Annotated in this window: 39 protein-coding genes (1 of these 39 cut by a window edge); 17 read left to right on the forward strand and 22 right to left on the reverse strand. The window is 40.3% G+C overall.

Going from position 1 to position 56,797, the window contains the following annotated elements; genetic code table 11:
* Together Q4575_RS09805 and Q4575_RS09810 are read left to right on the forward strand one after the other, a co-directional pair.
* A protein-coding gene (locus tag Q4575_RS09805; RefSeq protein WP_303522742.1) for a class I SAM-dependent methyltransferase crosses the window boundary here: on the forward strand, positions 1-479 show its 3' portion. Its footprint begins 208 nt before the window's first position; only the last 479 of its 687 coding nucleotides appear in the window; the start codon falls outside the window, past its left edge; its stop codon occupies positions 477-479.
* Between the two features lie 14 nt (positions 480-493).
* Positions 494-967 carry a peroxiredoxin gene (locus Q4575_RS09810; RefSeq protein ID WP_303522677.1) on the forward strand — a complete coding sequence of 158 codons (474 nt, stop codon included), beginning with the start codon at positions 494-496 and terminating at the stop codon, positions 965-967.
* A 173-nt stretch (positions 968-1,140) separates the two neighbouring features.
* Here the strand turns inward: Q4575_RS09810 and Q4575_RS09815 are convergent, their stop codons facing one another.
* Together Q4575_RS09815 and Q4575_RS09820 are read right to left on the reverse strand one after the other, a co-directional pair.
* Entirely contained in the window at positions 1,141-3,114 is a 1,974-nt protein-coding gene (locus Q4575_RS09815; RefSeq protein WP_303522679.1) for a S9 family peptidase, read from the reverse strand.
* A gap of 114 nt (positions 3,115-3,228) precedes the next feature.
* Complete coding sequence (locus Q4575_RS09820; RefSeq protein ID WP_215962587.1) at positions 3,229-3,684, reverse strand: thioesterase family protein; 456 nt, start codon at positions 3,682-3,684, stop codon at positions 3,229-3,231.
* 89 nt (positions 3,685-3,773) lie between these two features.
* Here Q4575_RS09820 and recQ point away from each other — a divergent pair, with 89 nt between their 5' ends.
* Positions 3,774-5,573, forward strand: coding sequence for a DNA helicase RecQ (gene recQ, locus Q4575_RS09825; protein ID WP_303522681.1), 1,800 nt, complete (start codon positions 3,774-3,776; stop codon positions 5,571-5,573).
* Positions 5,574-5,665: 92 nt separating this feature from the next.
* Here the strand turns inward: recQ and Q4575_RS09830 are convergent, their stop codons facing one another.
* Entirely contained in the window at positions 5,666-5,968 is a 303-nt protein-coding gene (locus Q4575_RS09830) for a cytochrome c (RefSeq protein WP_215962588.1), read from the reverse strand.
* Positions 5,969-6,056: 88 nt separating this feature from the next.
* Here Q4575_RS09830 and Q4575_RS09835 point away from each other — a divergent pair, with 88 nt between their 5' ends.
* Positions 6,057-7,601 (forward strand): YdiU family protein, encoded by a 1,545-nt coding sequence (locus Q4575_RS09835; RefSeq protein WP_303522683.1) that lies wholly within the window; start codon positions 6,057-6,059, stop codon positions 7,599-7,601.
* An 84-nt stretch (positions 7,602-7,685) separates the two neighbouring features.
* Here Q4575_RS09835 and Q4575_RS09840 read toward each other — a convergent pair whose 3' ends face one another.
* Positions 7,686-8,162 carry a DUF523 domain-containing protein gene (locus Q4575_RS09840; protein WP_303522685.1) on the reverse strand — a complete coding sequence of 159 codons (477 nt, stop codon included), beginning with the start codon at positions 8,160-8,162 and terminating at the stop codon, positions 7,686-7,688.
* Positions 8,163-8,243: 81 nt separating this feature from the next.
* Here Q4575_RS09840 and glmU point away from each other — a divergent pair, with 81 nt between their 5' ends.
* The gene (gene glmU / locus Q4575_RS09845) at positions 8,244-9,602 is read left to right on the forward strand and encodes a bifunctional UDP-N-acetylglucosamine diphosphorylase/glucosamine-1-phosphate N-acetyltransferase GlmU (protein ID WP_215962590.1); all 1,359 of its coding nucleotides are present in this window, start codon (positions 8,244-8,246) and stop codon (positions 9,600-9,602) included.
* A gap of 175 nt (positions 9,603-9,777) precedes the next feature.
* The gene (locus Q4575_RS09850) at positions 9,778-11,274 is read left to right on the forward strand and encodes a hypothetical protein (protein ID WP_272181513.1); all 1,497 of its coding nucleotides are present in this window, start codon (positions 9,778-9,780) and stop codon (positions 11,272-11,274) included.
* A gap of 129 nt (positions 11,275-11,403) precedes the next feature.
* Here the strand turns inward: Q4575_RS09850 and Q4575_RS09855 are convergent, their stop codons facing one another.
* On the reverse strand, positions 11,404-13,038 hold the full coding sequence (locus Q4575_RS09855; RefSeq protein WP_303522688.1) for a methyl-accepting chemotaxis protein: 1,635 nt from the start codon (positions 13,036-13,038) through the stop codon (positions 11,404-11,406).
* Between the two features lie 249 nt (positions 13,039-13,287).
* Here Q4575_RS09855 and Q4575_RS09860 point away from each other — a divergent pair, with 249 nt between their 5' ends.
* The 3 genes from Q4575_RS09860 to Q4575_RS09870 all read left to right on the forward strand — a co-directional run bounded on the left by Q4575_RS09860 (position 13,288) and on the right by Q4575_RS09870 (position 17,661).
* Positions 13,288-14,046 (forward strand): DeoR/GlpR family DNA-binding transcription regulator, encoded by a 759-nt coding sequence (locus Q4575_RS09860; protein WP_215962593.1) that lies wholly within the window; start codon positions 13,288-13,290, stop codon positions 14,044-14,046.
* A gap of 13 nt (positions 14,047-14,059) precedes the next feature.
* A complete protein-coding gene (gene glmS / locus Q4575_RS09865) occupies positions 14,060-15,892 on the forward strand; it encodes a glutamine--fructose-6-phosphate transaminase (isomerizing) (RefSeq protein WP_215962594.1) in 1,833 nt (610 codons plus the stop codon).
* 290 nt (positions 15,893-16,182) lie between these two features.
* Positions 16,183-17,661, forward strand: a complete 1,479-nt coding sequence (locus tag Q4575_RS09870) for a tyrosine-type recombinase/integrase (RefSeq protein ID WP_303522690.1) — start codon at positions 16,183-16,185, stop codon at positions 17,659-17,661.
* 270 nt (positions 17,662-17,931) lie between these two features.
* On the opposite strand, the gene Q4575_RS09875 is transcribed toward Q4575_RS09870, so the two are convergent.
* From Q4575_RS09875 to Q4575_RS09890, 4 genes are all read right to left on the reverse strand, one after another.
* Positions 17,932-18,657, reverse strand: coding sequence for a phosphoribosyltransferase family protein (locus Q4575_RS09875; protein ID WP_303522692.1), 726 nt, complete (start codon positions 18,655-18,657; stop codon positions 17,932-17,934).
* Positions 18,658-18,812: 155 nt separating this feature from the next.
* Positions 18,813-19,151, reverse strand: a complete 339-nt coding sequence (locus tag Q4575_RS09880) for a DUF6527 family protein (RefSeq protein WP_303522694.1) — start codon at positions 19,149-19,151, stop codon at positions 18,813-18,815.
* Positions 19,151-20,557 carry a ThiF family adenylyltransferase gene (locus tag Q4575_RS09885; protein ID WP_303522696.1) on the reverse strand — a complete coding sequence of 469 codons (1,407 nt, stop codon included), beginning with the start codon at positions 20,555-20,557 and terminating at the stop codon, positions 19,151-19,153. The genes Q4575_RS09880 and Q4575_RS09885 overlap by 1 nt, the downstream gene beginning before the upstream one ends.
* 10 nt (positions 20,558-20,567) lie before the next feature.
* On the reverse strand, positions 20,568-21,707 hold the full coding sequence (locus Q4575_RS09890) for a multiubiquitin domain-containing protein (protein WP_303522697.1): 1,140 nt from the start codon (positions 21,705-21,707) through the stop codon (positions 20,568-20,570).
* A gap of 520 nt (positions 21,708-22,227) precedes the next feature.
* On the opposite strand from Q4575_RS09890, the gene Q4575_RS09895 reads away from it, so the two are divergent.
* Both Q4575_RS09895 and Q4575_RS09900 read left to right on the forward strand, forming a co-directional pair.
* Positions 22,228-23,376 carry a HigA family addiction module antitoxin gene (locus Q4575_RS09895; RefSeq protein ID WP_303522699.1) on the forward strand — a complete coding sequence of 383 codons (1,149 nt, stop codon included), beginning with the start codon at positions 22,228-22,230 and terminating at the stop codon, positions 23,374-23,376.
* A 333-nt stretch (positions 23,377-23,709) separates the two neighbouring features.
* Positions 23,710-24,579, forward strand: a complete 870-nt coding sequence (locus Q4575_RS09900) for an AAA family ATPase (RefSeq protein WP_303522744.1) — start codon at positions 23,710-23,712, stop codon at positions 24,577-24,579.
* Between the two features lie 467 nt (positions 24,580-25,046).
* Here Q4575_RS09900 and Q4575_RS09905 read toward each other — a convergent pair whose 3' ends face one another.
* The gene (locus Q4575_RS09905) at positions 25,047-27,464 is read right to left on the reverse strand and encodes a hypothetical protein (protein WP_303522701.1); all 2,418 of its coding nucleotides are present in this window, start codon (positions 27,462-27,464) and stop codon (positions 25,047-25,049) included.
* A 479-nt stretch (positions 27,465-27,943) separates the two neighbouring features.
* Here Q4575_RS09905 and Q4575_RS09910 point away from each other — a divergent pair, with 479 nt between their 5' ends.
* Positions 27,944-31,081 (forward strand): HD domain-containing phosphohydrolase, encoded by a 3,138-nt coding sequence (locus tag Q4575_RS09910; RefSeq protein WP_303522703.1) that lies wholly within the window; start codon positions 27,944-27,946, stop codon positions 31,079-31,081.
* Between the two features lie 91 nt (positions 31,082-31,172).
* Here the strand turns inward: Q4575_RS09910 and Q4575_RS09915 are convergent, their stop codons facing one another.
* From Q4575_RS09915 to Q4575_RS09950, 8 genes are read right to left on the reverse strand one after another with little or no spacing between them, the layout of a single operon-like run.
* A complete protein-coding gene (locus Q4575_RS09915; RefSeq protein ID WP_303522705.1) occupies positions 31,173-31,964 on the reverse strand; it encodes a sterol desaturase family protein in 792 nt (263 codons plus the stop codon).
* Complete coding sequence (locus tag Q4575_RS09920) at positions 31,954-32,610, reverse strand: CDP-alcohol phosphatidyltransferase family protein (protein ID WP_303522707.1); 657 nt, start codon at positions 32,608-32,610, stop codon at positions 31,954-31,956. Before Q4575_RS09920 ends, Q4575_RS09915 begins: the two co-directional genes overlap by 11 nt.
* Positions 32,604-33,251 carry an ATP-binding cassette domain-containing protein gene (locus Q4575_RS09925; RefSeq protein ID WP_303522709.1) on the reverse strand — a complete coding sequence of 216 codons (648 nt, stop codon included), beginning with the start codon at positions 33,249-33,251 and terminating at the stop codon, positions 32,604-32,606. The genes Q4575_RS09920 and Q4575_RS09925 overlap by 7 nt, the downstream gene beginning before the upstream one ends.
* A gap of 9 nt (positions 33,252-33,260) precedes the next feature.
* Positions 33,261-35,000 (reverse strand): ABC transporter permease, encoded by a 1,740-nt coding sequence (locus tag Q4575_RS09930; protein WP_303522711.1) that lies wholly within the window; start codon positions 34,998-35,000, stop codon positions 33,261-33,263.
* A complete protein-coding gene (locus Q4575_RS09935; RefSeq protein WP_303522713.1) occupies positions 34,997-36,268 on the reverse strand; it encodes an ABC transporter substrate-binding protein in 1,272 nt (423 codons plus the stop codon). The genes Q4575_RS09930 and Q4575_RS09935 overlap by 4 nt, the downstream gene beginning before the upstream one ends.
* Positions 36,255-37,100, reverse strand: a complete 846-nt coding sequence (locus Q4575_RS09940) for a DUF547 domain-containing protein (RefSeq protein WP_303522715.1) — start codon at positions 37,098-37,100, stop codon at positions 36,255-36,257. The genes Q4575_RS09935 and Q4575_RS09940 overlap by 14 nt, the downstream gene beginning before the upstream one ends.
* 1 nt (position 37,101) lies before the next feature.
* Positions 37,102-39,267, reverse strand: a complete 2,166-nt coding sequence (locus Q4575_RS09945; protein ID WP_303522717.1) for an FAD-dependent oxidoreductase — start codon at positions 39,265-39,267, stop codon at positions 37,102-37,104.
* Between the two features lie 23 nt (positions 39,268-39,290).
* Entirely contained in the window at positions 39,291-41,642 is a 2,352-nt protein-coding gene (locus tag Q4575_RS09950; protein ID WP_303522719.1) for a TonB-dependent siderophore receptor, read from the reverse strand.
* A gap of 188 nt (positions 41,643-41,830) precedes the next feature.
* On the opposite strand from Q4575_RS09950, the gene Q4575_RS09955 reads away from it, so the two are divergent.
* Together Q4575_RS09955 and Q4575_RS09960 are read left to right on the forward strand one after the other, a co-directional pair.
* Positions 41,831-42,244 (forward strand): hypothetical protein, encoded by a 414-nt coding sequence (locus Q4575_RS09955; RefSeq protein WP_303522721.1) that lies wholly within the window; start codon positions 41,831-41,833, stop codon positions 42,242-42,244.
* A 166-nt stretch (positions 42,245-42,410) separates the two neighbouring features.
* Entirely contained in the window at positions 42,411-42,947 is a 537-nt protein-coding gene (locus Q4575_RS09960; protein ID WP_303522723.1) for a redoxin domain-containing protein, read from the forward strand.
* A gap of 127 nt (positions 42,948-43,074) precedes the next feature.
* On the opposite strand, the gene Q4575_RS09965 is transcribed toward Q4575_RS09960, so the two are convergent.
* From Q4575_RS09965 to Q4575_RS09975, 3 genes are all read right to left on the reverse strand, one after another.
* The gene (locus tag Q4575_RS09965; RefSeq protein ID WP_303522725.1) at positions 43,075-43,557 is read right to left on the reverse strand and encodes a hypothetical protein; all 483 of its coding nucleotides are present in this window, start codon (positions 43,555-43,557) and stop codon (positions 43,075-43,077) included.
* 252 nt (positions 43,558-43,809) lie between these two features.
* Positions 43,810-45,270 (reverse strand): sugar porter family MFS transporter, encoded by a 1,461-nt coding sequence (locus Q4575_RS09970; protein WP_303522727.1) that lies wholly within the window; start codon positions 45,268-45,270, stop codon positions 43,810-43,812.
* A gap of 24 nt (positions 45,271-45,294) precedes the next feature.
* Positions 45,295-47,934 (reverse strand): glycoside hydrolase family 3 C-terminal domain-containing protein, encoded by a 2,640-nt coding sequence (locus Q4575_RS09975; protein WP_303522729.1) that lies wholly within the window; start codon positions 47,932-47,934, stop codon positions 45,295-45,297.
* 428 nt (positions 47,935-48,362) lie between these two features.
* Between Q4575_RS09975 and Q4575_RS09980 the strand changes: the two genes are divergently transcribed.
* A complete protein-coding gene (locus tag Q4575_RS09980; RefSeq protein WP_303522731.1) occupies positions 48,363-51,389 on the forward strand; it encodes a TonB-dependent receptor in 3,027 nt (1,008 codons plus the stop codon).
* A 118-nt stretch (positions 51,390-51,507) separates the two neighbouring features.
* A complete protein-coding gene (locus Q4575_RS09985) occupies positions 51,508-53,025 on the forward strand; it encodes a tryptophan halogenase family protein (RefSeq protein ID WP_303522733.1) in 1,518 nt (505 codons plus the stop codon).
* Positions 53,026-53,086: 61 nt separating this feature from the next.
* Here the strand turns inward: Q4575_RS09985 and Q4575_RS09990 are convergent, their stop codons facing one another.
* Complete coding sequence (locus Q4575_RS09990; protein ID WP_303522735.1) at positions 53,087-54,271, reverse strand: AraC family transcriptional regulator; 1,185 nt, start codon at positions 54,269-54,271, stop codon at positions 53,087-53,089.
* A gap of 333 nt (positions 54,272-54,604) precedes the next feature.
* Between Q4575_RS09990 and Q4575_RS09995 the strand changes: the two genes are divergently transcribed.
* On the forward strand, positions 54,605-56,365 hold the full coding sequence (locus Q4575_RS09995; RefSeq protein ID WP_303522737.1) for a glycoside hydrolase family 9 protein: 1,761 nt from the start codon (positions 54,605-54,607) through the stop codon (positions 56,363-56,365).
* Positions 56,366-56,797 lie beyond the last annotated feature (432 nt).

A 56,797-nucleotide genomic window follows, 5' to 3' on the forward strand; every position in this document is an offset into this window, starting at 1 on the left:
CAACTGCTGGAATGGGGAAAGATGCATTTGTGTTGGCCAGTCTTGGCTGCAATGTCACTTTAGTTGAAAGACAGCCGCCTGTTTATATGATGTTAGTGGATGGTTTTCGACGCGCCATCTCAGACGGCTCTATTGATTGGTTCGAACAAAGAATGCAGTTAATCAATAAAACGTCACACGATGCGCTGCAAGACTCAATTTCATCAAACCAACAATACGACGTGGTTTATCTCGACCCAATGTTTCCGCATAGAGAAAAATCTGCCGCCGTTAAAAAAGATATGGCATTGTTCCAATCTTTTGTTGGAGATGATGCCGATGCCGATCAATTATTACCGTTAGCCTATCAATTAGCGCAAAAACGTGTTGTAGTAAAAAGGCCTGACTATGCGCCGTTTTTGAACGAACAGACGCCAAATAGTCAAATAAAAACAAAAAAGAACCGATTCGATTTATATATTAAGGCCGCGATGGTCTAACAATGGAACCTTTTATGATTGAAGTGAATGACAAATTACCAAGTGTACAATTCCAGTTTTTTGACACAAACGAAGTAAAAACCGTTACCACAGAAGATTTGTTTGCTGGCCAAAAAGTCGTTTTGTTTGCAGTTCCTGGTGCATTTACGCCAACCTGCTCTGAAAGTCACTTGCCGGGTTATGTTGTCAATTTTGATAAAATAAAAGCAAAAGGCGTCGACAAAGTTATTTGTTTATCTGTAAACGATGCTTTTGTCATGTCCTCTTGGGGTAAAGCACATAATGCCGAACACTTACTAATGTTAGCGGATGGCGGTGCTGATTTCACAAAAGCAATTGGCTTAGAAGCTGAAACAGGCATTTTTGGTGGTATTCGCTCACGCCGATACGCGATGATCGTTGACGATGGAATTGTGACTCAGCTCAATGTTGAAGAACCAAAAGAATTTGCAGTGAGTGACGCGGAGTCAATTCTAGCCCTATTATAAATAGGAAAATCAATAACAATTAAAAGCTTAAGTAAGCTGTGGCTTTTGATAAAAATAAAAAACCGATGTTGATATGCAACATCGGTTTTTTTGTTTCTACAACAATGCGTTGTGACGTTCAATAAACTAACCATTTATCGCATTGACCGCCTCATAATAAGCGGTCAACCCAACTAAAAATCGATATGTTTACCTAAGAATTTAAGTACGCGTTTGAAATACTTAAGGCGGTTTTTCTCTAAATAAAATCCATGACCTTCTTTCTCAAACAACAAATACTCATACGGATGATCCTCTTTTTCTAGGGCGGCAATCAAACTTTCAGCCTGTTCAATTGGCGCTCGTTGGTCCATTCCACCATGAGCAATAAGTACGGGTACTTTCAATTTATCGATATTATACGATGGAGACATTGACTCTTGAAGTGCAACATTTTGCCCCAACACCGCTTTTAAATATTTATCACCAGAGCGGCGCTCTTGCACATCACCTTCTTTGAACATCAAAGGTAAGTCGTAAACACCAACTACACCAACAGCACATTTGTACAAATCTGGCTCAATTATCGGACTCATCAATGCCGAATAACCACCAAAGCTTGCGCCCATGATGCAAATGTTGTTTTTGTCGGCGATGCCCTGGTCGATTAAATATTTGGTGCCGTCAATTATGTCATATTGAATTTCCGTGCCCCACTTGCCGTGACCAGATTTTTCAAACGCAGGACCGTAACCACCAGATCCTCTGAAATTCACTTTTAACACCGCTAATCCACGACTCGCTAACATTTGCGCTTCTGGATCAAATCCCCAGTAATCACGCGGTCCATGTGGTCCACCATGAGGCATAACAATCAATGGTAAATTTTTCTCCGCCTTGCCTTTAGGAACCGTTAAATAACCATTAATTTCAATACCATCTCGAGTTGTGTATTTAACTGGACGAGTACTTGCCATAAGATCGGGGTTAATCCAGCTACGTGCTGAAAACAAATATTGAATTTTAGGTTTTCCGGTTTTTTCGTCCGGATGCATTATGTAATAATCACCTGGATTACGGTCGTTATAAGCGATAACAATCTGAAATAGCTCATCCGGAGTAGAACTCACAATTTGAACTTGATGACCAGGTAAGGCTTGTAACAAACCTTTTAAGCGCTTTGATAAAAGTGCTTTTCCATCGACAAATTCATAAGCCGGGTAACCATTTTCATATTCAACCGCATATATTTTGCCGTCTTTTTCATTGCCATAAACATTTCTAATATTTACAACTGGATCTTTACTCACTAACTCAACTGAATTTTTTTCAAAATCGATTTTGTACAAACCGATTGGCGCACCGTCTTCACTTGCGGTAACAAACATCGCATTGTCTTCGCCATCAACGATAACGCGTGGTGTAATTTTACTAAGGTGTTTAAACGAATTGTTAAACTTAGTCCATTCGCCAGTCTCAACATCCCGCTTATAAACTTCTTGATCAATATAATCATTACTAGAGACCGAGAAGCGAACCTCACCATTACCGTCGGTAATATATTGCGCGTTAAAGGCTGGCGAGCGTGTCACTTTACGTCGTTTACCAGTATAAACATCGACAAGATAGACAGTTGAGTGTCGGTCTGCGCCGCTTTTTCTCAACCAAGGATGAACTTCTGCAAGAAAATAATTGTCATCATGTACTAAAGGGTCTAACACTAAAGATGACGCACGAAGCGCATCAGCTTTGCTTGATGCTCCTAATGACTTGCCTCCAGCTTTGTGTCCCATTAAGTATTGTGATTTTGAGCCATCGGCATTAACACCTAATAATTCGCCATGATAAGACGGTTGCGTATAAGCGCCGCGCATATAAGTTTTTTGTAATACAAGACGGTCTTTACTGACCCAGTTATATCCGCCAACCTGCTCTTTATCACCGTCGAATTGCACGACATTTATTAGTTTCATAGTATCGCGTTGCAATACCACCAAAACTCGTTTACCGTCGCGAACGGTTGTTGCAGCTAAATAATCGCCCTTTGGGGAGATTTTAACAGAACCAAATTCTGAAAATTTAACAAAATTCTCAAGCGGTATTTTTTTCTCCGCAAAACTGCCAAAAGCCGTTATTAGCAAGGCAACTGCTAAAATTTTCTTCCACATAAAATTCCCTTATCCCTTTATTTTTATATTTTAAATATTGTATATCTTTTTTATTTAGTCAGTAATATTAAAGAGTTGGACTAAAAATGTCTAAGGTTCTAGGCATTTATTGTACTAACCAACCAAATAAGTCCCAGTACCAAAGGCAATTTGATCACCTTTTTGATTATGTAATTCCATGCGAGTCACGCAAACTCGGCTGCCGGAACGGATCAGTTGCGCTGTTGCAATAAACTCGTCACCACGACCGGGTCTCAAATAATCCGTTCTTAAATCGATAGTTCCCACTTTTTTGGTAAATTCGATTAATGCGGCTGAATCTTCAAAGTGCATTTTCTCCATCCGGCTAAAAATGGCCAAAATGCCACCCACCGTATCGAGTGCCGATGCGGTTACGCCCCCGTGCAGAATTTTTTGCATTGGATTGCCCATTAATTTGTCATCCCACACAAATCTAATTTCAGCTTTGTTTGCCTCACAAACGGTGATCTTTAGCCCTAAATTTTTGTTGAAATTTAAATTGGTGAACACATTTACCAACCAAGATCGAGCGTCGTCATTTGATAACATAAAAATAATTCCAAAATAACTGATCGGATGAGTATAACATTTGATTCCAATGCTACAATGCCCCCAAATATTTAATTTGAACCGCTAAATTGACCGACAACCAGACTACACCACTCGACATTTTGACAAAAATATTTGGTTACGATGCTTTTCGCATGGGCCAAGATAAAGTCATTGAATCCAGCATTAATCAACAAGATACCTTGGTTCTATTGCCTACGGGTGGCGGTAAAAGTTTGTGTTACCAAGTACCCGCATTATTGCTGCCAAATGTAACAATAGTCGTTACCCCTCTTTTGTCGTTAATGAAAGATCAGGTTGATCAACTTAATGAGCTTGGTATCGCAGCGAGTTACATTAATAGTCAGCAAACTCGACAAGAGCAATTTCAAACGTTAAATCAGTTGCAATACGGTGAAATAAAAATTTTGTATGTGTCGCCAGAACGTTTGCTACAGCAGCGATTTTTAGATCACTTACATCAAGCTGGGGTCAGTCTATTTGCAATTGATGAAGCACATTGTTTGTCTCATTGGGGACATGATTTTCGTGCCGATTATCTGCGCTTAGGCCAAATTAAAAACCTATTCCCGCATGTGCCAATCATGGCATTAACGGCGACGGCCGATAAAGCAACGCGATTTGATATTAGCCACCAACTCAATCTTAACGACCCCTATATCCATATTGGCAGTTTCGACCGCGCTAACTTGCGCTACACCATAGAAGAAAAATTCAAACCACTGAATCAGTTATTAAGTTTTGTTGGAACACAAACCGATGCTTGCGGTGTGGTGTATTGTTCGAGTCGTGCCCGAGTTGATGACGTCGCAGAAAAGCTCAAACAAAAAGGTTTTAATGCTGCGCCGTATCATGCAGGTCACGAAAACGCCCACAGAATAAAAGTACAAGAGCAATTTCAGCGAGACCAAATTCAAATTGTGGTCGCGACCGTGGCGTTTGGCATGGGTATAAATAAGCCTAATATTCGATTTGTAGTTCATTACGATCTGCCAAAAACCATAGAAAGTTATTATCAAGAAACTGGACGTGCTGGACGTGATGGACTTGACGCCCAATGCCTTATGTTCTTCGACTCAGGCGATGTACCTCGAATTCGCCGAATGATCAGCGACAATCAAAATGAAGACCGAGTAAAAGTTGAACTCCAACGGTTTAACGCTATGGTCGCCCTTGCTGATGCACAAACCTGTCGTCGCCAAGTATTACTAAACTACTTTAACGAACCTACAACCACAGGTTGTGGTAATTGCGATATTTGCTTAGACCCACCGACCTCGTTTGATGGGACATTATTAGCGCAACAAGCAATGTCTTGTATTTACCGCAGTGGTCAACGTTTTGGAATTGGTCATATCATCGATATTTTACGTGGCAGCCAAGGGATCCGGATTAAAGATCATAGACATGACGAATTGAGCACCTATGGAATTGGCAAAGAACAAACGCACGACTATTGGCTCAGCATTATTCGCCAACTAATACATCAAGGTTTGATTGAACAAGATATTAGCCGCGGTAGTAGTCTTGTTTTAACCGAAAAGGCTCGCCCTATTTTACGCAGCGAATCGACGTTACAACTTGCTGTACCGAGATTAAATACCAAAAAGCTATTTGAAAAAGCCGCACCTGTAAATTACGACAAACGATTGTTTGCTCGATTGAAGGGACTTCGAAAATCCATAGCAGAAGAGCATAATGTGCCACCGTTTGTCGTATTTTCAGATGCAACTCTGGCGGATATGGCAGACAAATTACCCACTACGCCACGCGATATGTTGTTAGTATCCGGGGTTGGTGAAACAAAACTACGTCGCTATGGTGACGCGTTTTTATCAGTGATCAATCGTCACGTATCTGAATTGTAAAATTCAGAATCAATACCAATCGACCTAGGTTATTTTCTGGGCATTAAAAAACCGACAAAACGTCGGTTTTATCATTTTAAATTTACTTTATTTTATTTTAGCGACGCATAATACGCTGATAAGTTAGCAATATCGGCATCTGTCAGTGGCATAGCCATCGCGCCCATAACTGGGTCTTTACGATTTCCCGCCTTAAAGTCTTTTAGCTGTTTCGCTAAATACTGCTCTTTTTGACCTGCTAAATTTGGGTACATTGGAATTGCACTAATTCCGTTAGCACCGTGACAAGCAGCACAAACTGCGGATTTTGTTTTACCTGCAGCAGCATCGCCAGCAAGTACAGTTGTTGAACTAAGTGACATAATGGCAACCAGGCCAAACACTAAACTTTTCATCTTAACCCCTATTGTAATTTTACTTTTTCTCAGCTTAACACCAAACATTTGAATTAAATATAGCGTAAACTATTGAAAGGCGCACACTTTGTTTGAGATCAAATTAACGACGATTATGACTATTCTATCTGGCAAGCAATCGACAAAAATTACCGACTTACGATTTTCCAATACGTATGCTAATTCGTTGTCTGAATTAGGGCATTTTGTAAATCCAACGGCATTCCCAAAACCTAAGTGGGTAAGTATCAGTTCGCAAACAAGTAAGATACTCAATATCGATGCGACTGCCTTAGAAAGCCAATCTGAATGGCTTAACTGGTTTAGCGGAAATCAAATGGTAGATGCGGCCCAACCTATTGCGCAAAAATACACAGGGCATCAATTTGGTCAATATAATCCCGAATTAGGCGATGGCCGCGGATTGTTACTCGGTGAATTACTTTCCGACACAGGGCGTTGGGATATTCACGTAAAAGGCGCGGGAAAAACTCCATATTCTCGATTTGGCGATGGCCGAGCAGTATTAAGAAGCTGCATACGCGAATATTTAGCTTCCGAAGCATTACATCATTTGGGGATACCAACTTCCCGGGCTTTAGGCTTATTTACAACAGGTGAAAAAGTCCAGCGTGAAACCATCGAACCCGGTGCCGCTTTAATCCGGGTTTGCGAAAGTCACCTTCGTTTTGGTCATTTTGAATACGCCTTTTATCAAAACGATACTAAATTATTAGAACAACTTGTGGCATACGCTGTAACTGACGTATTGCCGCAATCGTCGGATGAAATACGCGCTCTAAAGCCCAATGCCTCAGTGCAACAGCAAGCTTATCAATTACTTAAATTCACGATCCGAACGACAGCGGAAATGATTGCGAAGTGGCAAGCTTATGGATTTTGCCACGGGGTTATGAACACCGACAACATGTCAATTTTGGGCATCACTTTTGATTATGGTCCCTACGGTTTTCTAGATGTGTATGAACCATCACATATTTGCAATCATTCAGATCACACTGGTCGATATGCATTTGACGAACAACCGAGCATAGGGTTGTGGAATCTCAACGCGCTTGGCTATTCACTTTCGCCTTTATTGTCAAAAGAAGAATTGACCGAATTGCTAAAACAGTACGAAACAATTTTACTTGATAATTATTCTTCATTAATGCGGAAAAAGCTTGGTTTTAAAGAAAAGCAAAAAGAAGATCAAGCCTTGTTGGGGGGACTTCTCACCCTCATGCAGGAACAAAAACGCGACTATACCTATACGTGGCGAATGTTAAGCAATGTCCGTTTTAGTGACAAAAATGAACAAGTATTTATTGATACCTTTGTCGACCGTGATGCAGCAACAGCTTGGCTAAAACGTTATAAAAAACGTGTTTCTATGGAAGTTATTTCAGATGATGAACGTTGCGAGCTCATGTATTCGGTAAACCCCAAATACATTGTTAGAAACTACTTAGCACAGCAAGTCATTGAAGCTGCAGAGAGTGGAGATAACAAACCTTTAGAGGAACTGTTGTTGGTGTTATCACAGCCATTTGCCGAGCAGCCTGACTTCGACCTTTATAGTAAATTGCCCCCAGACTGGGCAGGTAAACTCAGTATCAGTTGCAGCAGTTAATTCCAAAAAGTAATACGAAATCGTGGCGCGCAATGCCCTTAGTAAAAGCTGCGCGCGACATTTCTATGATTGAGTACGAATTAGCTAATCTGAGTGATTTAGCTGCTGTTGTAATTCATAAAGCTGCAATTCTGAAAAAACCGCGACACCATTTTCACGCAGTCGCCTAGCCGTTACCCCTTCACCATCAATTAAAGTAGCGCTAAACGTACCGTCATATATTTGTTGATTACCACAACTTGGACTATTCGCTTTCAGCAAGGCGTGACTCACTTGGTGCGCTTGGCAAAGTGCTAATGCTTGGTCAGCCCCCTTTTCAAAGGCCTCTGTTACGTCAATTCCCTGTACAGTGATGACTTTACCTTCAGCGTATTCAGCTGGCGCCCTTGGTGTGTTAAGCCCGCCCATCACCTCTGGACACATAACCACTAACTTACCGTCTTGCTGTAACTGCTTTAACCAACTTAAGTCAGCCAAAGGTTTACTCTTACCGTCATACCGAACCGGATGGCCAAGCAAACAAGCTGAGACTAATAACTTAAAATTGTTGGTTTTATACATTAATAAAAAAATTCAAAAAAATGTCATCTGATTGCGTATAATACCTGCGTTTAAAATAATTAAAATGGAAGTATTGCCCAAATGAGTTTATCTGTCGTGGTTTTAGCTGCCGGAAAAGGCACACGTATGCGTTCTAGCTTACCAAAAGTTTTGCACCCAGTTGCACACAAGCCTATGGTACAACATGTAATTGATGCAGGTACTGCATTGAATGCGTCAGGAGTGACAATAGTATACGGACATGGCGGCGACACGTTAAAACAGGCACTTGCTGAAAACAACGCCAATTGGGCACTGCAAGCTGAGCAACTTGGAACCGGTCACGCGGTAAAGGTTGCTGAACAATTTATGCCTGACAACGATACAATTTTAATTCTATATGGCGACGTACCACTTATTCAAAGCGCAACTCTAGAACGGTTACTCGCTGTTAAACCAGAAAAAGGCATTGCGCTTCTCACTGTTAAACTAGACGATCCATCTGGTTACGGTCGAATTATTCGTGAAAACGGTTCAGTTGTAGGCATTATTGAGCAAAAAGACGCAAATCCAGAACAACTCTCAATCAATGAAGTAAATACGGGCATAATGGCGGTTAACGGCGACTTGTTAAAATCGTGGTTGAATAACCTTTCAAACGACAATGCACAGGGCGAATACTATCTAACCGACATTATCGCTATGGCGAATGAGCAAGGCTATGCTGTAACAACAGCACATCCCGACAGTGCAATGGAAGTTGAAGGTGCGAACAACCGTGTACAACTAGCCGCTTTAGAACGTGAATATCAGAAACGTGAAACCGAAAAGCTAATGTTGGCAGGCGCGTCAATGCGCGATCCAAGCAGAGTTGACGTCCGTGGTGACGTAACCGTTGGCCAAGATGTTGAGCTTGATATCAATGTTGTTTTTGAAGGCAAAGTTACTTTAGGTAACAATGTGGTTATTGGTCCAAATTGCTTGCTTATTGACTGCGTGATTGGTGATAACACTGTGGTTCACGCAAATAGCATTATTGAGTCAGCCGAAGTTTTAACTAATGCTCAAATTGGTCCATTCGCTAGATTGCGCCCTGGTGCGGTCGTTGGCAATAAAGCTAAGGTCGGCAATTTTGTAGAAATGAAAAAATCAACATTAGGCGAAGGGTCTAAAGTTAATCATTTCTCTTATTTAGGTGATACAACAGTTGGCCAAGGTGTAAACATTGGTGCCGGCGTTATCACGGCAAACTACGATGGTGTGAATAAATTTAAAACGACCATTGAAGACAACGCATTTATTGGCACAAACTCAACACTTGTGGCACCGGTTACCATTTCTGCAAACGGTTTTGTTGCTGCAGGTTCAACGATTACCAAAGATGTTGAAAAAAATGCTCTTTCAATTGCGCGCGGAAAGCAACGAAACATAGACAATTGGCCACGTCCTGTAAAAGGCTAAACTCATGATCCGGTGTTACTTTTTTAGTAATACCGGAGCGTTTAATACCATTGCAGTAACTAATACATCGATTCAGTCGTCGGGGAATGCTCGACTAATTAATAGAATAATAACTCGAATTCAGTATAATGTACTGTGTTTTTAAACTCGACAAATCAAAGGCCCTGAATTTATCATGAACAAACGGTTTATCACTACTTTTGCAGCAATTCTTATTGGATTTTCAAGTTTGTTAAGTGCTAACAATACGTTAATCTTAGATACGTTGTATGAGCAGGGGATCAAGTTCATTTCCTCAGATACCCTTTCAGGTAGAAGTGCAAGTGCGTTTAGCGTCTACAAAATGATGGCTAAAACCGACAGTGAGCACCCAAAAACCCATTCATTTGCATTGTTACTCGACACCGCAACTAAACAACAGGTAATGGCACTTGTTCAGCAAGGTCAGTCGTTAGACGCTGACCGTTTAAAACTTGAATATTTGTCACTGCAGTATGAAGTAGGTGTTGAGCCTTCCAGTTGGGCGGCATTAAAACAAAGTTTTACTCAAGCCCCTGCAACCACCAGTCAAGTTGCAAAGACACCAGTACCAAAAATTTCTCCTGCTGACCTAAAAGCAACAAATCAACTGTCGAGTAGTCAGGTTAGGACGTTGATTTCAAATACCAAAGTATATTTACGTCAAAAACAATTTTTTGCTCCTGAACATAAAAATGCCTTTAACAATATTAGACGTTTGTTAAAAGACAATCCTAAAAATACCAAAGCGATTGCCCAGTATTTTAATTTGCTTGAAGACGTTCAAGAAGAAGTTGATGATTTGCTGGATGACGGAGAAATTTTTAAAGCCATTTCACTGACCGAACAAGGCCTGAGCGAGCTACCAGATCACGCATTATTGCTTAATTTAAATGAACGTGCGATTGGATTACAAAACATTGATAGTCATATTAGTGCGTTACATGATCCAAATGAATATATTCCAGAGTTGTCTACATCAACTCGTAATGCGCTATTGTCAAATGCAAAAACCTACCTAAAAAGAAAGCAATTTTTCGCTCCTGAGTCGTCGAACGCCTACTCTAAATACAAACGTGTATTGACCAGCGAACCGGATAATTCAAAAGCAAAAACGGGTATGTTTAAACTAGTTAAAGAGCTTGATGAAGAAATAAAAGAATTAGTTAGCGACGGTAAAATTGAGTTGGCAAGAAACTTATTGCATCAAGCACTTGGTGCGATACCTGAAATGGCCAGTTGGAGTTCAACACTAGTAAAGCTTGATGAATTAAGTGCATTAAAACAAAAACGTTTGGATTATGCACAAGCTACCTATTCTCCAACCATGTCATCAAGAAACCGCAAGGCGTTGCTTACAAATGCGAGATCATATATCCGCAGTGGTAACTTTTTTAGCGTAGGCGACAGCACTAAAAATGCAAATGATGCTTTATTTAAAGTATTAGCGGCTGAACCTGATAATGAAAAAGTGGCTGGATATTTTGACGACTTAATTAAGAAAGTGAATGAAACTGCAGTTGAGTTGGCAGAAGATGGTGAATTAAATCGAGCGGCGAGTTTAATTAATCAAGCTTTAACATTCCATGCAGGTCACCCAGCATTAGCGACATCAAGCGGCAGTTTAAACAGCCTTATCGCAGTTATTCAGTAATATATAAAATTCAAAGAAGTTACCTATTATAGATAACTTCTTTGAGTCTATATGTTTGGTTAGTTCTATTTATTCTGCATAACCAACACTTCGGTAAACCGAGCTTTACCCTTAGTCAGATTAACCCGGTTAATTCAGTTTAAATCGACTTACCGAATCACTGAGTTGTTTCGCCTCAACTCTGGCATTTCTTGCTCTCTCGCCATTTTGCGACGCAATTTCAAACGTATTTGCCGTTTTATCAGCGAGCTCTGTTAGGTACTTACTTATTTCTTGTGCGACCTGACTTTGCTCTTCAGTCGCGGTTGCGGTTTGCGCAGCAACGTCGGTTACTTTTTGCGAAGCTTCTGCAATTTTAGATAACGCCGTTAAGGTTTGTTTAGACAGTGCTACTGTAGATTCAGTTACCGCGCTACCGGCATTAATCGATTCCACAGCATGTTCAACACCATTTTGTAAATTCTCGATCATTTTTTGAATGTTCTCAGTACTCTGCTGAGTCTTACTCGCCAACGTACGCACTTCATCTGCTACAACGGCAAAGCCTCGTCCCTGCTCACCCGCACGGGCGGCTTCAATTGCTGCATTTAATGCCAGTAAGTTTGTTTGCTCAGCGATACCACGGATAACATCTAGAACCGATGCTATATCCGCTGAGTTCTCAGACAATTTAATAATAACCTCAGCCGCATTGGCAACCGTATCTGACAAGTTAGAAATTTCAGTAACGGCTGATTCAGTAATTCGAGTGCCCTCTTCAGTCAATACTGTTACCTGCTGTAACTCATCTGCGGTTAAATGCGCGTTTTCAGCAACTTCTTTTATTGCATAAGACATCTCATTTACAGACGTCGCGATTTGCTCAACAGATTCAGATTGTTCTTGGCTGATCTCCTGCACTCTTTTCGCACCGCCATCCATCTGTCCAACACCCTCAATAACTTTTGAAGACTGACCAACAATGGACGAGATAAGTTTCGCTAAATCATTTACAAACTGATCTAAACTGTTTTCCACATCACCAATTTCGTCATGGCGTTTCGAATTAAGACGTTGAGTTAAATCGCCATCGCCGCTGTTTAAGCTATCAATTTGGTTGCGTAGCGTTATCAAAGAATTTGACATGAACTTAGGACCGATATAACCAATCGTCATCATTCCACAAACAATAATTAAACTAATCGTAAGCAAAACACTCTGTTGGTTAGCCACCGAGTCTACTGTTTCTGATGACACAAACTTAGACATTTTGTCGGCTTCTTCCCCTGCAATGTCATAAAAACTCCGCAGCGCTTCAAAAGCCACTAACGAACTCTTAGCGCTTACATCCCGAGCTTTGTAAACATCACTCTTACTGACCAATTCAAAAACTTCGCCACTTTCTTGCAACCACGTTTTGTAGGCTGGTTCAAACCCACTTAATTTAGCTAAAATCTCAGGATAAGCCTGAAGCAGCGATTTGTACTTATTCATGCGGTCAAGCGCTTGTTGCGCATTATCTTGATAATCGACAAATGCTTGTTTAGCAGATTCACTATTAGGGGAATTAAGTAAAACTAGCTGCTCGGCAACACGGGCTTGATATAAATCTCTGTCGGCGTTTAAAACAGCCGAGATAGCTGGATTAAATTTTTTCCCAAATAAATCTAACGCAGATTCAGTTTTAGATATTAGTGCGTTATAAAATGCCACCAACAGTATGAGAAATAGCGCAATTGCGCCAAAGGCTGCGGTATATTTGAATCGGATGCTATGTACAGTCATATTAGTTTAAGCTAGTTGATATAGATAATAGTTAATATAGATGAGGTATTTTATTTTATCGACTTTATATTTTTTGTGAACAACTTGACGTGTGTTATTACGAAACTATAATGGTTTCGTTTCGAAAGTTACAAGATTCGAACATTGTTAATTTCGAAAGCCTGTTTCCCAACTTGCTTTCGAAAATGACTAGGTTCACTATCCGATAAACAATTTGAACAAATATCAAACGATAAACGGGACTTTTAAGTGCAAAAACGCGACACTCAATCTAGACGACGAGCAATTGTTGACTTAGTAAATGACAAATTAGAAGTGAGCGTAGATGAATTAACGGCTAGCTTTGGTACGTCAGAAGTGACCATTCGCAAAGACTTAACCGCACTTGAAAACAGTGGATTGTTGTTGCGTAAATATGGCGGTGCTATCTCACTACCAAAAGGCTCATCCGAGCTCAGTAGTCCTCAGGTTTCTAGTCGCAAACAAAACATTGCTAAAGCCGCGGCCAGTTTAATAAAAGATCACAACCGAATTGTCATAGATAGTGGCTCAACCACATCAACATTATTGCTGCACGCTCAACATGTGCGAGGTTTAGTGGTCATGACCAACTCAATGCAAGTGGCGAATCAAACTTTTGAACTTGAAAACGAACCAACCTTGTTGATGACTGGTGGCACATGGGACCCACAATCCTGTTCGTTTCAAGGCCAACTCGCAGAATCTATGTTAGATTCATATAACTTTGATCAGGCGTTTTTAGGCGCATCTGGACTTGATGTTACGCGTGGTACAACAACGTTTAACGAATTAACAAATTTAAGCCGCGTGATGGCAAAAGTATCTCAGCAAGTTATCGTCCTTGCAGAGTCAGACAAATTACAACGAAAAATACCAAATTTAGAGCTTCCCTGGAGCGAAATAGATGTCCTGATCACTGATTCAGACATTGACGCAAACAGTGAAGCGCAAATCGCAAAAAATAACGTAAAAATTATAAAAGTTTAATTGGAGAGAGAACATGTGTGGAATAGTTGGTGGTGTAGCTGAACGTCGGATCGTAAATATCCTGTTAGAAGGTTTAAAACGATTAGAATATCGTGGATATGATTCTGCAGGTGTCGCCTTATTAGATGGCGACGGCGTAATAAAACGTGAACGCGAAGTTGGCAAGGTACAGGCACTAGCCGATGCCGTAGCTGCTTCTGGTCTAAATGGTACCACTGGTATCGCGCACACTCGTTGGGCCACTCACGGCGGCGTTACGCAAGCCAATGCTCACCCACATATTTCGTCAACTGAAATTGCTTTAGTTCACAACGGTATCATTGAAAACCACGAAAGCCTGAGAGAACAGTTACAACAAGACGGATACGACTTCTCCTCAGCCACTGACACAGAAGTAATTGCTCACTTAGTAGCAAAAAACCGCAAACAGCACGATACGCTATTGGCAGCAGTTCAGGTTTCAGTTAAACAACTTGAAGGCGCTTACGGCACAGTCATCATGGAACCACAAAACCCTGATCGCATCGTTGTTGCTCGTTCAGGTTCACCATTAGTTATTGGTTTAGGTATGGGCGAGAACTTTGTTGCTTCAGACCAACTTGCCCTTTTACCAGTAACTCGCCGTTTTATCTTCTTAGAAGAAGGTGATGTGGCAGAAGTAACACGTGATTCAGTTAATATTTACGATGCCGATGGTAACCCAGTAACACGTGAAATTAACGAATCAACGGTCACTCATGACGCAGGTGACAAAGGCGCTTACCGTCATTACATGTTAAAAGAAATCCATGAACAACCAATTGCAGTACGTAATACTTTAGCTAGCCGTATTAACGAAAATACCGTAATTGAAGACTGTTTAGGCGACAACGCCGCTGAAATCCTAAAAGGGATAGACCATGTGCAAATTATTGCATGTGGCACCTCATATCACTCAGGCATGGTTGCTCGCTATTGGTTAGAGTCACTCGCCAATGTAAGTTGTAATATCGAGATTGCATCTGAGTTCCGTTACCGCAAATCTTATGTTCCTAAAAACTCGCTTATCGTCACGATTTCCCAATCTGGAGAAACCGCAGATACTCTTGCTGCACTAAGACTTGCAAAAGAAATTGGCTACAAAGCCAGCTTAACTATTTGTAACGTGCCAGGTTCATCACTTGTCAGAGAATCAGACTTAGCGGTTATGACAAATGCCGGTGCTGAAATTGGCGTTGCATCAACCAAAGCGTTTACCACACAATTAGTTGCGTTACTTATGTTAACCGCAGCGTTAGGTAAACAAAAAGGGATGACAGCCGAAGTTCAGAAACAGATTGTGACTGCACTTAGCAGCTTACCTGCAAAATTAGAAGAGTCACTTCTAATGAGCGAAGGCATCGAAAAAATGGCTGAAGAATTTGCTGATAAACATCACAGTCTGTTTTTAGGTCGTGGCGAGCAATACCCAATCGCAATGGAAGGCGCATTAAAGCTTAAAGAAATCTCTTATATTCACGCCGAAGCCTATGCTGCCGGTGAATTAAAACACGGTCCTTTAGCGCTAATCGACGCAGAAATGCCAATCATCGTTGTTGCACCTAATAATGAATTGTTGGAAAAACTAAAATCAAACGTTGAAGAAGTTCGCGCCCGCGGCGGTATTTTGTATGTCTTCGCCGACAAAGACGCTAAGTTCAAGGGCGACGATACAATGCGAGTAATGGAAGTACCACACGTTGACGAACTTATCGCGCCAATTGTTTACACTATTCCATTACAACTATTAAGCTACTACGTGGCAATCATCAAAGGCACCGACGTTGACCAACCTCGTAATTTAGCGAAAAGTGTCACGGTCGAATGAGGAGACTTACTTAATTATCGTAAACAAAACACCGCTTAGTTATTGTTTTTAAAGGTTTAAATTATTCAAATTTTGAATTCAATTATTTGGAAGATTTCAAACTTATTGAGACGTACTAAAAAGTGTAAACATGCAGATGATTTAAGAAATTAGAAAGGAGCAATATGCTCCTTTTTTAATGCTTTGTTTTTTTGATTCGCATAGATTATCGATTAAAAAGTTGATTATTGAAGGAAGAGGTACGAGGTTTCTGTTTTAAGATCTACGTAATTATTTACGAAGGTTTAAAGATGAATTTTTCAATTCAAACTATCAAGAAGAATACAGACGACGAGTCAATTATCTTAGTTGACAAACATGGGCAGCCTCATTTCGCGGCCAATACTTATCTCACAGCAAAGTACGTTAAAGCCGGCGCAAAATCTAAGACTTGCGACAAGGTTTTGAGGTCTTTGGCAGCTGCATTCAATTGGGGCTTGTCTGCTAACATAAATTTCCAAGAACGTTTAACCAATGGTCGGCTATTTTCTCGTGACGAAACTTCTGGGTTAATTGATTTTTTGGGATATCAAGTTTCTACACAGAAGTTGATAACTCATGAATCAATACTCCGTCAGGCAGAAGAAAATAACACAGTAGCCCTGCACCCAACTAATTCAGTCGTTAACAATAAACAGTACGAATTGGTTTCTAATGAAGAAAAAGCCACTCGAATGAGATATGTTTACTTTTATATCAAATGGCATGTAGACAAGTTTATTGGAGAATGTATAAGAAACGACAAGGCTTACAATGCTTTTGATAAACAAGCTCAGATTGTTTTGAGTTTTATATTAGAATTAATACCATCAAAGTCTGCTAAATCAGATGATGAACCATCACTCGAAGGATTTGATTTTTCAGTTTTAGACGACGTTGAAGGACATTTAAAACCAGACTCTGAATCAAACCCTTTTTCAACTGACTTCCTAAGACACCGTAATTACCTTTTGTGGCGCTTTTATAGAGATACGGGCGGAAGAAGAAATGAAATTCTTAACGTTAAGGTAGAGGATGTAATTTATAGCACAAATCGTTTAGCTATTAATGTTACCAAGACAATAGCAAGAACAGTCCCGATAAAAGACTCAACCACAGAAGCATTTGATAAATTTATCACAGAATATTGGTCGAAGCTGCCACTTTCGGTAAGAAAACAAGGCTATATATTCATTAGCGAAAAAGGTTCTAGAATTTCGACTCGGCAGGTAAATAGAATTTTCGAACGTATTAGAAATTATATTGAATCAGTACCTGACTTCTTTGCTCCTCATGGAGTAAGAAGAACTGTAAACGATTTACTAAGTGACACAATAGATAAACTGCCAGCCGAAGAAAGAATGCCTTTAGAACAAGAAGAAAATATGCGAAATCGGATTATGGGCTGGTGTCCTCGCTCAAAAATGGCGGCGAAGTACTCAACTGGGAAATTAACGTGGGACCGACTCAGAACCACACTTCAGTTTGAGTTAGGGCACCCATACACCAAAGCTGGGTTGCGCAAACACCCTGAAATAGTAAATGCTTGGGATTCTGCTAAAGAGCGACTAAAAGTTAAAATAGGTAATCAAAAACCGAGAAATCATGGTGACGGTGCTCTCGCTCATGCGTACAGTAAAATAGCTAAATTGGAAGCCACCATTGCTCGTTTAGAATCTGAAAAAGAACTGTTTTTAGATCAGTTTTTAAGGTGGTCATATAACGCAGTAGCTGCAGGAATGACGGAGTAACAATTAAATAGACCGATTCAGAAATGACAAATTTTGAACTGAAGAAATTGCTGAAGAGTTTTGGTGGGGACCTTGAAAAGGTCCCCATCGCGCATTTTACAACTGCAGGTTGAAGAAGCCGCTGCCATTCTTATGTTACTATTTGTCCCCTACGAACTGACCGTAACAAGTGCTGCACGGGCTCACATACTATGTATGCCTCATATTTTAAGACCAAGGAGCGTATGCTTGGTCTAAGTGCATAGTAGTCCATGTTTTAAACATATTCAACTATTTTCGAGTCGTTAAGTCACTTAACAAACAAAAAGCACTCTGGACACAAGCGCCTTGAGACTTGAGTAACCTCTCAGCTGAAAGCAACGTTGTTCCTGTCGAAAGCAAATCATCTACAAGCAATATATGACCATTAGGCTCCAGATTCTCATACGAGGGGTTTAGTTTAACTGGTTCAAAATAGTGTCGTATATTATTTCTGATTTTTTTTAATGAGATTTCCTGCTCAGGGTCTAACTTCTCATACTTTGACAATACATTATTCACGGCCTTCTTATGATTTTTATGCACTGCAGTAATATCAAAATTAGCAAGTATATCTCCAATCTTCTGCTTAGCAAAATAATCATCAATATACGTTGCCCCAAGCTTCCTAGCGACTCTATTACCGAAATGTGTTACTACATTATGTGAAGAAGGCATCCCGAGAACAAAGTTGACTTCAGTTTGAATATCCATTTTATGAATAATTTGCTTAAAGCTTGGTCTAAAACGAAATAGTTCCTTACTAGTAATTGAGTATGGCCTTTTTCCTTTCAGCGCATATATGAAGGGGTTTCCATCTCTTTCATGATCACCATGTTTTGTGCGTCGATAAACGCATTTTATTTCCAACCCACTTTTTTTTGAAACTACTGGATTTCTATTTACTCCTGTAACAAGTCTTAATTCATGAGTTTCGTTTAAACTAACAGTGTGGGCTCTACAAATATCTATTCCCAATGACTTATCCTTAGCTTTTTGTGCTGCCAGCAATAGTACATTTTATAAAAACCGAATGAAAGTTATGTCAATGATATAATTGACTTTTATATCTTTAGGTAATCAATAGTACGGGTTCGTTGAGAGCTGTCGTCCTTAACAGCTCTAATTAAAACCTAACATTCTTTTGCCCAAACAACCTTTCCATTTCGTATAAAAAAATGACTCTTACAACCGACTTTTCTCCAAATAGACGGAGACAGCGTTGGTTTTCCATGTGGTGTACAAATTGTCCACCTAGGTTTATTTGAAGCTGGCAATAAATTTAAGTCAATAACTTTTCCGCAGCCACAAGGGCAATGAAAAGATGCTACAGCCTGAAATTCTTCATCGCCAATAACGTAAACAACCCCTTTCCTAAGATTAAACGGAAGTTCATCTACATACTTAACCACATATTTAGTACTGAAGAATTCACTTAGGCTTTTAAATATTTGCTTTAACCACTTTGGCATCAGGCAGCCTCCAAAGAAACAGATAGCGATGGCATATCCAGTAGCAAAGGCAAATCGCCTCTTCCAACATATTTTTTCAGTTCTTTCGAAGGTAGAAAATCTTCTTCACTCTTTTCTTCAAAAAAGTTATTTACTAAACAAAAAGTTTGCTGCGCAAAATTTGAGTTAGGTTCATTTCTATATTCGTGTACCCGAGCTAAAAACTCTAATATTGCCAACGAAGAGGCGTACGTGTTGACTGATATTACGGCGGGACTATTTTCACTTACTCCTTTTATATAGCCTTCTTCCAGTAAATTAAGGTATTCATCTGGGTTAGTTCGTTTTAGGGATTCCGCTTCAAGAGTAGAGGGTAAAATGGATCGTCTTGTAAGATGATCTGACATGCCTGGTTGAAAATATCCTATTTTGCCACTTATATTTCTAACACCTCCACTCCCGTCAGCATCCAAACAAATTCCTATGTCTATATAGGGTACTAAGTAAAAACTTGAAATTCGGGAAATCGCCACTCTAGCTTCCGAAGAATCTACGCAACCAAAAATAAAATCACACTCAGATACTATTTTGATAACTTCCCTATTCAATAATGTTCTAGGTATGGCTGTAATTCTCGTAGGTAAACCTATTTCAGCTAGCCTATTTTGCAACGCGTCTACTTTAAACAAAGCAAGTTCAGCATCCCGCATAGTTGTGTTTGTAACTCGATTTAAGTTTTTGTGTTCCAGTTTGTCAGGATCTACAAGAATTAGTTCTCCTACCCCCAAACGATTCAGTTGTTCGACAACTGGTGAACCTGTACCTGAACACCCAATAACGGCTATTTTCATTTGGCTTAGGGTATCTCTAGTGAGTGAACCAAATGTTTGCAGATTCCTTTCTTCAAACTTTTGAAATGGTTTAGTACAGCTCGCTTTAGTTGAATAGTTTTTTACAATATCCCCAACTACAGTGGTGGATACTGGGAAAAAATTACCATTAGCATCTATATGGCGGGCGATGACCCTATCATCAGGTAAAAGAATTGCCGATAAGCAAGGAACTTTAGTACCTAGCCAATCATATATACTTGGGAACAGTTCTTTGTCAGATTCATTATCAATATTTGAAAATTCGTCATATCCACTAGGATGACAATGAAATTTAACGATCGATAATGACTCCTTTTCGGCTCTATCCAGTAGTGGCTTTAGCTCGAATGTACTCCAGCGCACAAAGTCAGATTTTCTATCAAGGTAGGATTCACTTGATAGTGCCACAACTTCATGAGCAAGTATAATTACTTGCTCATTTGTAATTGCTGTCCCACAAAGCACAAATGCCACAGTTTCTTTTCCATCGCCGTTGTACAAACAGCTATGTAATTCCGATATTGTTTGGGATGAGAGTTTAAATTTGATAGACATTTCACTCTCCCTACTTATTTAATTCAGCGATAAACCAAGAATGAACGTAGGCTGTGTGTGTAGCGATTGAATCTACACCGGGCTCCCAAGAGTTTTGTGCAGTTCGATGCCTTGACCAGCGTTGCCAGTTTAGACCATTAAATAAATCGCTACTTAGCGCTCTAATGGTTTTTCCATCTGCTCTACTAATTGCTGGGTAGAAGTAAGCCATATCTATTTGACTGGTGGGATATGTATCGGGTATCCGAAAATTCATATCTACTTTTTTTACATTGAATCCGTTGGGCAGTTGAAAATCATAAATTACGACGCGTTTTATATTCCGTTCAATAACACATTCCCACTTAAGCCCTAAGCTATCCAAGAATTGTGAATCACTTTCAGACAACATGAAGTCGGCTCTAGCGTCTACCAAACCCTCCTGATGCTCACACCTTATAGTATGAAATCTTTCAATACCGGGCTCGGAAAAGTCGACCTTTTCATCTATGTCTATTTGCTTGCGTTCACCATTTTTGAATTTTTGATATAAATAGCGGGATGAATCATAACCTGCGAGTTTCAGTATTTCTCCACCTGTTAATCTTGGACGTTCGACTATAAACTTTTCCTTGTCGACCTTGATTCTATATTTGTCTTTTTTGGGAATAGTTAATTCATTACGCGTACATTCTTCAACATCAGGAATATCGGAAGCTTCGTTAGTTCTATCTACTAGTAGAAACCTTAGTGGTCCATTTAATAGAATAGTCTCATTATTTTCTACTAAATGATCAGGCCTTTTATTCAGTTCCAAGTATAGAGATTTATTCTCGGGAGAGTCTGTGACCAATAGCTTAATGTCTTTACCAGTTAATTTGGTATTGTGGACGGTCTCAACTTTTTTCGCGTTTATGTTTATGTCTATAGGATTAACCGAGTTTGGACTATGTTCCTTGACATTAGCGGATACTGAGAAGAGCTCCCCCCCTTGAATTAAGACCAAATCAGAGTTACTGACAGGCGTATCTACGTCATTAGGTCGCTCTAGTACTAGAACTTTATCTTCTGATAGACCAGCGAGCGTTAGCAGCTGAAAACCGGTATATAAACCTTGCTCTATGCCTAACTCAAGATCATTTATGATTACTTTTACGTCAAAATTTTTCATTACAATGCCCTCCAATGGGCTAAATTGGATTAATAATGTGGAGGCATTGCTTGACTTAATTGAGGTTTCGAAAGATACTCTTGGTTCCTACACCGGTTGAGTTGATTCTTTCGACTGAACCCAAATTAAAGGCAAGCCCTCCGGGTTTGCTTTTTTTTTATCTGTTTTGTTTTGTTCGTATATACAAATCCTCACTATTACTCTGGATATTCACATCCTAACCCGATCACCAAAATAATTGCAATTGTTTTTTTTATTTTTATTACCATTTACTTCCATTATTTTTTATTAAAAACAATTTAACACTTAAGGATGTATTTTTAACTTTTTATTATGGTATTTTCGTGACATAATACTTGACATGTTGGAATTACCGTCTAAGTAAGTATTAAGTACTTATTATTTTGTCGAAAAGACACAGGTAGGTAACCAATCAATTACCTTTTTTGTGAAATTTTTAAGTGCGAATCATTAGTTCGTGCTTTTTTGTTTTTAAATGATAAGAACAAGGGGAGTATTGATGACATCTAAACTTATTAGCTATCCAAGAGCTTTTCTTGAAACAATTTTGCAAGAACTTGGAATGCAACAAATAGAGCTATCTAAAAGAACTGGTATTTCAGCTAAGACAATAAATTCTATTTTAAAAGGTTCCGCCCCTATTTCTCCTGAAACTGCTTTAAGCTTTGAAATGGTATTGGGAAAATCCGCAAAAGATCTTTTAGCTATGGAGGCTAAGTATCAACTTAGGAAAGTCAACGCGTTACAAGAAGAGAGCTTAACCCAAGAACTTTCTTTTTTAGATCAGATAAATTATCGAGAAATTGCAAAAGCTGGATGGGTAAAGAAAGAGTCTAACAAAATTGAAAAACTAAAAAGGTTGTATGAATTCTTTGGTGTTTCTAGCTTTAATCAGTTGTCTCCTGTTTGGTCACAGCTTGAAGTCAATTATAGAACGTCAACCGTTTATAAGAAAAAGCATTTCAATATAATGGCTTGGCTGCGCCAAGGAGAAATTGAAGCTCAAAAAATAGCGTGTTCTCCGTTTTCTTTAAAGAGTTTTAAAGAAGCATTGTTTGAATGCCGTAGGTTAACGACTCAAAGCTTCGAAGAATGTCATATTCAGATTCAGGAGTTATGCAGAAAGGCGGGAGTAGCGGTTATTTATGTCAAAGAACTGCCCGGAGTAGCAACTAGCGGCGCAGCTCATTGGGTAGATAAAGACAAGGCAATTATTCAGCTTAGTTTAAGAGGAAAAGCAGACGATAAGTTTTGGTTTAACTTTTTTCACGAAGCAGGTCACATTGTTTTGCATGGCCGAAAAGAGCAGTTTATTGACAATAATGGTAAAGGTCAGTCGACAGCAAAAGATGAAGATGCAGAAACACCTTATGAGACTGTAGAAAATAAGTTAAAAGAAGCTGAAGCGGATGCATTTGCTGCAAACTTACTTATTCCTAAAAAAGAGCTTGATAAATTTGTTGATAAAAATACATTTGATCGCGACTCTATCGTTAGCTTTGCTCACGAACAAGGAATCGCACCCGGTATTGTTGTAGGGCAGCTACAGAATAAAGGTCATATTGGCTGGTCATCCAGTGTCGGAAGGCTTAAAAGGCGATATGAATTTCCAGATAACTTTGCTAACTTAGTTGTGGATGATATATAAAATTTTTGAGCCAGCGTAATGCTGGCTTTTTTTGTTGACTAGCTTTCCATAGTAAACCTGTATTTTTTATAACCTTGTTCCTAATTTGTAATATTTTTCTACTAATTATGGAAAGCGAGTCAATAAAAATACAGGCTTTAGCGTCCGATAGGTGCATTTTGACTTTAAATTGAAGAGGCGTTGACCAGCAGTCCGTAGTAAACCTGTATTTTTTGATGACTTTGTTCCTATTTTGAGATCTTTTTCCGCTAAAAACGGAAACCTAGTCACTAAAAATGCAGGTTTTGCACACAAATACGGAAAGGCAGTCAGTAAAATTACAGTGCCGCTGTCATTAAAGCCGAACTAAATAATACTAAGCAAGGCGCCCAAAGCCTTAATGACAACCTAAGACAGTACTTTGGCAAGACAGATATTGAAATTAAGCCGATTACTGGCACTTACAAGTTCATGCGTGAAGAACGAGAAGCCAAGCACTTATCTGATGGTGAACGTACGGCTATTGCCTTTGCGTATTTCATAACGCAGCTTGAGGATGAAGCACTGAAAGATGTTAAGCCAATTGTGTATCTGGATGACCCCATCTGTAGCCTTGATTCAAACCACATTTACAACGTTCTTGGGATCATTAAAAGTAAGCTGAATCATGACCACGTAGAACAGCTTTTTATATCTACGCATAACTTTGAATTCTTCAATCTAGTGAAGATGTGGATGTCTTACTATCGTGAAAATGAAGGCAATCAGAAACGTTCGCAGTACTTCTTGATTAACCGTAAAGGAAATCATTCGCAAATTGACCAGTTGCCTGATTTATTGAAGAACCATAGGTCTGAATACGCTTATCTAATCAGTAAAATCAAAGAAGCTGTCACCCAATCACAAAACTGTGACGCTATTGCTGTTCAATCATATGTCAGAAAGATAATGGAAGTGTATTTTTCGTTTAGGTTCAACCTGACTGATTTCAGAAAGCAAGGAACAGATCATATCGCCCCTAATTTATTGAAAGGTATTGATGACGCAGAAGTGAAGGCAAACGCCCTGTATGAGTACATGAATGAAAAATGCCATGCGAAGTCGATGGAGCTTGGTACGCAACTTCCTGAAGCCATACAGCCACAATTAGCGGCTATTTGGGACATAATCTGCACTGCTATTGAAACGAATGATAAGCCACACTACGACGCTTATTTCGCTTGATATATTCTTCGAACTTTGAACTCAACCTAGAGTCAATGATTCCTTCGCTGACTCTATGGCCGCATAATAAGATAATTTAACGAAAACTGTCGAGCTGATATTGATAGTGTTTACTGTCTCAAACTCACTTTGGGGCAAAGGCGCGTCAGCAGATAACTCACTTTTGGTCAAAAGCTTGTTAGGTTAAATACTCTATTGGTCTCTTCCACGCCAACAAGACCCATACACCATACCATTTGTTTCATTTACTCATGAATGAAAACAGACGCTTAACTTTAGCGCTTATTAAAGTATTAACGCAAACTAGATTTCTACTTTTATTAATTTTGAAATTGGCTAACAAGTTGGCGGCAAAGATAAGGCGTTTCAATTTTACTAACCTTTCTAAATAGAACCGCAATGTTACACTCCATCCGAAAATTACTTGTTTTTCAAAACCAGGATATACCTCATTGGAACCAAGTTATTTACCAGCATGAAAATGACAGTCCTTTGTAATTTAAACAAGTCTTCGACTTAGGCTGAGATGCATTCCATGCAGCGCTTATTTTATTCATTCGGCCTTGATCTACTCTATAAGCCTCTGCCATATCATCAGACCACCAGCCATTTTCAGTGAACGTAAAGGTGTGAGAAAACAATTCTTTACGGCCAGACTGCCAAATCCCTAAAAACGATTTGGTCAATGGCGCTAATTGATTCATAGCTGCCGACAATTGGGCGTCCTCGTGGACAGGCACTACTCTATATTTTAATGAATAATCACATTGATATGAATCTTTCGACAGCTGCTGGCAGGATTCTATTGAAATTTGATGAACATCGGTATCTGCTCTCATTTTAAAACCCATAGCAGTAACCGGCATTGAGATAGTATTTTTATCCCTGATATACTGATTGTAACCAGCCTGTTTCCACTGTGACTTTACCACGCGAAAGAAGATTTTAAACAAGGCATCCTCGTCTGGAGCTGTCAGCTTTTTAGGTAAAGTAAATTTACCGTCTTGGTTTAAATGTGCTCTTTCCATCTTGGTGTAATATCTAGCTAAAAACCGGTTTAATTCTTGCTGATTTTGTTCTTGGCGTTCCGCAACACTTAACGAGCGAATTCTTTCTTGTACTAGACTAATTAGCAGTTTCCCTTGCTTGTTTTTGCTATCAACCCCATAGTTAACCGCACCTTGGCCAAAGGCTTTGGCAACTTGGCTACTATCAAAAGAAGCCACATGTTTTTCTAATGAAGGCCAGACCGCACTGATCAATTCTTTTCGCTTGTTCTGCAGTTGAGTGTAATAATCCGCAACTAATTTATTCATTCCGTATTTTTGATAAAAGCGAAAATAATCATCCAACCAAAGTTTAGATTTATTAATACCTTCAATGTTGGGTTGTAATTGTAATAATAAGCTTTGATCAATGACCACATAATCCGAAAGTAATTTTTCTATTTCAGAATCAAAGACCTTGTTAATGGAGGTTTTATTTTCAGCCCCTTGAAATGCTTTGAGATACATAGCTTTATATTCTTCTATTTGAGCTATTTGTGCAAAGTGAGGTGGGATACTGGAATTTGAGTGTCGGTACAATACACTGTATTTCGACTTATAAATATTAGAATAACCCTCTAATGGTAAACTCGATTTAATACCCATCAATGAGCGCTGCATCATTTGCTCAACATCATAGTTGTCAACCAATGCTTTACGTTTTAAATCCAATATGTATTGCTCCGATATTGTTAGCCTAGGTTTTTTTGAATTTCCAGAGGTAATAACATCTTCAATAAATTTATCCAATGTTTCATAGCTAACTTTATTCGCTTTAGACATGCTAATAAATTGATCAACTTTGCTAATTTGATGTTCTCGCAGCAACACTTCGGCTATGAATCTGTATTCTTGTAATTGCCCATTGATTCGATGCTTCACTTGATTAGGTGACGTTCCTGTATACTGCTTTCTCGCCCTCTCACCTGCACCAACATATTTGTTTGCGTTTTTTAACATTGTCCCCATTTTATTAAATATAAACGCAAAGTCTTTGAATTGAGTTCGCCTGTGCACGAAACCGCAGTGTTTGAAACTTTTGTCAGTAAAACTTACCCTTTGATCAGAAAAAGCGGCGGAGAGCCCAGCTCGTTGATTTGCACTCAAATCAACGAAGCGCCCATAAAATACTTGGTTAAACAACGCTTCCGTGAATATCAGGTAGTTATCGTTGTATTTTTTTGCGCTCAGATCTAAACTTCCAACTGCTTCCACCCATTGTTCCATACCCAAACACAGTTCAGTTTCTCTTTTTTCCCACAGTTCAGTTGCCAGCTGTCTTTCATAGTAATTGTTTATAGACGATGGTTTAGATATTTCGTTAATGACAATTTTGCCTTTGGCCTCTTCAGCATACTGGTGGCACATTTTAGCACCTGATAAGAAGTTGTCTTTTTGCTCTGAGTTTAACGATTGAAAGTCCTCAACAAAATATTTATTAAAAATATTGGAGGACAAAAGTTCAGTTGGAAACTGCTGGTAGTCTGGAATTGCTTCGACTAATTCAGGTGCCAATTTCGCTAATCCCTGCTCATGTTGAGCTACTTCCCATCTGTTAAAATATGGTTCCCGTAACATACTTAAACGGTAAGGCGATATAGCGTAATTTGAAAATTCGGAAAACCAGCCGGAAACAAACTCGCAGGCCCGGCTATTTGGGGTAAAATTATACCCCTTAACAAGGGACATACGCGTCTGGTTTTTATCTGGCTGATTATTAGACATTGTAGATGAGCAAGATGTTAGAAACATAATAACGCTCAACGCTAAAATAGAATTTTTCATCCTTGTAATCCTAATGATAAATACTTTTAGTAACTTAAATAATAATTTGAACAAATTTTAGTCGATCATAATATAGCGATCAAGTTAAAGTTAAGTACTTTTATGTATGTTGTTCTCAATGGATATTGGTGTTAAATGTGGCTTCCTATGTAGTGTATTGGCATAGATATTTAGCCACCTAATTAGAGGATGTTCTTTCTTAACGAGCCGCAAATTTATAGTTTAGTGTGAAACGTTATCACTCACCCGCACTATAAAAACAATTGATCCTGAAACTTTATATTGCGGTTTGATGATTTAAAGCCTACTGCTATTCTTAATTGAAACAGGAGGTTTTTTATGTCCAATTCAGAAGAACGTCACGGTCGTATTATCAATTTAATACTGGAAATAACAACATCCGCATTTTTACTGGCTTACTGGTAAATCTGATTTTTAAATTTACGCCCAAAATAGAAAGTTAAGCTAGAACTTTAAGGCAAAAAAGTATAGTTTGATAGGCTGAATATGGATATAAATTGTACATTGGGTTTATGGATAAATTAACATTTTCTTTTGCCAGTTTTCGCTTTTCAGTTCGTTTTGCTGTTGTCACTGCGTTAGCTCTTGTTTGCTGCATTGTTGCGATAATAACGTTATCGCTTCAATATTATTACAGCACCTCTCAATTAGAAAAACATGCTTTAAAAGAGTTTGAACAATTTGTTGGGCAATCTAAAAAAGCACTGCAAAATAATGACGTTCAAGCTAAGTTACTCGTCGACCTTTTATCAATATATCCAGATATCGAAGCTCAGTCACCGCGCACCAAACTCAATTTAATAAGTGAAATGATGGCCAGTAATCCACTTGTTTTTGGTCTTTACATGGCGACGCCAGAGGGAAACTTTTTTGAGGTTGTGAATTTAAATACAACCGGAGCTCGAAAACAATATTTTGCTGAGGATAATGATATTTGGTTAACACTAGCGATAAATGTCGATCAAGACCCCAATCTGCAAGTGTTAACTTACTATGATAAAAATTTACAACAAACCAATCAAACCACAAAACCGACAAACTACAATCCTGTTTTAAGACCTTGGTATACACAGGCGAGTAAACAAACCACGCAAGGCGCGCCTTATTTATTTCAGTTTTCTCAATTACCTGGGATCACGTATTCCAAAAAGTTACCCAATAATAAAGGGGTTATCGGTTTAGACGTAAGCTTATTTAACCTTTCACAGAATCTAGCGATGCACGCCAATGCATTTTCTGGAGAAGCCTACCTTATTAAACAAAACGGCGAGTTGATTGCGCAATCTAATTCTCCGGTCCTTGATGAAAGGCTAAAAAGCATTACACCTTTAAAGCTCACTACGGACGAAAAAAACTATGTCAACCAACTTGCTTCAATGCGGATTTCAAATGGCGAAGATTGGCAACCTATCGACTTTTCACTTTCGGGAGCACCAAAGGGTTATGCCGTAGATGCGTTAAAAATGATTAGTGAAAAAACAGGGATAAAATTAAATTTTGTTAATGGTTTTAGCTGGCAACAATTCACAGAGCAATTTAAAGCTAAGAAATTAGATATTTTAAATGGAGTTTACGACACTCAGGAAAACCGAGATCTCGGGTTATTGTCAGACGCCTACGGTAATTTGCCATTAGGGTTATTGGTGAAGAAAAACCAGAATTTCAGTTCATTATCGCAGTTGCATGGTAAAAAATTAGCCATTGGCAGTGGGTGGTCGATTGCCAAAGAAATCGAACAGTCTCATCCACAAATAGAAATTGTAAGCTTTACTAAAAACCATGAAATGATTGAGCTCTTAGCGTCTAATAAAGTGGATGCTGCCTTAGACATCGCGTTAATCATGGATAATTTATTAAAAGAGTTTGGTGTAGATAACCTTACGGTATTAAAAGACTTTTCCTTAGATGGGGTCAAAATTGACACTAAGCTACGCATGTTACTGCAAAAGGAACATGCGCCTTTGTTGCCCATAATTAATCGTGCGTTAGCCGAATTGCAAAACATTCATATCCCACAACTTGAAAAAAAGTGGCTATTTAACACTCAGGACAAATCAACTGTGCGAGTGTTGCCTTATATCCAAGCGATTGATCAGGCTCGTAAAACCACTTTAGAATCGCTGCATTATTTTGAGTATCAAGGTGAGAATAAACTGCTCTATTTTAGTGAGCTTGGATCATCACTTTCTCAAGATCAATTGCTGGTTTTGGCAATCGATGAAAGCACCCTATTTGCCCCCGTATATAAAAGCGTAATTGAAAGCAGTTTAATAACGATGGCTGTCATTGCCATTTTATTGCCATTAACCTATCTATTTGCGTCCCCGGTAACCACAACATTTAATACACTGTTGCTGCAAACTCAACAGATCTCTAATCGGGACTACAGTGTGGTTAAAGTAGCGCCGAGCAATATTATTGAAGTAAAACGCCTATCCTTAGCAATCAAAAAAATGTCTAACAACTTGTATAATCATGAGTTGGCTCAAAAAGGTCTGATTGATGCCATGGTGAAGCTGATAGCTCAGGCAATAGATGATAAATCCCCCTACACAGGTGGACATTGCAATCGAGTCCCTGAGCTGAGTGAAATGTTATTAAAAGTCGCTTGTAAGGAAAACACCGGTATTTTTGAAAGCTTTGATATTACTTCTGAACAACAATGGCGAGAATTAACCACTGCGGCGTGGTTACATGATTGTGGCAAAATAACGACCCCAGAGCATATTGTTGATAAAGGCTCAAAATTAGAATGCATTTATAATCGGATCCACGAAGTTAGAATGCGCTTTGAAGTGCTTCATCGCGATATTGAAATTACTTATTTAAATGCATTACAAATCTCCCCTGAAGATAAAACCGAACTTTTAGAAAAATGCCGAAAAGAGCAACAACAACTGCAAAACGATTTTGCTTTTATCGCACATTCAAATATTGGAAGTGAAGGTCTCTCAAGTGAAGCCGAACAAAAAATCAAACAATTAGCTCAACAAACTTGGCTTCGTTATTTTGACGACCAACTCGGACTTTCACCACAGGAAGAAAGAGAGCTTGTAAATGAAAGCGCGCCACTGCCAGCGGTTGAATATTTGCTGGCCGATAAAGAAGGGCATATCAAACAACACGCTAAAGAACATAAACTGCCTGACAGTCTTGGGATTAAAATGGCGATACCTGAAAATTTGGCCAACCTAGGTGAAATATATAATTTGACGGTCATGAAAGGCACGTTAACGACTGAGGATCGATTTATAATAAACGAACACATTATTAGTACGATAAAAATTCTGGATCAAATTCCATTTCCACCAGAGCTAGAAAATGTCCCGCGTATTGCATCTACTCACCATGAAACCATGCGTGGAGATGGTTATCCCCGCAGATTAAAAGGGGACGAACTCAGTATCCCTGAACGTATTTTGGCTTTAGCTGATATTTTTGAGGCATTAACCGCCTCCGACCGTCCATATAAAAAAGCGAAACCACTTAGTGTTTCTCTCAATATATTACATAAAATGGCGATTGAAGAGCACATTGACTTAGCCGTTTTTCAGCTATTCATTAAAAGTAAAGTTTACTTACATTACGCAAATAAATTTTTACCAAAGGAGCAAATAGATACAGTGGATGAGCAACTGTATTTGGGATAAGTTTTAGGTTTGCGCTGACAGTATATTCCGAACAACGGTCGGCGGTTTAGCGACAACTAAACTTTTTAAACTGAGCTACATTACCCAATATTCATTTGCCTTTAAACGGCATCATTAACAGCCCAAACAACGAAGCATTTTGTTTAGCTTTTGGATATTCCTTTAAGCCAATATCAAGCTCTTCATCGGTTTTTGTCGCTTCGTTTTTATAGCTACCAAACAACTTGTCCCACCAAATAACGCTAAATCCATAATTTGAATTTGTCTCAGAGACTTTTTGGCTATGGTGAATACGGTGTAAAACTTGTGTCATCAATATGAGTCGTAATGGTTTCTCAATACTTTGAGGTAAACGAATATTGGCATGATTGAACAGCGCGAGGCCATTTAACGCAATTTCGAATATAAGTACCGCAATCGCTGGTATACCCAGTAACCCGACGGCGGCAATCTTGATAACAATACTAAGAACAATTTCAATAGGATGGAACCTAAGACCGGTACTCGTATCAACATGAATATCAGCATGGTGTACCCGGTGCAAACGCCATAACATGGGCACTTTATGGAACAATCTATGCTGCCAATAAATCAATATATCGAGCAGTATTAAACTAAGCACAACGATGACGATACTAGGCGCATTTATATTATTAAATAACCCAAATCCCTGCTGCTGATTACTAATGGCTAATGCCGTTAACCCTATAGGGACTGTTAGACGTGCGACTACTGAGGATACAAATATTAACCCAAAGTTGGCAAACCACCGCGTGCGAGCTTTAATGGGTGAATGCCGTGCTGGCTTTTGCCACTCAAGCAACATCATGATAATTAAAATAGAAAAAAAACAGCCTAGACGCCACCCTATTTCATTGGTCATGAGTAACCTCTTGAGGAGACTGCAAAATAGCCTCTTGCTGTTTTAGTGTGTGGTAGCCGCCATGTATCCGCGTAACTATCGTAATCGCACAGGCAAAGGCAAATCCATACGCTAATAACGCAAAATGTTGCGGCCAAAGACAAAAGGCGACAAACAACGCAATGGTCTCCGTTCCTTCTGTTAAGCCATTTAAATAGTAAAAGCTTTTATACTTAAATTGCGGTTTATCGAGTTTAAATTTTTCTGCAGCAATAGCGAACGCTAAAAAGCTCGAACCGGTGCCAATAAAGGTTGCCAATAGTACAGCTCCGGCGATGGCATTTTGCTCAGGATTAGCAAATACAAAGCCTAGCGGTATGGCCGCATAAAATAAGAAATCGAGGGTGATATCTAAAAAGCCACCAGCGCTTGAACTTTGTTTACTATAACGGGCTAAAGCACCATCAAGGCCATCGAATATTCGATTTAACACAATCGCAGCAAGTGCCGCATACCACAGCTCAAAAGCCAATAAAGGCACCGCTAATAAGCCAATTAAAAAACCGACGACAGTCAGTTGATCCGCAGTGACTTTACGTTTGTGCAAAAGCATCACAACTGGCAGTAAAACAGGTTTTATAATCGGCGTGATGAATCTATCTAACATTTAGCTTGTCCTGTGTTTAAGGTGATCACTTTACCGTTTGCAGCCTCAGCATCACTATGATCATGTGTAACCATAATTGCCGGTAACTTATGATTGCGGATGGTGTCAAAAACCAACTGCCGAGTCTCAGCGCGCAATTGCGCATCTAACTTACTAAACGGTTCATCGAGTAAAATAGCTTTCGGTTCGCTTAGCAACATTCGCAGTAAAGCAACTCGTGCCTGTTGCCCCCCAGACAATTCATCAGGATGTCGATTGGCCATACCTGCTAGACCAAATGTTTCGAGCATCTGTTCTATTTTTTCTATACGTTGCTTTTTATTACCCTTAGGCATAGCAAATGCAATATTGCCACCAACGGTGAGATGTGAAAACAATAACGCATCTTGATACAACACGCCTATATGTCGTAGGTGTGAAGGCAGTCCGTTAACATTTTTGCCATTAAGCCAGACCTCACCTTCAGCGTGAAAATGACTATTGAGACCTGCGGTTAACCAATTTAACAAACTCGATTTACCGCTGCCAGACGGCCCCATGATCGTCAGTATCTCACCGCCATTCACTTGCTCGTTTAAGCTAAGTAACAATTGCTTTTGACGAAACAATTGCAGATTTTTTATTTGTAAAGATGACTGCATATTAACCCTTTAGTGATGCGCGCTTTTATAAAAAAACTTAGGCAATAACCAAGCTATGATAAACCCAATAAGCGGCAAAACCATTTGCATAATGGCATAAACCGCACTCGTACGCCGACTTGCACCATTGGCTAAAGCAACGGCTTCGGTCGTAATTGTCGATATTCGTCCACCTCCGACAAGTAGAGTGGGTAAGTATTGGCCAAAGCTAATGGCTAATCCTAATGCCGCTGCGATTAAAATGGGTGCAAATAATTGTGGAAGTTTAACTTTCAAAAAGACCTTGTGTGGCTTTGCCCCTAAGCTTGCCGCCACATTTGAAAACCTAGGATCTAAACGTCGATAACTGCCAGCTAACGATAAAAATACATAGGGTAAAACAAACAATAAGTGAGTCAGCACAACACTGACAAACACCGATAAATTACTTGCTAATTGTTGTAACCACACCAATCCAAATAAAAAAGCAATATTCGGGACGAGCAGAGGTAAATAGATAATGAAGCTCATAAAACGTGAAACAGATTTATTTCGTAACTGCTCTGATTCTAAACATAATAACGTCAGTAGTATGGCCAATGCCGTGCTAACGATACCTATGTTTAAGGTGTTTATAACAGGGCCGGCCATTTGAGTTAAAGCACTTTGGAAATGCGACAAGACTAATTGGTCTGGGATCGCCGATGGAAAACGCCAAAAACCAGCGACCGACGATAATATCAGCCCGACAAACGCCAATAAGATAAAACCTATAGCTCCAGTGATTAATACCGAAGTGAGCTTTTGCCAAAATGCCCCGCTGTATTCGCGCTCGCCATTGGTAAGCAAGTCACGACAAAAATACTTTACGACCTTTTCTCCGAACAACCACAACATAAGCAATCCACCGGTTATCGCTAACTGCAATAATGCCCCTGCTGACGCCTTAATTTTTAGATTTAAATCAACGTCGTTAAACCACTGCATTATAGCAACGGCAAGTGTCGGTGGCGTATTAGGTCCTAATATGAGTGGCATTTCCACACTGGCACTGGCATAGGCGAGTACAGCTAAAATGGGTAGCCGCAACAAAGGGTATAGGTTAGGCAATATGACTTTAAAAAAGGCCGTCATTGGACAGTAACCTAAGCTAAGCGCAACTTTGTGTTGCGCTCTGAGCTTTTTACCTAGCTCAGGTTGCGCAAGTACGCCTAGCGCCATAAGTAGCAAAAACGGCAACTCTTTTAAGGTTAACCCTAATATAATACTAATCCCCATTGCGTCATGCGGAAAGATCCCCAGGGGCGATAATTCCCAACCGCTCAGCCAGGGGGAGACCAATCGGGATAACATACCAGAGGGTGCAATAAGAAAACCAATAGCAATCGCTGCGGCGGCATGCGGGATAACTAAAATGGGGCTTAACAAACGCTGGATGTAGTTGAGCCAAACCGTATTAAAAAAGGCCGCTAAGATCATTAAGGTAATAATAAAGGCGAGTAACGTGCTAATTAAACCGGTACTAATACTCAACATTGCCATTTGTACCAGCCCCGGAGTTTGCCACAGCGCAGTAAACCCATGAAGGCCAATCTTATATTGGCTTAAAGCAGGAGCCCATCCAAATGCCGGTAACACAACGCCAATTAAACCTGCCAATACTGGGATCAATAAACAGGCGAGTAAAAACCGTGGACTGAATTTTACAATGCAAGTAAACAAATCGGTTTTATATTCAATGTTTGTGGTTTTAGTCGGTTCAACATTCATTTGCTAACACCGTAACGAAGGTTCCAACCTTGACTAATTGCATTGACCCAATCGGGATGAGGTTCACTTAAGGTACGTTGAATGCTATCAAAGGGTAAGGCACTCGAGTGAGGCTTCTGAGCTTTAAACCATGCTGACTGTTTATTATCCAGCGTTGAATGAATCAACACGGTTCTATCGCCCCAAATATCACTTTTTTGTTTTTCTGCCTGAGCTTGCGGACTGAGCAAAAAATTAGCAACCAGTTGCGCACTATTCGGGTGAGCCGCATTGTAAGGAATAGCAACAAAGTGGGTATTACTTAAACTGCCATCTGACATAGCATAACTGCGAATACTCGCCGGTAAATCATAACGTTTAACGGCAGCGGGTACTTCAGGTGCAGAAAACGTAAAAGCTAAGCTAAGTTCAGTATCGTCCACTAACCGTCGTAGTTGCGCACCACTTGTCATAAAATGTTTGCCATTGCGCCACAATGTCGGATGAAGCTTATCTAAAAAATCCCAAAGCGGACTTAATACCACCACTTTGCTTTGGTCAGTCACCGGTTGGTTTAGCAAGGATTGAATCTCAATCGCGCTATCTTGATGCAATATCACTAGAGCATATTTGAGAAAGCTTAATCCAAGAAAGTCAGGGGGTTTAGGATAGCTAAACCGGCCAGTGTTTTTGGCACTCCAGATAACGAGCTCATCTAATGTTGTTGGCGGATTATCGGTAGCTAAACTGTCGTAATAAAAAGTAAGAGAAGCTTGTCCCCACGGAGCCTCCATCCCTTGAGTTGGAATACCAAAATCAAAATTAACAGCGGGGTTGTTTGTCGGGTCGGTGTACTTAAAATTTGGCAGGTAATTGGCCCACTGCTTTAATAACAGCGAATGCTCGCTCATAGTGGCAAAATTGGCGCCATTAATCCAAACTAAATCGACACTGCCCTGCGTATCATTGTTTGCTGACTTTTCAGCTAAAACTCGACTTACCGCTTCGCTCGTATCACTTAGTTTCACATGATGTAAATTAATATCGTAAAGGGCTTTTACTTGCTGGGCAGCCCATTGAATATAGGCATTAATTTGTGGGTCACCGCCCCAGGCATGAAAGTACACATCTTGGTTTTTACCCAATTGTTCAATGCCCTGCCAACGCAAATTCAGATCCGTATTGGCGGCACTTGCATTAGAGTTAATACTTATTGTTAAGGAAATAAAAAACGCGACGCAGCATATGCCGTACCGCGTTAATATTTTCCCAAACCTACTGACGTGCATTTAGCTTCCAGTTGTAATCTAAAAATTTCACTTTCATATTGTCTTCCTTGAGTAACTTTTGCTGTGCCGAAGTTAAATTAAGAGCTTGGGCGTATTGAGCAAAAAACTGCTGTAGAGAGTTTGCGCCCCGAAAGCCTTGTTCAAAATCATCGCTGTACCACTTAAATATAGAAGATACGCTAAGCTTATTTTTATGCGCAATATTACGTGTCGCATCTGATAAAAAACGCACTGTTTGCGCCTCTAACTGGCGCTCTAAGTCGATAGCTGTGTATGCTTCTTCACGAAGTGCCGGGCAACCAATACTCGCGCAGTTTACCGCAAAGTGAATGCGCGGTTCATTGTATTTTGAGTTACCGTTCTCATCAACGGCGCCACGAATTAAATCGTGTTCAATATTATCTAAACTCCGTGTTTTCCCCAACAAAGGGATGAAGTCTTTACTCCATGGTGAACTAAAAAAACTGCCTAGGTCTTTAATCGACTCAAGGTTTTGAGATGATGTTTTGTCATCGTCGATATTCGAAACAATAAGTTCAACCGTCCATGCATTATAGGCATTGATTAAAAACGCCAACTGTTTTGACTTACTCCATTGCTCAAACTCAGTTTGCGTTACTGCAGCCAATGAATCTAGGTACATTTGCAGTTCCGCATGCTCGCGTTTAATTGCCTTGTAGTCTACTTCAGTACTGTGGTTATTATTAATTGAAACAACATGTTTACTGAGCACATTGTTCCAGCTTTCGTGCATATTTTTGGCGTTACTTGTGAACGAAATCACAAGTAGCGACACCCCGAACAATGCTGGCTTTAATAGTGATTTAGTCAAATTAACCTCTGCGCCATGTGTGGTATTTTTCAAGTAAGTTTAAAACAGTTTCAGGCGCATGATTGCGTTTCCATTCTCCCGCCGCGTATTTATTGCCTTCAGCCCATGTTGGGTAGCTGTGGATTGTGCCGAGTATTTTGTTAAGCCCTAATCCGTGCTTCATGGCGAGTACAAATTCTGCAATTAAATCGCCGGCGTGCTCAGAGACCACAGTTACACCGAGTATTTTGTCTTTGCCTTTAGGGGTAATGACTTTAATAAAACCTTTAGTTGCGCTGTCGGTAATCGCTCGGTCGAGTTCTTCAAACTCAAAACGCGTGATTTCAAAGTCGATGCCTTTGTCTATTGCATCCTGCTCGTTTAGTCCAACACGGGCTACTTCTGGGTCAATAAACGTCGTCCACGGAATAACTCGGTAGTCGACTTTAAACTTTTTAAGATGGCCAAATAAACCGTTTACCGCGGCATACCAACCTTGATGTGCGGCTACGTGAGTAAACTGATAAGGACCAACAATATCCCCTGCGGCATAAATATTTGGGTATAACGTCTCTAAGTATTCGTTGGTTAAAATAGTCCGGTTTGTCTCTATGCCTAACTCTTCCAGACCATAACCTTTAAGGCGCGCGCTCCGTCCAACCGCACACAATAACTCGTCGTATTCAATAGCCACTTCTTGAGTTTTGCCATCCAGTTGCTGCTTCACTACGATGTACTTTTTACCGTCGCGAGTTTCACATCGTAACGCTTGATGAGAGGTTAAAATATTAACGCCACTTTCGGTTAATGACTCGTGGGCAAAGATAGATACTTCAAGATCTTCTTTGATCATAATCCGTTCAGCCATTTCAATCTGAGTTACGCTTGACCCTAAACGTGCAAAGCTTTGTGCAAGTTCGCAACCAATTGGACCACCACCTAGTACGACTAACTTTTTAGGAGCTTCGTCTAGTTCAGCAAATTTAGTCCATAGAGTATCACTCGTCACATAACCGGTTTCTTCAATGCCAGGTAACGGCGGAACAAATGGACGAGCACCGGTTGCAATAACAATGGTACGGGCTGTTAATGTTTGTTTGCTGCCGTCATTAAGCTTAATTTCCACTGTCCACGGGTCAATTAATTTGCCGTATCCTTTTATGACTTCAACACCTAAGTTTGTGTAGCGCTCGACACTGTCATGGGGAGCAACATCGGCAATCACTTTATGCACTCTGGCCATAACCTTTTTGAAAGAAAACTGAGGCGTCGAGTTTTCTAAACCGTAATGTTCTCCATGACGGATCTGCTCGGCTATTTTGGCGCTTTTAATAATGGCTTTGCTGGGGACACAACCATAATTTAAGCAATCGCCTCCCATCTCTCCGGCTTCAATAAGGGTGACTTTTGCTTTGACCGCCGCAGCAATATAACTTGTGACAAGTCCACCAGCACCGGCACCAATAACGACCATATTACGGTCAAACTTTTTAGGTTTAGTATAATTTTTATAAACACGTTTTTTCTTAAACACGTTTAAAATAGCTTTCGCAATTAACGGGAAAAAACCAAGTAACGCAAAAGACACAATAAGATTGAATGATAATATGCCCGATAAACTGTCAATTTGTGCCAGTTGCGTACCGGCGTTAACAAATACAAATGTGCCCGCTAACATGCCTATTTGACTAACCCAGTAGAATGTCCACGACTTTATCGCTGTTACGCCCATTAATAAATTGATTAAAAAGAACGGAAACACTGGTACGAGGCGCAGGGTAAATAAATAGAAAGCGCCTTCTTTTGCAACACCCGCATCAATTGCAGTCAAGCGCTCTGGGAATCGTTTTTGAATCGTGTCACGTAATAAATATCGCGATACCAAAAATGCCAATGTAGCGCCAATGCTAGACGCAAAAGACACGATAACTAAACCCTCTAACAATCCAAACAAAGCACCCGCGGCCAAAGTTAGAATTGCAGCGCCAGGCAAAGAAAGCGCAGTGACGAGTACATACATTATAAAGAATACACCGATGACTAAAACAGGAGACTGCTCACGCCATTGACTAAACTGATCCATCGAGCCTTTTAAGCCATCGAGTGTCAATAATTGGTGCAAGTCAAAATGAAAGAATAGACCAACAGCTAACGCTGCAATCAATATTAAAAGTATTTTTTTCATCATGTTATTTCTTTTAAAACCTTATTTTAGAAATTATGAGTAAGCGTTAATTTGGCGTTAATTGGTAATTCAGGAAAAACTAAAGTCGCCCCAAAATATCCACCTTCAAATACCGGACGCCAATTTTTCTGATTAGTCACATTATTAATATCGAAACGTAATTTAGTGGTTGGGGTAAACGCATAAATCGAATTTATATTTAGTGTGTATTGATCACGTATTTTAACGGTTCCTAGAAAGTCCAATGGATAGCTCTTGGTATATAGACCTGAGAAACCCGCTTTCCATTTTAAATTAATTGAATAATTGCCATTTAAGCTTAAAGATTGCTCTGGGATCCCCTGTACTTGTCTGTTTGACGCCGCAAATGCTGTATAGCTTGGTGCGCCAATGCTGTTACCTGCAATAATATCTGGTCTAGAATTATCAAATGCGTCGGCGATTTGGGCAGAGTCTTGAGCGCTACCTGAGTCGTCGTATCTTGCGTCTATATAGCTGTAACCAGCGCTAAACCAAAAAGGATAGGCATCGTAAAACACCTGAGACTCGAAACCTTCTGTGCGAATTCCGGTATTGCTGCCATCACGATTTCGTAAACTGCGACGCTGGCTGAACAAAGCGCCGTCAGCGTACCAGTCACTGTCGGCGGGTACATACTTTAAGCCAAACTCCGCTAAGGTATTTTCTGTTGCAAAGTTAAGTGGATTAATCGTGTTATCCGCTCCTAGTGTGCTTCCGCCGGCCATGCTGTTTGACGTTGCTTCGTTGTAGCTTGCCGCGCCATACAAAGTTAAATCACTGTCTAAGTTGTAATTAAAACTAATTTGGCCTGAATGAAGCGTATCGCTAATGCTGTCGCTTGCGGCAATTTGATTTGCCGGGGCAATTGGGTCCTCAGCGGTAACATCATAAAAGTCGACACGATACCCGAAACTTGTTCGCAATTTCTCGGTCCACTGTGAATCTTGCTGTATTGCAAGCCCGGTTTGCCATGAACGCGAATCCGTTGTATCCGACAAATTGAAGTCACCCGTACCGTCATTATTTACGTCATATTGACCACCAGGAGATACAAAAACCCCGGGTCTGAGCTCAACTAAGCGGGCCTTTTGTTCCTCTGTTAACGGTATTCTGCGGTTTGAAATTGGCCCGGTTAAGTCAATCGGTGAATCTGCTTCGGTGGTAAATTGGCTATAACCTAAGACATCGTTATATCGGATGTCGAAAGCAAAAATGGTTTGTTGTGTATCGTCCCATTGATATGTTATTTCAGTACGACTTTGCGCAGTGTCTGCCCCATCAATAATTTCAACAAAGCTATTTTGGGCGATTTCTTCACGTGCTAAATGTTGAAAATAACTGGTGTTTTTAAGCGACAAATGAGTTGTAAGCTCTCGTTTATAAATACTATGAATTAAATAGGTGCTGGCATTATTTAGATTAGCTGGGTCAGTCAGTACCTTGCTTCTATCTATTTTTACTTGTCCCGTAGGCGAGATAATAGAACCCGCTTTTGGAATGGTGCTGCCGTTTTCCTGAACTCCCTGCCCCGTGATGTATAAGCCATCATCAATTAGTGCTTGGGTTGGACGGTTAATCCCCGCATTGTCTGTAAATTCCACCTTGAAGTATTCAAAGTTAATATCCCAGCTGCTTTTATTGTCCGGTAATATTGATAGTGCAGCATAGAAGCTGTCACTTTGCGTGCTAGAAAAGTCATAAAAACTGCCGCTATCCACATGTTCAGCGCTAACTCTTAACCCGAGTTTATCTTTTATAATAGGCGCTTGAAAATCGACTAGTGCCCGATATTGATCCCAACGACCGGCAGATAAACTCAACTTTCCTTTGGTATCATAAGTTGATGCTTTTTTTGAATGTAAATTAACAAAACCCCCATTACGCTGGCTAGAGCCAAATAACACCGGTGGCGCGCCTTTTACCACATCAATTTGTTCTACCGAATTAAACGACAGTGGAATACCAAAACCATTGTTGCCCGCTTGGCGGCGAATGCCATCTTGAAATAACTCTCCTAATTGACCTCGAATGGTCGGTAAACTTGGCGCTCCAAAGCCACTTGCCGAATACGTATTTGGGCTTACAGCCAATACATCTTGTAAGGTTGTAATGTTCAGTTGTTCAATGAGTTCACTTGAAATAGGCGTGACCGAGCGAGCGATGTCTTGTATTGCTAAATTATCACCAAAAGGGCCATTAACAGCCGTGTCCTTAACTGACAAGCCCTGCGTATTATCTTTTTGACTATAAATTTCAATTACTTCTACCGACTCATCTTTTGCAGCAGGTGCCGCATTGATGGCAAGTGGGGTATTTAAGATAAAGGCGATAGTTAAGGTCAAATTATGATGTTTCAAAAGTGCACTCTTTGTAGCTAGCTGTTGTGTAGATAACTATTAAGACCTAAACACGGACAAATAACTTTCAAGCGATTTATTTTGTTTCTAACTTTCAAAATAGAAAAATTTATTTGAAAGATAAAACCATAAGCACGGTCTTACTAAACCTAATGTTTAGAAATTTTAGTTTAGGAAGTTTTTGTTTTATGAGTAATTCAACGAATTTTGATATGAATAGTCGTTTGCAGTGGTCTTTGTTTTCGCTGCGCCTTGGGGTCTTTATCGTCATGATAATGTGGACGTTGGACAAATTTGTCAATCCAGGACACAGCGCACGTATTTTTGAACACTTTTACGGAATAAGTGGCTCCACTGATATGATTGCTTACATATTGGGCGCTATTCAAATGCTTTTGGTTATCGCGTTTATGGCGGGCATTAAAAAGCGGATCACCTACGGCATTATTTTTGTCATGCACGGCATGTCGACCTTGTCATCGTATAATCAATATTTAGACGGTTTTAACAACTTGTTATTTTTTACCGCATGGCCAATGTGGGCGGCATGTTTCGCACTCTATTTGTTACGTGACCAAGACGTTAAATTTACAGTTAAGTAAACGGTTAAAGAAAGAAACTTTTTATGTCAGTAACATCTGAATCCAGTTAAATTCAACGTTACTGACCTTTCATGTTTACCTAATAGTTTGTCACTGTAATCGGCCTTTAAAGCACGTACATTATGCAATCAATTTAGTAAGCCTAAATGCAACCTAAGAGAACAACATGACACTTTCAATAAAATTAACCACGGGCAGTCCTTTTCCAGACGTTGACGCTAAGCTTATTGACGGCTCAACTGTTAATTTAAGTAAGGCACACGGCGGTGCTGACTGGCAAATGATAGTGGTATATAGAGGAAAGCACTGCCCTCTCTGTATCCGATATTTAAATCTTCTTGAAGAACATCAATCGGCATTAAAAGACATCGGCGTTAGCGTTTCAGCAGTATCAGCGGATTCCAAAGATCAGCTAGTAGAAAACATGGAAAAGCTCAACATCACGTATCCAATTGCATACGGCTTAACAGAGCAACAAATGAAGCAACTTGGTCTTTATATTTCACAACCGCGAACAGAACAAGAGACGGACCATAACTATTCAGAACCGGCGTTATTTGTCATTAACGAATTAGGGAATTTACAAGCCGTTAATATCTCTAATACGCCATTTTTGCGCCCAGAACTAGACGTAGTTGTTAGAGGTTTAGCCTTCGTTCGTAACCAAGATAACTACCCAATTCGTGGCACTGTTGCCTATTAATCTTCAATACCTGGCCCCTTGTTCCTGTTAAAAGAATTAAGGGGTTTTGTTTGGATCAATTATGAGCATAGGTTGAGCGACGAGCATTAGTCTTGTTTTTCTAATTAACATTTCCTGATGGTGCCTATTACCAAATATTTGCTTCTGATATACGGCAACCCGCTTTGGTAATTTGCACTTCATTGGCCTGCGCGCGATGGCTGTACATAAACAAAAAATCCGTTGTACGTTCTGCTGATTGGTCTTCAAAAAGGGAGATGTTGGTTTCAGATGAATCTTCATATATCTGAGTATTTCCTAAAACTTCACTTTTAACTTCAGTGATCACGGCACAATCGACAAATGTTTTTATATAAGAGTCCCCCTCGTAATTTGACGTCACAATGTATTCGATATCTACAGTGCATGACTCAAGAAATTCGCCAAGGATACTATCTTCGCACTCTTGGTTTACGGCCGTCACTTCCACGCAAATATTTTGCTCGGCAATACCAAGGGGTTGGCATTTAGGTGTGTCGTCGATAACAAAGACATTTGTATCTGCATTGACATAACAATTGAACATTAAATTTAAAATAATAGCGGTTAATACAAGTGAAATGAGTCTCAAAATTCACGCCTTAATGTTTGTGGGTATTAAGCGAACTTGATGTACGTAAAATAAGCAGACAACTGATTTAGCTCGAAAATAAGACAAGGATGTACTCATCATAACAGTCCAATTGTTTACATATAATCCTTACAAGCACACCGATATTGATAGACAAGGTCGATACGCCAATAAACTTGGCGGCATAGAACTTTTTCTATTATCGGAAAATATCAAAACCAGTTTACAAAATAAAGACGATACTATTTAAATTTATGTCATTTGCTCCAGCTTTTTACCTTTTGTTTCCACCACAAACCATAAAACAAATAATATTGAGCTAAATGCAAACAAAGTATAAAAAGAAAATGTCGTCGCCAATCCAATACTTGTTAACAACAGTGGGAAGGTCATGGTAATAAAAAAGTTTGCCAACCACTGCGCTAAACCAGCAATAGCCAAGCCCGAACCTCGTATTTTATTGGGAAACATTTCCCCCAACATAACCCACATGATGGGGCCCCAGGAAAAGTTAAAAAAGAAAACATATAGGTGAACTTGCAGTAATGCGGTAAAACTCCAACTGCCTAGATCTAACTGACCATCGGCTCCAATTGTACCGTTGGCAAATGCCGTTGCGATACCAAATAACGAAAAGGTCATGCCCACTGAACCAATGAGTAAAAGCGGCTTTCGACCTATTTTGTCAATTAACATCAATGCGATAAAGCAGGCGACAATGCTTATTGCGCCACTAATAATATTAATCAGCAGCGCATCCGATTCAGAAAACCCAACAGCCTGCCACAATACTGCGCCGTAATAAAAAACGACATTAACCCCTGCCAGTTGCTGTAAAACCGCAAGCCCAATCCCAATCCAAATAACCGCCTTAAGCTTGCTGCTATTTGGGTTAAATACGTCGGTTATTTTTATCGCTGAATTGTTATCAATTGATGTTCGAATATCTTGCCAAATTGCACTGGCTTTATTTTTACCAAACAATCGACCAAGGACATTCATGCCTTTTATCTGCTGATTTGTTATCGCTAAATAACGCGGACTTTCAGGGATAAGTAACAGACAGGCAAAAAACAAAAGTGCAGGTAAAAGCTCAATCCAAAACATCCAACGCCAAGTTTCAAAGCCTAGCCATAGTGGTTCGATTGAATTCCCAGATACTTCCACCAGCAAATAATTGCTTAAAAAAGAACAAAACAATCCGGCAATAATCGCCATTTGTTGAATTGACGACAACATTCCTCGAAATCGCACAGGGGCTATTTCACTAATATAGGCTGGCGCTAAGACTGAAGCGCCGCCAACGGCCAGCCCTCCTATTAACCGATAAACCACAAACTCCATTGACGATGTAGCAATGCCAGAGCCCCAGGCACTGACGATAAATAACACCGCCGACACCAGTAATACGCTTTTTCGGCCAAAGCTATCGGCGCTCAATCCAGCCCCAAAAGCGCCAATTGCACAGCCTAATAGCATACTCGCAACGTTAAATCCGGTGCCTATGCTGTCAGAATGAAACGCAAATTTTAATCCATCAACCGTGCCATTTATCACGCCACTGTCGAAACCAAATAAAAACCCACCAATTGTTGCAACACATGCCACCAAAAAGATCTGAAACAAATTATCGCGATTGCCCGCTAACTCAGTTTTCAACATCGTTGTCGTTTTATTTTCTGCCGTATTACCTTTAACTGATGAGTTTGTCATTTTGTTGCGTTCCACCTATAGCGATTAAGGCAAGGATAGTTCGGTGGTCTGAAATCTATCTTGCGATATTTTAATGCCTTGCCCTGCCCCCACAGTTACCGCTAAGCGTCCCTGATACGGTTGAGCAAAACCGGCATCATCAATGTAGGTCAGTTTATTTTTAGGCACAGTAATGTTGACTTGTTGCGTTGAGTGTCCTGCAAGCCCTACCCGTTTGAAACTAACTAACTGTCGAATGGGGGTTTTAACCGGTGAATCAGGCATACTAAAATACACTTGTACCACTTCCTCCGTAGCTCTATCACTGGCGTTAGAAAGGGAAACACTAAGTTGCAATTCACCGCTTTGCTCATTCAATGTGTGGGTTAAATTTTTATATTTGACGTCTGCGTAACTTAAGCCGAAGCCAAACGGATACAACACATCCCCTTCGTAATACTTATAGGTCCGGTTCGCCATTGAATAATCGTTAAAAGCCGGCAAGTCGGTAACCGATTTATAAAACGTGATGGGCAGTTTGCCAGAAGGACTAAACTCGCCATACAACAAGCGAGTTAACGCAGTTCCTGTCGCTTCACCTGGATAAAATCCCTGAATTATCGCGTCAACATTTTGGTCCTGCCAATTGAGCGCAATGGCACTCCCACTCATATTAACAAAGACAATTGGCTTGCCTATTTGTTTCAGCTTTTTAAGTAATTTTTCCTGTGATTGTGGCAAATTAATGTGCGTTCTATCGCCGTGAGAAAAACCGTCAATGGCCAATGGCATTTCTTCACCTTCTAAATTAGCGCTGATGCCGCCGACAAAGACCACAACATCAGAGTCGCGAGCTGCGCTTAGTGCTTCTTCGGTCAAGTTGCGTGAATGATCCAACCAGGATAAAGAGGCACTTGGCTGAATAACATTGCTATGCCAGTAATGACTAATTTTGCTTTCGGCATTAAATTCGTAAGTTGTTCCCGCATTAAGTTTAACCACGCCATTAACGCTTCTGCCATCTAAGGTAAATGCCAAGTTATGCGCTTTGAACTGATACTCAGCCGTTTTACTTGGTTTGAATTGCCCCCGCCATCGGACAGAAAACTCTTGTTCAATGGCGTTGTTGATTGGCGAGCGCTGCCAATTAAAGTCGATATTTTCAACAATTTGGCGCTTGGCTAACTGCCGATTAAAGTGGGGATCAGGATAATATTCGGCAATCAAACCAGATTGTTGAAGGCCACTATGATCGATATGAAAAAAATGTTCCGCAGGGATAGGTGTAAAATGAGTATACACTTCTCCCGTTAAGCTCGCCCCCGGTGTATATTTCACTTGTGCGGCGCCAAGCTTTTTCATTAGCGCTTGTTTTGGGGTAATAGGATTTACTGGCTGACCATAATAATTACCTACAAGCACCATAAAGTTATCAGCATTTGGACCAATTAGAGCGATTTTTTCATTGCCTTTTAGTGGCAGTAAATTATCGTTTTTTAACAATACTAACGATTTTTCGGCCGCTTGCTGACTAAGTGACAGGTGGGTTTGTGAGCCCACTACATCTAGCGGTATCGTTGAATATGGCACATTATTTTTTGCGTCAAACATACCTAGTTTAAATCGAGCTTCAAACAGACGTTTAACGGCGACATCAATCTCAGTCTCGTCAATTAGTCCGCTATTTACCGCTTCCGTTAAATAACTAAATGTATTGCCGTGATGGTCGCCACAGTTTAAATCTGTCCCTGCCTTAACCGCCATAGCAGCTGCGGCCGCTTCTGTTTTAACAACATTATGAGATTTTCTGTCATAAAAGTCCGCGATTGCTCCGCAGTCTGAAACAATATATCCGGTAAAATTAAACTCAGTGCGTAGCTTGTTTTGAATAAGTTCGTTGTTACCACAAGCCGGTGTGCCGTTTACACTGTTATATGCACACATAACCGACGCAACGTTTGTTTCTGATATTACGTCCCTAAACGCAGACAAATAAGTTTCAGACAAATCTTTCGGTGTTGCAGCATAGTCATCACTATGGCGAGTGACTTCAGGGCCACTGTGCACGGCATAGTGTTTTAAGGTTGCCACTGACTTTAAATATTTGTCGTCATCACCCTGTAAACCGTTCACAAAATTGATTGCGATGCGCGTGGTAAGGTATGGGTCTTCACCGTAAGTTTCCTGGCCTCTGCCCCAACGTGGATCTCTAAAAATATTGATGTTTGGCGACCAATAAGTCAGTCCGGTATACATAGAGCGGTTATTTTCAGCTAAAAACGCATGGTGTTTTGCACGCCCTTCATCAGAAATTGCAGTTCCTACTTTAAGCATTAAGTCTTCGTCAAAAGTCGCTGCTAAACCAATAGCTTGGGGAAATACCGTTGCAGTTCCAGCACGAGCAACGCCATGCAAAGCTTCATTCCACCATTTATAGGCAGGGACTTGTAAACGCTCAATTGCGGGTGCTTTGTCAAATAACTGCCCGACTTTTTCCTCAAGTGTCATCTGACTGACTAAGTCGTTGACTCGTTGTTCAACTGAAAGATTTTCATCTTGGAACGCAAATGTTGGCTTTCCTGTACTTGCCTGAACTTCATTTTTTGCCAACCAGTCTGTTGCTGAACAACTCAGCAATATCGTGCTTGTTAAAGAAGCTAATATTAGTGTTTTTTTTATTTTCATTTTTGGTAACCGCTGCTCTGCATGTTGATTAATTAAGCAGAGCAAAGTTTACCAACTCATCCTTAATCGATTCGACCAAGTGCATGTCAACTTCACCATTTGAACGTTCAACTTTCCACAAGTGAGAATAATTGAACTATATCAGCCAAATTTAGAGACAAATTAATTTCATCTCTACAAAATCGCCTCACCCCTTTAATTACAAGGGTTAGAAAAAGAATTCATGTTGAATTATTAAAATTGAACGTTCAAATTTCAGTTCTCTCATCTAGTTAGACGACATTCGACGCCTTGTTCTCTAAAAACGAATATGAAAATTAAAAAATAGTTAGGTGAGCTTTCAACACAACAAGCCATAACTTATAAAAAGCGACGTATTAGCTTCAGCAACTAATACCAGCAGAAACAAACAATACAACGGGGAAATAATGAAAAAAACTATCAAAGAAAATAGGACTATTAATCAACGTCCTAACTTTAAGCTCTCAATAATTAGTTCAGCAATTTTGAGCCTCCCAATGGCGACGTCACTATGGGCTGCGGAACCAGAAGATACAGCTAAAACCGGTGACATCGAAGTTATTGAAGTCCGAGGAACTCGCTCTAACTTAATCGATGCACAAAATATGAAACGCGAAGGCGAAACCGTATTAGATGCTATTTCAGCAAAAGATATCGGCTCTTTGCCTGACCGTAGCGTATTGGAAGCGATAGTACGTTTACCGGGTGTTTCTATCGAACGTTTTGCCGGAGCCAATGACCCTGATCACTACGGTGTGGAAGGCAGTGGTGTGGTGGTTCGTGGGCTTACCCATACCCGCAGTGAGTTTAATGGCCGAGATACATTTACCGCGGACTCGGGACGAGGTTTGAGCTTTCAAGATGTACCGCCTGAGTTGATGGGAGGCGTAGAGCTATATAAAAACCAATCTGCTGATATGATTGAAGGTGGTATTGCTGGAACCGTAAACTTGATCACTCGTAAACCATTTGACTCCGATGAACGTGTTTTAGCGTTTACCGTAGATGCCACACACAGTGATTTTATTGACGAGACAACGCCGTCGTTTTCAGGTTTATACAGCGAGAACTTTGATATAAGTAATGGTCGAATTGGGGTGTTATTTAACTATTCTAATTCTGAACTAAAAGCACAATCTGACGGTACGCAAATTGGCCGCTACGAATTACAGAATCAACTCGTTGATGGGCAGCAAGTTATGGTGCCTCGCACAACTCGCCTCACTCGTAAGCAAGATGACCGTAAACGTGAAGGGTTTGCAAGTACAGTACAATGGGAGAATGAAGACCGCACAATTCTTGCAACCGCGCAGTTTATTCGTTCTGACTCATCACTAGCATGGACTGAAAACGCAATTGAAATGGCAGACGACGCCGTTATCAATGACTTAATTCCAGCCGCGGGCACCTCTTTTGAAGTAACCGACCAAGGCTTATTTGAATCGGGTCTAATTACCTCAACAGCGGGATGGCGCGGAAACGACGCCGAACGACAACCTGGTGGCGAATTTGGTGCGCAACATGCCATGATCACTCGTCAACGAAATCAAGATTCGCTTGTTGATGATTTTGGTTTTAACATTCGCTACCGCCCGAATGATACTTGGGCATTTAACCTTGATCTTCAGTATGTAAACTCAACATCTGAAATTTTAGATTTTTCAGTAATGGGTGCAAGCAGAGCCGTCGTTGGAATTGCTCAACACGGCGATGAACATCCAGATATTTCTATTATCAATCCCGCTAATAACGGTGAGACGGGGTATTTTACTAACCCGCACAACTATTTTTGGCGTAGTGCAATGGACCACATCTCAGACAATGAGGGTAACGAATTAGCCTTTGCAACTGACGCGCAATATACGTTGGACGAAGGGTTTTTCACCTCTTTAAAAGTAGGTGTTCGACACGCTAAGCGCGAGCAAATCACTCGCCAATCCACTTACAACTGGGGTTGGTTATCTGAAGCTTGGGCTGGCAATGGCAGTGCTTGGTTTGACGCTGAGGGCGATGAATTAGGCGCAAGCTTAAACAATCAATACGAGCAGATTTCGTTTGACAACTTTGCCCGCGGCGGTGTTTTAAATTCAGCAGGCGAAGAAGCGTTTCTATTCCCTAAAGTCTCTTTAGCAACCGATTACACGAATGCTGAAAGTGCTTTTGCTAGCTTAACCCCAGGCTGGAGTGCATTGGGTAGTCGTGATGGCGCCGAAGGCCACTTTATTCCAAATGAAATAAATGACACCGTTGAAACCAGTAATGCCATTTATGTCAAAGCAAATTTTGAGGGTGAAATCGGCGATATTGATTTCAGCGGTAACCTTGGTTTTAGATATGTAAAAATTGAAAACGATACAAAAGGGTTTATTACGTTCCCTGATTCCGTAGGCGATCCGGCTCAGCCAACCACTGACCCAGATCACTTTTTACCAGCTGATCAAGCTGCGTTTGGTGACGCGGGTTCTGTAGAACAAACTGCATCGAGCTCGTATTCAAATGTTTTACCTAGCGTAAACGTCAAGTTTAACTTAACTGATGAATTGTTGCTTCGCTTTGGTTTTTCTGAAGCCATTGCCTTACCAGATTTAGGTAACCTGCGAAACTACGTAGCCATTACCGCTGAAGATCAGGTCATCACCTATACTGGTGATGGCGACGACAGAGAAATCACAGATGCACGATATTCACGTTATACCGCTAAATCTGGCAATCCATTCTTAAAACCAATGGAGTCTTACAGTTATGATTTAGCATTAGAGTGGTATTTTGCCGAAGGCGTGGGATCGTTAACAACCTCTTTATTCTACAAAGATCTGAGCAATTATTTTATTAATGGCTCAGTTGACCGTGAATACACCAACAACGGCTCAACGCAAATAGTGCAAGTAGACGGGGCGACAAATGGTGATGAAGGTTCGATAAAAGGGGCGGAGATAGCGTATCAGCAATTTTTCGACTTTTTACCCGGGGCGTTTAGTGGCTTAGGTATTCAATTCAACTACACTTATATCGATGAAGAGGGTTCACCAAACCCAGGCTTATCCCCGGATAAACCTAACTCTGAAGAAGGTGAAGGCATAGCGTTTGACAACCTTCCATTAGAGGGTCTATCCCAAGACAACTTCAATCTCGTTGGTATGTATGAAAAATACGGTGTTAACGCACGTATTGCGTACAACTGGCGCTCAGATTATTTGTTAACGACCAAAGATGTTATCACTCAGTTGCCTATATATAACAAAGCCGGTGGACAAGTTGACGCTTCGATATTTTATGATGTCAGTGAAAACATAAAAGTCGGCCTTCAAGGCAGCAACTTAACCAATGAAGTTGCACATACAACAATGCAAATAGACAACGACGGCAACCAAGCCTCACGTTCATGGTTTGTAAGTGACCGCCGGTTTAGCCTAGTTGTTAAAGGTAATTTTTAAAACCGAGTGTTTTAATTTGTCGTGAGACCTAATGATTTATTAGGTCGAATCGGTAATTAAATTGGAGCAAAAGCTGCCGCCATTTATGGTTGGCAGCTTTTTACTTGAGGTAAACGTAATGAGTTACACGACGAATCCCAACACCGTTAAGTCTATCGTAATTGTCGGTGGTGGTTCAGCCGGATGGATGACCGCTTCGGCGCTGGCTAAAGTGTTAGGCCCCGAACTATGTGACATCACTCTTATTGAATCAGACCAAATTGGTACTGTTTCTGTAGGCGAAGCGACTATCCCACAGGTACAGTTATTTAATCGAATTTTAGACATCGATGAAAAAGAATTTTTAGACTTCACCAATGCGACATTTAAACTCGGTATTGAATTTGTTGATTGGCAAAAAAAAGGCCACGCCTATTTTCACCCTTTTGGTACATACGGCACCAATATTGACGCTCTACCCTTTCATCATTATTGGTTGAAGATGCAACAACTTGGTAAGGCGAGTGACCTCTCGCAATACTCACTCACGGCGGTTGCCGCGTATCAAAATAAATTTATGCATCCGCAGCAACAACAAAACTCACCGTTAGCGGGCATTAACTATGCCTATCATTTTGACGCGACGTTATATGCAAAATTTTTGTCCAGTTATGCAACAAAGCGCGGCGTGACTAAGCTAAACGGCAAAGTGATGGACGTTGGCTTAAATGCCGATAACGGTAATATTCAGACCTTATTTCTTGAAGACGGCCAGCAGATAACTGGCGATTTGTTTATCGATTGTTCTGGTTTTAAAGGGATATTAATTGAACAAGCTCTAAAAACCGGATTTGACGATTGGAGTCATTACCTACCGTGTAACCGAGCAGCTGCAGTACCTTGCCATACAATAACAGCTCAAAACATTACACCTTATACTAAATCAACCGCCCAAAGTGTGGGCTGGACTTGGCGTATTCCGCTGCAAAACAGAATTGGCAATGGTTATGTCTATTCAAGTGACTTTATCGACGATAACGCCGCTCAGGAGGTATTATTACAACAACTGGAATCCTCACCCATCGCTGATATTAATATGTTGCGCTGGACGACTGGAATGCGCAAAAAAAGCTGGAACAAAAACTGTATTGCGATTGGCCTTGCCGCTGGTTTTGTCGAACCACTCGAGTCAACTGGGTTGCATTTAATTCAATCAGCTATTGCCAAATTAATGACCTTGTTCCCGTACAAAAATATCAATCAATGCGACATTGATTTGTTTAACCAACAAACGGAAAAGGAATACCTTCGAATTAGGGATTTTATTGTATTGCATTACAAAGCGACTGAACGCGATGACTCTGATTTCTGGCGCTATTGCCAAGCTATGCCGATACCATCAACGTTGCAGCAAAAAATAGAAATGTATAAAGAAACTGGCCGGATATTTCGTCAAGATGATGAGCTGTTTAATGAAACGTCGTGGCTTGCGGTTATGCAGGGTCAGGGGATAAAAGCCAATAATTATCATCCACTAGTCGACAGGCTATCTGATGTTGAAATTCAACGACGACTGCAAAATATTGAGTCAGTAATTGCAAATTCAGCCAACCTTATGCCAGATCACCACGCTTATATCCAACAAATGCTGTCATAACAAAACAGCTAAAAAGTTTTTAAATAGGAACCCTACTGTATTGCTGTAGGGTTACATCAATCTAACTCTCGTCTTGATTTTGCGATTGCCAATAATCTTTTCTAAATTGTGTTGGCGTCACGCCCACCAGCTTTTTGAAAAACGTATTAAACGTTGCCTTACTGTTAAAACCCGCTAAATCCATAATGTCTAACATGGTCATTTTTTTGTTTTGTGCGGTTGTAAGTAATGACTTACTTTCTTCAATCCGATACAAATTAATAAACTCAAAAAAGTTTTTCTCAAAGTGACGATTGATAATCGACGACAAGTGACGGGATGAGATATCCAATTGATTGGCTAGATTTTCGAGCGTGAGCAAGTGATTCAAATACGGTTTTTGTTCCAGCATGTAGCGCTCTATTTGGGCAATTTGTTCCGCATCAAATGGCGTTAAATTTTCATCGTGTTTTTCATTGACGAGCTCGGTATCTATGCCTTTAAAAATTGAAGAATAGCCCGCACTAAAAAATATCAGGCCGGTGATCAAAAACATCACAACATAATTTGAAGTAAGGCCAAGGGTTTCATGGTCGACTAAAATGCCAATTTCGTATGAAAAGATAATCGCTAACGCTACAAAGATAGCGTCTATTCTTATCACTAAAAAGCCGACAACAAGGACTTTTAACCAGGTTAGATCTACATCTTCTAAAAATGCGACTTCATTTTTTATTTGATTTTGGTAGCGATGTAATTCAATTAAACATAAAACACCAAAGCCAAACCGTAAACTTTCTCGAATAATATGTAGCACCCTGTCGACAGATGGCGTTTCCTCAATGCTATTGCCAAGCAATGCCGCCAGTTTGACTTGATCATCAAGCATCAACCAAGTGTTCGCAAAATATATGGCAAAAAGCACAAACGGCGCGAAGTACAATAAGTCCATTTTTGCCAGTTTATAATCGCGATAAATTAATGATCTGATATAGAGTAAAAGTAAGGGGGCTTCAAGCCAATAGGCTAATCCAAAGGTATAAAATAAATTTGGCGAATATTCCAAGGCAACAAGTCGAAATGCTTCGCCAAAGTTAATCAAATTATCGAGTGGAATTGCCGCTTGCGTTAATAAAAAAGCAGCGAGTAAATAGTTACTTAGTTTCTTGCCCTTTTTTAAAGTCACGAGGAAAAGCGCAAAAAGTATACATATATACATAGTGAAGATTAATACCAAATCGTGCGTATTAAAGATGACCGATTTCATTAATTGCCTTTACCTTTTGGAAAAATAGTACATTTGGTCTCTAAGAGAGAATATTTCAATACGGTAAATTTATTCACCTATCATAATTAATCACGATGCTAAATATTGCTTTTTATGGTTCAAATAAACACTTTTGCATAAAGTTGTACGGCCAAAGACTATAGTTGAACGACTTTTTCTCAGTATTTTATAAAATAACCGAGTCGATTAAAGTCTGCCACAGTAAATTAGAATAAAAAATCATTCTCAGACAATGACGTTTATTAAAACGTTTTGCAACTAACCTGTAGTTGCAAAGTGTGCAATTGAATAAAAATTGAACCCGGGGAAAAAATGAATATTAATAAAATATTAGCAATTACGTTGCTAGCCACTTTGACTGTCGCATGTGGCAGTTCGAATGGCGATAAATCTGAACCGCCAACAACACAAAATGAACTTCCAGAAGAGCAACAGGAAACCACCGTAGAACAAATCCAACTCAACCAAGTCGGCTTTTTACCGAATGAAAACAAAGTTGCAGTTGTACCTAATGTTTCGAGTAGTTCATTTGCCTTAGTTTCAAAGGATACTGGCACCGTTGTATTTGAAGGAACCTTATCCACAGCCGCAAGTTGGCAAGTTGCCGGCGATACGCAGTTTAAGATTGCAGACTTTTCACCATTTAAAACTGAAGGTCAGTATTTCATAAGAGTCGCTGGTGTAGATGAATCTCACAACTTTGATATTGGTTCAACGGTATTTGACCCTTTACATGACGCGGCTTTGAAATCTTATTATTTTAACCGTTCGGGTACAGCTATCGAAGCCCCTTATAGTCAACAATGGACCCGTGCCGCTGGACATTCAGATGAGCAGGTTAAAGTCCACGCTTCTGCCGCCAGCACAGAGCGCCCGGAGTTAACGGTTATTTCCTCCCCTAAAGGCTGGTATGACGCGGGTGATTACGGCAAATACGTCGTTAATTCGGGCATTACCACATACACTTTATTGGCTGCATACGAGCACTTTCCTGATTTTTACGACAACCGCGCGATTAATATCCCAGAAACAGATGACCTAATACCAGATATTCTAAATGAAACTCTTTGGAACATAGATTGGCTTGCGACAATGCAAGACCCTGACGGTGGTGTGTACCATAAGCTCACAACGTTAAATTGGCCTGGTCAAGAAATGCCAGACGAGGATAAAAGAGACCGCTATGTGATAGGTAAATCCACCGCCGCAACACTAAATTTTACCGCTGTTTTAGCAATGTCGAATCGCGTGTATCAACCATTTGACACTGCAATGTCAGGTAAACGTGAGCAATGGTTGGCCGCCGCCGAATCAGCTTGGAGTTGGGCTGTAGCGCATCCGATGGAAATCTATCAACAACCCGCGGATGTCAGTAGTGGCGAATATGGTGATTCGTTTTTTAATGATGAATTTGCCTGGGCTGCTGCAGAGTTATTTATTACCACAAAAAACATCGATTACTTTAATCATTACCTTAAGTATCGCAGCGATGTCGCCGTGCCGTCATGGTCTTACGTGGCTTATTTAGCCACAAGTACTTTACTATTTCAGGGTGAAGACATTATCGACCCGGTGAAATATGCCGAGATTAAAGCGGATCAGCTTACTTTAGCCGACAAGCTTGTTGGTCAATACCAAGACAGCAGCTATAAAGTACCTATGATAGCGTCTGACTTTGTTTGGGGCAGTAATTCAGTGGCGTTAAACAAAGCATTGATCCTGATGCAGGCACATAAACTGACAGACGACCAAACGTATCGGGAAGTGGCCATAAACATTCTTGACTACGTATTAGGACGTAACCCGACGGACTACTCTTTTGTGACTGGATTTGGTTCAAAAAGTCCTATGTTTCCACACCATCGTATTTCAGACAGCGACGGCATTGCAGAACCTATTCCGGGTATGGTTGCAGGTGGTCCACACAGCGGGAGACAAGATGGCTGTAATTACCTCTATACCGAACCGGCTCGCACTTACATCGATGACTGGTGTAGCTTCGCGACCAATGAAATTGCCATTAACTGGAACGCACCACTAGTTTATGTGCTGGCTGCCTTATTAGCGGAATAGGTAAAAAGCTTAAAGCGAATTATGGACTGCCTCTGCGTATTACCCGTCATCTCAAAATCGCTTAGGCTGACTAATTTTACAAGCTACGGGGATGACGTTTTTTCCGACCTGTGGGGTCAGAGTCGCTGATTTTATTATTTCCTCTGCACTCGGTTGGAGATCCCTAATATCGCATAGGCTCTTTTGGGATGACGTTTTTTGTTCTGAACAATTTGAGCCAATTTAGGGCGAACTATGGACTTCCTCTGCACTCGGTTGGAGGTCCCTAATATCGCTGTGGCTGATTAACGTTATAAGCTACGGGGATGACGTTTTTTGTTCTGAACATATGCGCTAATTTAAAGCTCAGGTTAACTTCCTCTGCACTCGGTTGGAGATCCCTAATATCGCATAGGCTCTTTTGGGATGACGTTTTTTGTTCTGAACAATTTG

It is taken from the genome of Psychrosphaera sp. 1_MG-2023, assembly GCF_030548245.1.
Lineage (GTDB): Bacteria > Pseudomonadota > Gammaproteobacteria > Enterobacterales > Alteromonadaceae > Psychrosphaera > Psychrosphaera algicola.

Bases quoted from the DNA above. Each gene is read 5' to 3' on its own strand.
- Q4575_RS09885 (WP_303522696.1), bottom strand. From the start codon at position 20,557: ATGTCTATCAAATTTAAACTCTCATCCCAAACAATATCGGAATTACAT.
- Q4575_RS09840 (WP_303522685.1), bottom strand. From the start codon at position 8,162: ATGTATAAAACCAACAATTTTAAGTTATTAGTCTCAGCTTGTTTGCTT.
- Q4575_RS09820 (WP_215962587.1), bottom strand. From the start codon at position 3,684: ATGTTATCAAATGACGACGCTCGATCTTGGTTGGTAAATGTGTTCACC.
- Q4575_RS09970 (WP_303522727.1), bottom strand. From the start codon at position 45,270: ATGACAAACTCATCAGTTAAAGGTAATACGGCAGAAAATAAAACGACA.
- glmU (WP_215962590.1), top strand. From the start codon at position 8,244: ATGAGTTTATCTGTCGTGGTTTTAGCTGCCGGAAAAGGCACACGTATG.
- Q4575_RS09980 (WP_303522731.1), top strand. From the start codon at position 48,363: ATGAAAAAAACTATCAAAGAAAATAGGACTATTAATCAACGTCCTAAC.
- Q4575_RS09810 (WP_303522677.1), top strand. From the start codon at position 494: ATGATTGAAGTGAATGACAAATTACCAAGTGTACAATTCCAGTTTTTT.
- Q4575_RS09990 (WP_303522735.1), bottom strand. From the start codon at position 54,271: ATGAAATCGGTCATCTTTAATACGCACGATTTGGTATTAATCTTCACT.
- Q4575_RS09995 (WP_303522737.1), top strand. From the start codon at position 54,605: ATGAATATTAATAAAATATTAGCAATTACGTTGCTAGCCACTTTGACT.
- Q4575_RS09870 (WP_303522690.1), top strand. From the start codon at position 16,183: ATGAATTTTTCAATTCAAACTATCAAGAAGAATACAGACGACGAGTCA.
- Q4575_RS09815 (WP_303522679.1), bottom strand. From the start codon at position 3,114: ATGTGGAAGAAAATTTTAGCAGTTGCCTTGCTAATAACGGCTTTTGGC.
- Q4575_RS09955 (WP_303522721.1), top strand. From the start codon at position 41,831: ATGAGTAATTCAACGAATTTTGATATGAATAGTCGTTTGCAGTGGTCT.
- Q4575_RS09985 (WP_303522733.1), top strand. From the start codon at position 51,508: ATGAGTTACACGACGAATCCCAACACCGTTAAGTCTATCGTAATTGTC.
- Q4575_RS09935 (WP_303522713.1), bottom strand. From the start codon at position 36,268: ATGCACGTCAGTAGGTTTGGGAAAATATTAACGCGGTACGGCATATGC.
- Q4575_RS09915 (WP_303522705.1), bottom strand. From the start codon at position 31,964: ATGACCAATGAAATAGGGTGGCGTCTAGGCTGTTTTTTTTCTATTTTA.
- Q4575_RS09890 (WP_303522697.1), bottom strand. From the start codon at position 21,707: ATGAAAAATTTTGACGTAAAAGTAATCATAAATGATCTTGAGTTAGGC.
- Q4575_RS09930 (WP_303522711.1), bottom strand. From the start codon at position 35,000: ATGAATGTTGAACCGACTAAAACCACAAACATTGAATATAAAACCGAT.
- Q4575_RS09960 (WP_303522723.1), top strand. From the start codon at position 42,411: ATGACACTTTCAATAAAATTAACCACGGGCAGTCCTTTTCCAGACGTT.
- glmS (WP_215962594.1), top strand. From the start codon at position 14,060: ATGTGTGGAATAGTTGGTGGTGTAGCTGAACGTCGGATCGTAAATATC.
- Q4575_RS09830 (WP_215962588.1), bottom strand. From the start codon at position 5,968: ATGAAAAGTTTAGTGTTTGGCCTGGTTGCCATTATGTCACTTAGTTCA.
- Q4575_RS09945 (WP_303522717.1), bottom strand. From the start codon at position 39,267: ATGATGAAAAAAATACTTTTAATATTGATTGCAGCGTTAGCTGTTGGT.
- Q4575_RS09855 (WP_303522688.1), bottom strand. From the start codon at position 13,038: ATGACTGTACATAGCATCCGATTCAAATATACCGCAGCCTTTGGCGCA.
- Q4575_RS09925 (WP_303522709.1), bottom strand. From the start codon at position 33,251: ATGCAGTCATCTTTACAAATAAAAAATCTGCAATTGTTTCGTCAAAAG.
- Q4575_RS09920 (WP_303522707.1), bottom strand. From the start codon at position 32,610: ATGTTAGATAGATTCATCACGCCGATTATAAAACCTGTTTTACTGCCA.
- Q4575_RS09975 (WP_303522729.1), bottom strand. From the start codon at position 47,934: ATGAAAATAAAAAAAACACTAATATTAGCTTCTTTAACAAGCACGATA.
- Q4575_RS09850 (WP_272181513.1), top strand. From the start codon at position 9,778: ATGAACAAACGGTTTATCACTACTTTTGCAGCAATTCTTATTGGATTT.
- Q4575_RS09880 (WP_303522694.1), bottom strand. From the start codon at position 19,151: ATGCCAAAGTGGTTAAAGCAAATATTTAAAAGCCTAAGTGAATTCTTC.
- Q4575_RS09895 (WP_303522699.1), top strand. From the start codon at position 22,228: ATGACATCTAAACTTATTAGCTATCCAAGAGCTTTTCTTGAAACAATT.
- Q4575_RS09910 (WP_303522703.1), top strand. From the start codon at position 27,944: ATGGATAAATTAACATTTTCTTTTGCCAGTTTTCGCTTTTCAGTTCGT.